Here is a 57671-nt window from a genome sequence, read left to right as displayed (position 1 = left end):
TGATGATGGGAGCGAGCGGGCCACGCAGCTCATGGGCGATCATCGCCGTAAACTGCTCTTTACGCGCTAATTCCTCCTGAAGGAGCATATTGGTACGTGTCAGCTCATCTACTTGTTGTTGCAGCGCCCTGACAACCTCTTCCTGCGACTGCTTGCGGTGAGCTCGCATGCGTGTGGCCTCCCTACTCGCTCGGTGGCTAATACATCGTTAAGTATACACTTAATCCACGTGGCCGGCGGTTGAGGCGGAAGCCACTGGGAATTTTGGGGGAGAGAGAGGTGAAGAAGACGGGCTTCCGCTCGTGGGAAGAAGGCGCGCCGCTGTCAAGAGGGGCAGACAAGCATAGGCGCTTGCTGCCTCTCGACAGCTGCAACGCGTGTCAATTCCTTTCTTCCTTCATTCATTCTGCCGGAATCAGGCCCAGGTCGCGCAGCTCTTCCCTGGCTCCCTCGCTCAATTGGGCGAGGTCGAGGCTGGGATCGGCATGGGCGATCAGGTGGCGCAGCCGCTCGATAATCTCCTGGCGTGTGTAGAAATCGCTCGCCAGCCACAGCTCGCCAATGGTGATTTCGATCTGTCGGCGCTGCAGAGCGGCCAATGCCGATTCGGCCATGCGTTGTCTGCTCCCTTCGTAATGTTGCGACTCTTCCTGGCGTCCTGAGCCGTGTTGAGCCGGTCCCTGCCGCGCGGCTTCAGGTCAGTCAAGGAAGGGCGACCACCGTTGGTTGTGGTGGCCGGCTGGCTCAGGAGCCGCTGCTACTGCTACTGGAGGCTACTGGGGCCTTACTGCTCCCGCTCCCCTCGCTCGTCGAGGAGGAGCTGCTGCTCTCGCTCTCGCTGGACTTGCTGCTTGTGCTATGTGACGAGCCAGCGCCGTTTGAACTGGAGCTGCTGTAGTCCGTTTTATAGAAGCCGTGCCCTTTGAAGACAATCCCTGTAGGGAAGAGCACGCGATGGATCTCGCCGCCGCACTGTGGGCAGACTGTTAAAGGATCGTCCGTGATTTTCTGCCAGATCTCGAAACGATGCTCGCATGCCCGGCACGCATATTCATACGTGGGCATAGGATGCTGTCACCTCCGCGCCAGAACATGGCTTAACACTGGAGAACGAAACGAAGAAAGGAGGTCTTGCGATGACTTCCTTTCCCTACATAAGAAACAGGAGGGAAAGCGTGGCCGCTTTCCTCCTTGCCTGACAAGAGAGCGTCTGCTCAATGTAAGAGATGCTCTACATTAAATAGTAATCGCCAATCGCTTCGTTGTCAATCGAAGGCGTGGAGTGCTAGCGCTCGCCAACGACCGTCCGCAGCCGTCGAGGGCCGCCAGCCTGCCCTCAGTGGTTGGCCTGCGGCCCTCGACGCACTGCCAGCCAGCCATCCTGCCTGCCTGCCAGCCTGGTCAGGACCTGCCGATATACTCCTTGACCTTCTCGGCGGCGGCGCGAGTCATGCCCTCGACGGCGGCCAGCTCCTCGACGCTGGCCTCGCGGATGGCCTGCACGGAGCCAAAGTGCTTGAGCAGGGCCTGCTTGCGCCGGGGGCCGATGCCTGGAATGTCGTCGAGCTGCGATCTAAAGGTGCGCTGGCTGCGCAGCTTGCGATGGTAGGTGATGCCAAAGCGGTGGGCCTCGTCGCGGATGCGCTGCAGCAGATAGAGGCCCTGCGAGGTGCGCGGCAGGCGCAGCGGCTCGGCAGTTCTGGGGAGATAGATCTCTTCGGCGGTTGGCAGGCGGCTGTGGGAGCCTTCTTCTTTGGCCAGGCCGATGACAGGCACTTCAACGTGCTGCTCCTGCAGGACCTGCAGGGCAGCGTTGAGCTGGGCTTTGCCGCCGTCGATGACGATGAGGTCCGGCAGGGGCCAGTCGTGGCTGAAGGCGTCTGCCTCCCCTTCGGCGTTCTCGACGCCGGCGCGCTCGTCGTCCATGTTAGAGTTGAGGGCGCTGTCATCAGTGGCCTGCCGGGTCGGGACTGGCTCACGGCGGAAGCGTCGGCGCAGGATCTCCTGATGGCTGGCAGGGTCGTTGGCGCCTTCGACGCTCTTGATGCGGAAGCGCCGGTACTCCGCCGGCTTGGGACGCCCGGCTTCAAAGACGACCATTGCTCCGACGGCGCTGCTGCCCTGGATGTTGGAGATGTCATAGCATTCGATGCGGTAGGGCGGCGCCGCCAGGTTGAGGGCCGCCTGCAGCTCCTCAAGGGCAAGCTGCGTCTTCTGGCTGTCGCTGAGCCATTTAATGCGCTGCTGCTCCAGCACCTCCTGAGCATTCTGTTTGACCAGCTCGATCAGGCTACGCTTCTCGCCTCGCCGCGGGACGCTCAAGGTAATGGACTTGCCGCGCCGGCTCCTGAGCCAGGCCTGCAGCATATCGCGGTCGTCCGGCTCAACTTCGAGGACGATTTCAGCGGGAATGTGGGGTGCGCTTTCGTAAAATTGCTGCAGGAAGGAACTCATGATTTCGCCCGGGCTGCTGTCGCGAGTGCCCTGCAGGATGAAGTATTCGCGCCCGATGAGTTTGCCGCCGCGGAAAAAGAAGACCTGGGCGCAGGTCTCGTCTTCGGCGCTGGCCAGGGCGATGACGTCCTGGTCTTCTTGCCCTTCGGTGTTGATGATGCGCTGCTTCTCGAGAATGTGCTCGACGGCACGGATGCGGTCGCGCAGGCGGGCGGCTTCCTCGAAGTTGAGGGCCTCGGCGGCCTCGTGCATGCGCGCCTCTAGCTGCTTGAGGACTTCCTCGTGTTTGCCTTCGAGGAAGAGGATGACCTGCTCGATGATGGCGTCGTAGCCTTCGCGCGTGACGTAGCCGACACAGGGGGCCAGGCAGCGGTGAATATAGTACTGGGTGCAGGGCCGGCTGAGATATTTGGGCTTCCAGCCCGGCGGTGTCTGGCCGTCGCGTGGTGGGGCCCAGGCGCTGCCGTCGTAGCGGCAGGTGCGAAAGGGAAAGAGTTTGTTGAGCAGGTCCAGGGTGGCGTCGACGGCGGCTGAGCTGGTGTATGGCCCAAAGTAGCGGTTGCCGTCGCGCTGGTAGTTGCGCACGCGATAGACACGCGGAAAGTCTTCGCTGAGGGCCACTTTGATATAGGGATAGTTTTTGTCGTCGCGCAGCAGGACATTATATTTCGGACGATATTGTTTGATGTAGTTGCTTTCGAGGACGAGGGCCTCGATTTCGTTTTCAACGACGACGTATTCGATGTCGTCGACGCGAGCAACCATGCTGCGATTTTTGGGGCTGAGGTCGGCGGATTCCTGGAAGTAGGAGCGAACACGCTGGTGAAGCGAGACGGCTTTGCCGACGTAGATGATTTGCCCCTGGGCATCCTTCATGAGATAAATGCCGGGTTTGTGGGGCAGGCTGTTGAGAACGCTGCGAATTTTGTCGTTCATGTTGGCTTGTTCGCTTCGCTGTGATGATACTGGCCCGGTTCTGCTCTGCTCTGCTCTGCTCTCGTTGGCTGGCTGACTGGCTGAACGCTGGCTATGGAGGCTATGTTTATGCTGCCCTAGCTAGCTGGCTGGCTGGCTTAGGTCAGGCTGCCGTTATCCTCCCTGGAGACTGCCGCTTCATTATACTATAGCGATGCCAGGATGGCGCAGGCTTTGCCGTGGCGGCCTCCGCCGGGCCGGTCCTGTCGACGAAAAAATAGTGCTCGTAGCGTTCCCATCTGGACAGTACTCTTTGAGAACAGAGGAGTGGCAGAGTATCATGACCGGAGCTTACCAATCCGATCCGCCGCCGGCTCTCTTCCTGGCCGCGGGTGCCGCTGCGGCTGGCGAGGTGCATCAGTTAGGGATCAGCACGCTCACCTTTAAGGTGACGACTCCCAACGCCGCCGATCTCTTCGTGCTGGAGAATGACTTTCGCACAGGCGGGGGACCGCCGCGCCATCTGCACTACGATCAGGAAGAGTGGTTCTATGTGCTCGCGGGAACCTTTCTCTTCGAGGTGGGCTTGCAGCGCTATGCGCTTGAACCGGGGGCCTCGCTGCTGGCTCCGCGCGGCGTTCCCCATGTCTGGGCCTGCACCGGCGCGGGCCGTATTCTGATTGCCTTCCTGCCGGCGGGCAAGATGGAAGCGTTCTTTCGGGCGGTGACCGCTCGTGGGGGGGCGCCGGCCATGCCGCCGCAGGAGGCGGCTCTCTGGCGCGCTCATGGCATGGAGCTGCTGGGGCCGCCTTTGCCGCTGGCCTGATTGGCAGGGTGAGGTCCGCTTGCAAAGGCGAGGCGCCGGGCGGGCGGATGAGGAAGAGAGGGAGAGCTGCCCTGTCATCTGGGGCCTGTTGCTGCTATAATGGGGCCAATCAGGATGCGCTGGCCCGTGACGCTGGGCTGGCGACGGATCAGGGTGGGAGGCTTGCAATGGTCGATGCAGCAGGCAGGGAGCGGCGAAGACCGCCGGCGGCCCTGCAGTTGGCACTTCCTTTGAATGGGCAGGAGCTACAACACCCTGCCCGCTTGCGGAGGCTGGAGACAGGCGCGGGTCAGGGGCAATCGAAAATGGCGGGCGTGGTGGCGACGCGGGCCGCGGTCGTCGAGCTGATGCTAGATCTGGCTGGCTATCGAGCAGAGGAGGCCCTGTCTGACAGGCTCGCGCTTGAGCCAGCGGCTGGTGAGGGTGCCTTTCTTCTGGCTCTGGCGCGCCGTCTGCTCGCAAGCTGGCAGCGCCAGGGGCGGCCCACACGGGATCTGGCGCCGGCCCTGCTGGCCTATGAGCTGGATGAAGGACGGGCCAGCCAGGCCCGTCAGGCACTTGGTCGGCTCTTAGCTGACTATGGCTTCGGCGCTCAGGAGGCGCGGGAGCTGGCGGCCTCCTGGCTGCGCACGGGTGATTTTCTGCTGGAGGCCCCGGGCCTGCCCGCTGCCGATCTGGTGGTGGGCAATCCGCCCTATGTGCGTCCCGAGGCGCTGCCCCGTGAGCGCCTCAGTCTCTATCGCTCGCTTTATCGGACGATGCGCGGGCGGGCCGATCTCTATGTGGCTTTTCTGGAGGCGGCTCTCTGGCGCCTGAAACCGGGGGCGCTCTGTGCCTTCATCTGCCCCGATCGCTGGCTCTTTAACCAGTACGGGGCCGAGCTGCGCCGCCTGGTAGCCGAGGCTTTCAGCCTGGAGCTGGTGCTTGAGATGCATCGTGCTGCTCCTTTCGCCCAAACCGTGACGGCCTATCCGGCTATCACCTTGATCCGGCGGGCCCGTCAGGGCCAGCTTGTCCTGGCGCAATTCTCAGAGGAAGGTGCGCCCGCCTTAGAAGAGGAGGCGGTCAGTCGGCTGCGCGGACTGGCCGAGGCGCTGGAGGCTGTGCGTCAGGGGCAGCGGGTAGCGGGCGCTCTCCCCGCGGGCCTGCGGGCGAGACGGGTGGAGATGGCGGGTCATTTGTCTGCTGAGGTGAGAGTCGACTGGTCTCGGCCAGTCCTGGCGCCCGAGCGGCTGACTCTCTTGCGTCGGCTGGAGGAGCGCTTTCCGCCGCTGGAGTCGGAGGGAACGGGGACCACGGTCGGCATCGGCCTGGTGACGGGTCTGGACGAGGTCTTTATTACGAGCGATCCAGAGCTGGTAGAATCGTCGCGTCTCTTACCGCTGGCGCTCCGCAGCGATACGGAGGGCGGCCTGCTGCGCTGGTCGGGTCACTATCTGGTCAATCCCTGGTCGCCAGAGGGCCTTGTTTCTCTGGAAGACTTTCCCCGCCTGCAAGCCTATTTCCTGCGCCATGCGGAGGCGCTCAAACGGCGCTACGTCGCTCGCCGTGCCCCCGCCCAGTGGTATCGCACCATCGATCGGATGCAGTTCGCGCTCATTGAGCGTCGCAAGCTCTATGTGCCAGATATCGCGCGCTGTCTGGAGCCTGTGCTTGATGAGGGGCAGACCTATCCTCACCACAATTTGTATGTGATTTGGTCTGAAGCGTGGGATCTGGAGGCTCTGGGCGGGCTGCTGCTCTCGGATGTGGCCCTCTTCTTTGTGGCCTGCTATGGGGTGCGCATGCGCGGCGGCTACTATCGCTTTCAGGCCCAGTATCTGCGACGGATTCGCCTCCCGCGTCCGGCTGAGGTAACGCCAAGGCATCGCCAGGGACTGGTGACGGCCTTTCGTCAGCGCGATCGCCGGCTGGCGACGCGCATCGCTTGCGAAATCTATGGCATCGCTGCCCTGCCTGCCGGTCGCTGATTCCAGTAGTGCTGTCAGTCGACGGCGCCGCTCAGAAAGCGCTCTACCTGAACAAAAGCCTCTCCCAAAGCCGACCCCAGCTCGGGAGAGCGTTCAAGCAAATTGCTCACCAGCGGGAAGAGCCGCAGGGCCTGCACGCGTGTGCTCACTCGTGACCACTCCTGCTGCACCAGCCGCAGCAGCTCCTCAGACTCGCCCGCCTCCGCCAGGGCCTGCCCCAGGGTCAGCAAGACCTGCGCCTGTCCCTCTTCGCTGAGGATGTCCGCGATCAACTGCCGTCCCTCGGCCCAGGTCTGGCGTGCCCGCTCCCGCTGCCCGGCCTGCGCTAAGGCCCGCCCCAGCACTGCCAGGGCTCGCGCCCGCTCCTGATCGAAGCTGATGGCCTTACTGATCCGCTGTGCCTCCTCCCAATGCCCGGCCTCAGCCAGCGAAGCCACCAGCCGGGCCAGCAGCTCGCTCGCCCGCTGGCTATACGGGTAGTGCTTCAGCAGGCGCTCCGCTTCGTCCCATTCCCGGGCGGCAATGAGGGTCTCGGCCAGAACAGCCAGCGCCTCAGCCTTCCCCCCCTCGCCCTCTAGCGTGGCAATCTGCTGCTCACTCTGCCGCCAATACTGGCGCGCCCGCTCCCGCTCACCGGCGGCGGCAAGGGCTTCTCCCAGGGCGGCCAGGAGCTCGACCTGCTGCTCAACCCACATGCCTGCAATGAGCTGCTCACTCTCACGCCAGCACTCCTCGGCCCGCGCCCGTCGCTCTGGCTCCGCCGCCTGCGCGTGGCCCTTCCCCAGGATCAGCAGCGCCTGAACTCGCTGGAGCGCCAGCGCAATGGCCCGACAGCAGCGCTCGGCCTCGTCCAGCCGCCCGGCCCTGACCAGCTCATTGACAAGCAGGACCTGAGCATCGGCCCGCTCCCACCCCTCGGGTACGCGCTCGACAATGCGGGCCGCCTCTTGCCATTCGCCAGCCTGGGCCAGCTCGCGCGCCAGCGCCTGGTAGCCGTCCGACTGCTCCCAACTGCTGGCCTCTCCGGCAATCAGAGCCTCGGCTTCCTGCCAGAGCCGCCGTGCTCGCTCTCTGGCCCCCGCCAGCGCCTGCAGTCGCCCAAGGTAGGCCAGGACCTCACCCCGCTCCTGACCTTGCACCAGGCTGCGAACCCAGCGCTCCGCCTCGTCCCAGGTCGCGGGGGAAGCGAAGGCGCTCACCAGCGTGAGTGCCGCCTGAATCTGCTCGCGGGTGGCGGGCTGCTTGCGCGCCAGGCCGACGATCTGGCGCCAGCGCTGCTCGGCTTCGGCCCGCCGCCCCGACTGGCTGAGATTCCGGCCCCGGGCAATGAGTACCCCGGCCTGCTGTGGCCAGTCGCCGAGCGTAGTGGCAAGACGCTCCGCCTCCTGCCAGCGCCCGAGCTGAATCAGGCGGTCGATGAGCAGGGCCAGCGCCTCGCTCCGCTCCTCTCCCTCTGGCAGGGCGCGAATGATGGCCTCAGCCTGCCGCCAGTAGCGCTGCGCCTCCTCATGGAGGCCCGCTCGCGCCAGCGCCTGACCAAGCTGCACACAGGCGAGGCGCTGCTCGTCGGCGCTCTCCAGTCGCTCAAGCTCCGCCTCGGCCTGCTGCCAGAGCCGCTGCGCCTCGCTGAGCTGACCACGCTCGGCCCGGGCCTGCCCAAGCCGCGCGAGGGCCTGCAGGCGTTGGCGTGGGAGCGGGATGCGGAGGCTATGCGCCTCGGCCTCCTGCCAGCGCCCGGCAGCGGCCAGCGCCTCGGCCAGACTCTGGCGGGCCTCCGCCTGCTGCCTCTCGTCCTCCAGACGCTCACTGCTGGCTTCGGCTTCTCGCCAGCGCCCGCTAGCTGCGCAGGCGTGAACCAGCTCTAGCCAGGCTTCTCCTCGCCGCCACGGGTCGGGCACAAGCTCGCAGATCCGCTCGGCTTCGCTCCATTGCTGGGCGCGGGCCAAAGCTCGCACCAGCGCGACCAGGGCCCTGGCTTGCGGCCTGCCGCCGGAGATGCTGAGCGCCTGCCGCTCCGCCTGCTGCCAGAGTCGCTGCGCTCGCGCCGGCTCGCCGGCCTGGGCCAGCTCGCGCCCCAGCACGGCCAGCGCTTCAGCGCGCTGCTGCGCGGCGCTTTCGCTGATGGTCTCCAGGATCTCGCTGGCCTCATCCCAGCGCCGGGCGCGGGCCAGCGCCTCGACCAGTGTCAGCCGTGCCTCATCCTGCAGGGTATTGGCAGGCATGGCCTCGATGATCTCCTCGATCTCGGCGCTCTGGCCCGCCTCGGCCAGCCCCTCGGCGATCTGCTGCAGGGCCTCGGCACAGAGATCAGCCGGAACTGCGCGCCGCGCTACGCTGATGGCGGCCCGCCAGAGCTGCAGGGCCGGCTCAGACCAGCCAGCCCGGTAGAGGTCCTTCGCCAGCTCACTCAGCAAGGGCGCCAGACGGTCCGGCTCGCCGCTCTGCCGCGCCACGTCGCAGACACGCCAGTAGAGCGGCCCGTAGTCGCTCTCAGGCGCCCCCTGCTCCTGAAGCTGGCGCGCGATGGCTACCAGTGCCTCGATCTGCCGCCCGGGATCGCTGATGAGATCGGCCAGCCCAAGGGCCTCTTGCTGCCGCCCAAGCTGGACGAGCAGGGCGAAGGCTTCCGGCGGATAGCGCTCGGCCTGGCTGCTCAGGCTGCAGCGCAGCAGGGTGTAGTGCCACAGCCGCGGCAGTTGGGCCAGGCCCTCGCTGAAGCTCCAACCCTCCCAGGCAGCGGCCTGCCGCCCAAAGTCGAGGTCGCTGGCATAGGCGCGGGTGCTCGGATCAAGCTGGCGGATCTTGCTCTGCCCATAGTGACCGGCGTCAAGCAGGGCAAAGAGCCGCTCCCAGCCCCGCCCATAGAAGAGGTGGGCCGCCAGATGCTGACGGGCGTAACGCCGACGCGCGGCCTCGTCGGGATCGTGACGCGCCTCTTGCCAGATTAGCTCACTGTCACTGCCGCCACGCTCGCACCAGTCGGCCAACACCCGATGCCAGTGGGCCTCTTCGGCAGCGCTGAACAGATAGGGCCTGGCCGGCTGCTCAGGGTCCTGGCGTAGATAGTCGCGCAGCCTGGGATGGAAGAGACTGCGGCGCCCGACACCGTCGGCGACGAGCAAACCGCCAAGCTGCTGCAGGGCGTCGCGCACCTGGTAGGTGGGCAGCGGCGCCAGGATCTGGCTGAGCTGCTCCGGCCCCAGCGCTTCGCGGGCGACCAGCAGCAGGCCAAGCAGGGGATAAATGACGCGCTCCCACAGGGGATGCAGCTTGAGACGGTCGATGCTCAGGCTGAAAATATTGGCGGGGTCACTGGAGAGGCGCTCTCTGAGGGCGTCCGCGGTGAGGGCCGGATCGCGCTCCAGCTCGCGCGCCGCCAGGTCAAGGTAGAGGGTGTTCTGCTCCATGAAGGCGTAGAGCCGGTCGCCTTCGGCGCGTGTGAGCTGCAGGCCACGCTCGCGCAGGAGCTGGTCGAAATCGGCGCGACTGAGTGGCGGCAGGCGATACTCACGCACCGGCCCACGCTGGCGCAAGGCCGTCAGGAGATCGTCGGGCCGGCTGCCCAGCACAAGAACACAGCCCGCCGGCGGTGGCGTGGGGAGAAAGCTCAGGTCGCGTCTGCCGCTGGGGTCACGCGGAAGCTGATCCAGACCATCGATGCAGATCAGGACGCGCTCGCCACGGCTGCCCAGCTCGTTCAGGAGATTCCAGAAAGCGGTCGTCAGGGCGGCGCGACTGGTGCCGGCCACCAGCAGAGGCGTCGGGTCGAGGGCCTGGGCAAAGATGAGACGCGCCAGCAGGTCGCGCAGGAGGGCGACGACATGATCGATGGGCGGGTCAAGCGGCAGGAAGTGATGCGGGACGCGCTCCGGCCCTTCTTCCTGCACGAGACGGGCGATGAGGCTGCTTTTGCCCTGGCCAGCCTGAGCGCTGATGATCAGATAACCGCCGCCCGGCTGCAGTTCGGCGATCTGCTGACGAAGGGCGGCCAGCTCGACGCTGCGCCCGACGAAGCCCTCCAGTCGGCTGGCGATGAAGGGCTGATGATCGATCAACATGGCGCGCAGAGCCTGCTCATGCTGGGGCAGGAACAAACTGGCGCCGGCAGCTTGCTGGCGACGCCGCCATCGCTCGCTGATGAGCTGGCGTAGCCCTTCCTCAACAAGATACAGTCCTTCATCGCGCGAGCGGCTGAGCGGGTGGCCCGGAGGCAGAGCTTCCAGTCGGCCAAGCTCGGTATACTTCCAGCCCACAGGACGCACGATGATGGGGACGACGACAACCCCGTCGTCGCGCCGCGCCAGGGCCACCTCCTGGTCGTCGAGACAGTCGGGACTCTCGAAGAAGTCAGGACTGACCAGCAGCAGGATCAGATCAGCGCTCTCCAGGGCGGCGCGCCTGGCTTGCTGGGTGTCGCTGCCGGCCAGGATCTGCCCCGGCCCTGTGATGACGGGCGGCTCTAAACCCGCCCCGCGCGCGGCCATCCGCACCCGTTGGGCAATGCGCTCGCTCCACGAGCGCTCGGCGCTGGCATAGCTGAGATAGACGCGTAAGCTCCCGCTGGCGCCAGCTCCCGGCTGCATGCTGCTCCTCCGGCCTGCCTCAGCTCACGTGAATGGCAATCGGCTCCGCTTTCTTTTCGCCGGCTGAGTCGCAACCCGCAGGCTCTCCCGGCAGGCTCTCCCGGCAGGCTCTCCCGGAGAAGGATCAGTGAGTCCCTGAGCCTGGCCCCAGGCCTCGCCGGCGTTTGCTCTTGTCTCGCAAAATTGCCTGCTTCTTCGCCCAGTATACCATAGGTTCGGCCCCGGCGCCATCCAGGGAGTTGGGGCCTCTTGTGTACAGTAGAGAGGAGATAAGCATCAAGGCCTCCTTCCGGCCCAGTAAAAAATTCTTAAGAAGTTCTTCCATAAATGGCATAAGTGAGCTATACTGATAGCACTATCTTCGCTTATGAGGGAAGAATCGTGCTTCGGCTGCGTATCAAAGAGATTGCACGTGAGAAGGGTATATCCATGAACCAGTTATCCCAGCGGGCAGAGGTCAGTTATAACATCATCAAGGCCATCTATCGCAATCCCTATCGGCCTACCAACACGGAGACCGTGAACCGCATTGCGCACGCTTTGGGAGTGCCGACGACCGTCCTGCTGGAAGATGTCTCGGAAGAGGAGATGGTCCGCGAACAGCGCGCCCTGGCGGCGGAGCTGGCAGTGCTGCCCCGCCGGCCAGGACGTCAATCCCGCCACCCGGCGCCATAGCCGCTGTGGGCAGGCGGGCTGGCGAGTCAATGCCGGACCGATGCGAAATTGAGAAGAGAGAAGGAAAAGATGGCACGCGTGGTCCCGACGCGCCGGGCCAGAACTCGACGCTCCCACCCGCGCCATCTCGCGGAATCATAGCCGTCGCTGCGCTCGTTCGGAAAAGCGCTTGCGCCAGAAGGGGTCTTCGCGCTCTTACGTGGGCGCTGATAGCAGACGAGATGGAGGTTTAGAGAGTAGGGGTAGAGGAAAAGCGAAGACCCTCTTCAGTTGCAGGATGTCTCAGGAAAGGCTCCCACCTCCTTTCAGGGTTGGATGGATGGACGGCAGGACCAGGCTCAGGTAGTTGTGGAGCTGCTCGCAGTTGGCCAGCACCTCATCACGCTCCTTGGAGGCGGCAATCTTGCGGCGCACCAGCTCGGTGAAGGTGGCAATTGCCTCGGTGATCAGCCCCAGCTCGTCCCACCTCAGAAGGATAACCTGCCCGCTGATAATCTGCTCAACTTTGAGCAGGACAAGCTGTATACGGTTGATGCTGCGATGGCTCACCGGCTGACCAGCCTGGCCCGACTGCAGGTAACGCCCATAAAACAGGAGAATGTACTTGATGGCCTTGAGGTCGTCTGCTCCGACCCCCATCATCACCTGCTTCCCCCCCCGTTCCCCTTTCGTCATCACTCACTTCCTTTCTCTACCAACAACGTGACGCTTCCATCAAATCCCTTTTTCCTCAAGGGGCAGTCCTAACCCACTCTGGATTATACCTTGAAAGTGCTAATTTGTAAATATTCCCTTGAAAATGGCTCCCAGGATAGGAGAATGTACCTGGTAGCCTTAAGGTCATCAGCGCCAATCCCATCATCACTTGCTTTCCCCTGTTCCCCTTTCGTCATCGCTTACTTCCTTCCTCTGCCAACCACGTGACGCTTCCGCCAGCCAGCTCCCAACTCCCTCACGGGACGATCCTAACCAACCGCCTCCTAAATTATATCTTGAAAGTATTAATTTGAAAATATTTTCTTTGAAGATAGTATCGAAGAATGGAATTACCTATATAGTCACTGGCTGGTATGCTTAAAAAAAACCTATTGGGGAGCTAGCTTGCTACGCCTGCGCGTCAAAGAGGTTGCTCGGGAAAAGGGCATGTCTATGCATCGTCTTTCCCTGCAAGCCCAACTCAGCTATCACGTCGTTCGTGAGATTTTTATAGATCCATACAAGCCAGTTTCCTCGGATACCATCAATAAGATCGCTGAAGCGCTCGGCGTGCCCGTTACGGATATTATTGAAGACGTGCCGAAGTGGCAGGCCGAAGAGGAGCGGAGGCGGCTCAAAAGCCAGCCGGAGGACAGCTAGCGTCTCCTCACTTGAGCGCTTGACTGCAGGGTTATAACACCAGACATCCGCTCAACTCTCCGCCCCTACTTGCACGCTGGCAGAGAGCACCAGACTGGCATACGGGGAAGGTGCCAGCGCAAACAAGAGAAAGTACGTGCATTCAACCTCACAGATGGTGTATACTCTTCATGGCCGCAGAAAAGAAGCGCCTGCTTGCTGAACTGCGACGCGCTCGATCGATCTGCACGCTGGTTGGCGCCCTGCGAGCAAGCAAGAGGCTAGCGCTGGCGGTCACTCGCCGTCAGCGAGATAGCAAACAGGCAAGGAAGGCGAAGTGTGTTATTCCCCCTGGTTCATATTATGTAGCAATGGAGAGTTGAGGAAAGCACGTGTTACGCCTGCGGGTGAGAGAGGTAGCTCAAGAGAAAAATATGTCTATACATCGTCTTTCGATAAAGTCAGAAATCAGCTATCATGTCATTCGTGAGATTTTTATCAATCCATACAGGAGACTTTCCACATATATCATTGATAAGATCGCTGAGGCGCTCGAAGTGCCCGTTACGGATATTATTGAGGACGTGCCGAAGTGGCGAGCTGAAGAGGAGCGCAAGCGGATCAAAGGTCGTCTGGAGGGCAGCTAGCCCTCATGTGAGGGCATCATGGCCAGGGTGGCAGTGCCAGGAGTTTGCTCAGCAGTCCGTCTCAGTCTGAAGCCTCTCAAAGAGAGCGGGCCTGTCATGCTGGGCAGCTATCAGCGCAAGCGAGGGACAGAGCACTGCTCAAGAGACACCGTCTGCACAGAGCCGTACAGATGGTGTATACTCTTCATAAGAGTAGAAAAGAAGTGTCTGCTTGCTGAACTGTGGCCCGCCTGGCGTGGCCCTGGAGCTTCGGGCCATTCCTGACCTGAGCGGACCGGAAGCGAAAGCCGGTGGTGGTGGAAACAGTTGGCGAGCGGACGAGCGAGCCAGCGCACGAGCAGACCAGCCGAAGCGGAATGCTCTCACCTGCTCGCGGAGCAACAGGAGAGCAGGCTCTCAGTCGGCGGTCTGTCAAGTACTGGAGAGAGGAGCAGCTTCCATGACCGCCGAAGGCGAAGAGCTGGAGCAGGCAATTGCCCGGCTTCAGAGCGAACTGCAGCAATACCGCGCCAGAGGAGACCAGCGGAACGAGGGGATCACCCTGCACAGGTTGGGCACCCTCTTTCAAAATCACGGGCGGCCCGAGCAGGCCCGCGCCTGTTACGAGCAAGCTCTCTCGATCCTTCAGCGGCTGGACGACTTCCAGGCGCAGGTTGCCACCCTGCACAACCTGGGCACGCTCCTGGCCAGAGAGCAGCCTGAGCAGGCGCGCCGCTATTACGAGCAAGCCCTGCTCATCCTGCGTCAGACCGGGGATCGGCGAGGGGAGGCCTTCACCCTGCACAACCTGGGCCAGCTCTACGAGAACCTGGAGCAAAGCGAGCCAGCCCTGGCCTGTTATCAGCAGGCCCTCGCGATCCTGCGCACCCTGGGTGAGCCTGGCAACGAAGCCGTCACCGTCATCAACCTGGGGCGGCTGGCCGAGCGACGCGAGCGCTACGACGAAGCCCGCCGGCACTATCAGGAGGCTCGTCGTCTCCTGCAGCAAGCAGGCGACCCCGAGCACGAACTACTCGCCCTCAAAGACCTGGGGCGGCTGGCCTGCCGTCAAGAGCGCTACGAAGAAGCCCAAAGCCTCTACGAAGAAGCCCGCGCCCTCTGCCAGCGCCTCGGCGATCCATACCAGGAAGCCGTAGTACTCATCAGCCTGGCCGAGGTCTACGAGGAGCGTGAGCTCCTGCTCCAGTCCCGGGCCGCCTACGAGCACCTCCTGGCCTTCCAGAGCGAAAGCAGCGGCAGCGGTCATGTCTTCTTTCCCATTCATTTCAACCTGGGCAGAGTCTATCACCAACTGGCCCTGACTGAGCGCGCCCGTCGCCACTTCGAGCAAGCCCTGGCTCTGACCCTGACCGGCGACCTTCCCCCCTACTGCGAATACCTGAGCCGAGGCTCCCTCGGGCGGCTCCTCCAAGACCTGAGTCGACCCGTCGAAGCTTTCAACCACTACCGGCAGGCCTTACAGGGCTTCTCCCGCATCAGCTACATCCCCGGCCTCATCCAGACGCTGTGCCTCCTGGGCTCCCTCCTTGGCCGCTACGGTCAGCTTCAGGCGGCCCTGGCCCACTTCCTGCAGGCGCGAGCCATCGCCGAGAGCCAGAACAATCTCGTCGCCAGAGCCTCCATCGACAAAGAGCTGGCGCCCTTCCAGAACCTCCTCGGTCCCGAGGAGTTCGCGCGCCTCTCCCAGCAGACTGAGCCTCTGCGCGGCGTCCTGATCGACGCCACCCTCGAAGGCATCGTGGCCCCTACCTTAGTCAAATTTGAGCAGATCGTGTTGCCGTCCGAGCAGCTCTGTCCCCTCATCGAGCGCGTCAGCCTGGCCCTCGGCGGCGAAAGCCCGTCCCAGGAGAAGCAGCAGCTGCTGCGCGAGCTGCAGCAGCGAAGCGCCCAGGCTCAGACTCAGAGCGGCGGCGACTCCGAAGGGCTGACCGCAGCGGCGGCAGCGGCTGACTTCTACGCCGCCCTTGCAGCCCTGCTAGAGGGCCGGTCTCCCGCGCTGCCCAGGGACCATCCCTACTCTCCGCCCCTGGTCCTCATTCAGGATGGCCAGGCCCGCTGGCGAGCCAGCCGGGCTGCGGGCGATCCATCGAAATAAGTGTTGCGGGCTAAATTCCCATAAAGGTGTGCCGCCGGGGACCCCTGGATGAATCCAGGGGAGGAAGGCGGCCCCCTCCTGGCATTGGTCTGTGCTGGCTTCCGCAGGCTTCAAGCATGGTTGCCAGAGCACTGGCCGAGAAACCAGCCAGGCCCACCCGCTTCAGAAAGCGATGACGGCTCTGCTGGTTGAAGATGTCATTTAAACAGAAGCAGTTCCTGGTCCTGGCTACGTCTAGGGCGCATAAAAAGGCTACCTCCTGATAGTAGTTGGCCTGCACGGTAAAGAAAGGTACTCCTCCGCAGAGGACTGCTTGCACGCGAAGAGCGGAGTCACAGGAACAGGAGTGAGACCAAGATGAGCTACCTCGCGTCACCCTGATTGAGAAAGTCCTGGAGGGCCTTGCGGGTGATCCGGTAATTAGGGCGGCGTTTCGTCCCAATATTCGCCGCTTTCAGACGACTCTCTTTAATCCACTGGTAGACGCGCTTGATATTGACATGGAGCATTCTAGCAATATCTTCTGCGGAGAAGTACTCTTCCTCCATGAGAACTCGTTCCCAGATTGTCGTTTTGTGCATAGTGCTTATCCCTAGTATACTGGCGCAGCGAGTAGATGTCCAGTGGTTAGTATAGATTGGTTCCATCTGGTTCTAAACACTTGACTTTGGAGTAATTATCATGTATCCTCTCCTTGTAGGAGCAGTCAAGTAAGCCCGTCGTTGATATGATTGCTGACCAGGGGAGTTGAGAATGCGCTTCAGCGGTCGAGGAGAGATCACAGGCTCACTTGCGATGACAGCCGATGCCAGTGATCCCTCGAGATACTGAGCCTGGGACAAGGTGTGTGTCAGCTCTCCCTGCCGCTTCAGACGGTAAGCTGTCGGGGTGTGCTGACAGAGGTGAGGGAGAGAGGAAACCAGCAAGAAAGCGTCAGGAGCCTGCTCTTTCTGGAATAGCAGTGTTGAACAATACGGAAGCGCCTAAGACTCCAACTCAGGCGCTCCAAGAGCTCGCTGATTGTTCATCCTGCCACTGGCTAGATGCGCTCTGGACAACAGCCAGTTACAGGGAGTTTGCACAGCGAGGTCCGGGCGTAGTATGCCGCATCTGACCCCGGCTGTCAAGCGCGATCAGCGGTCTTTCTGGTCTGTCTGCTGCTGTATCGTTGGTCGCTTGCTGGCTGCCGGAGTCGGGCTGTCTTGTCAAGACCCCGTGTCTCCCAGCAGGCCAGAGGTTCCCGTCCTGTTCTGTGGGGTGTGTCTGCCTGTCTGTCCCGTTCGTGGAACGAACGACTGGCAAACAAAGAGGAAAATATCATGGCCGAGCTGTCTGGTCCTACGGGGTCCCCTGATCCCCAGCAGCCCCTGGACCCGGTCCTGTTTGCCGACCGCGTGGGGTTCCCACCTGCGCCGTCTGGTGAGTGTTCTGTTGTCACTGCCTCGCCCGCTGAGTCCGTCCCCCTGTCGTCGCTCCCAGCGCAGGATACCGCTCCGGCGGCAGCTTCCCCTGCGATGGCTCCCGTGCCGTTGCCTCGCTGCGCGATGCTCGTCACGGTGGCGCAGGGAAATCCCCCGGAGCTGGTTCACGTCCCCTTCATCGAGGCCAGCGATCCCGAGTTCGTGAAGGGATACTACTACGGGACCATGTCCTACTTTATCGATGGCGATCGGGAAGACGACTTCCACCGTGTCTTGACGGATCAGGCCCTCATCGAGGAAGTCCTGCAAATCTTCACCGAAGGCGAAGTCTATGAGGAGCCGCCCGATGGGAGCAGCTGGCAGGAGTGGGCTGCCTGGACCGCCGGGTTCCTGGCCGGGCTGATCTCGGCGCGCCTGCCCTCGTCGCTGCCCCTCTACGGTAATTGTGAAGCGTGTCATCAGCCCGTGCGGGCTGTGGCTATTGCCCCCGCTGCGACGGTCCCTGCACCTGTCTGCCTCCTCTAACCAGCGATCCAGAAGTCGCCCACCAGGGTGTGTGCTGCTTTCGACGCCGACGGGCGCTGTTCCTGATCGGGCCACGAGGACGCGATGCCCGTCTGCGCCCCGATGGCACCCTCTCGCTCTGGACGGTGGCCGGACGCAAGCAGCTGCCCTCCCGGGTGCCGGAAGCCTTTCAGCAGCGGCTGACGCAGGCGAAAACGATGGACAGCCTCACCGTGCTGGAACGGGGTGGGCAGCTGATCGGGCGACTCACCCTCACGCTGGAGGTGCCTGATCCCCCAGCGGCATGCCCAGAGACCGAGGCCGTCGTAGGGATTGATCTGAACGAGACGAATGCGCTGGTGGCCGTGGATGGACAGGAGCGGGTGCTCTTCGTCAGCGGGAAAGCGGTGAAGGTGCGCGACCGGCGCACGGCGAAGACGCGGACGCGGTTGCAGCGGAAGGAAGCTGGCGGCCCACAAGGCACAGCATCGGGACACGCGCAGTGTCCGACGGGTGCTGCAACAACTTGGCCGCCGGCAACGGCAGCGCACCCAGACCTTTGCGCAGACGGTGGCGAAGCGCCTGGTGGAGTGGGCACCGCCACAGGCGGTGCTGGTCTTTGAACGGCTGCAGGTCCCTCAGCCTCAGCAAGAACACATCCGGGGGCGAGCACTGCGGCGCCGGTTAGCACTCTGGCAGCGGGGGCTGATCCGCCGCTGGACCGAGCAGCAGGCGCAAGAGAAGGGGTTGCGCGTGGCAGAGGTGAACCCGGCTTACACCAGCCAGCTCTGTTCCCATTGTGGCCAGCGCGGAAGCCGGCGCCGGCATCACTTCACCTGCCCGCACTGTGGGTTCCAGGAGCATGCCGCCATCAATGCGGCTCGTAATATTCGGGATCGCTGTCCTGTCCTGCGGGGCAGTGGGCTGTTGTCAACCAGCCCGGAAGCCCGGGCCGACGAGGCTGCGGGCAAGCCCCTGGCTGAAGCCAGGGGTCGTTGACTTCTTCCAAATCTCTTTTACAAATTTGCACCTGGATGGGTATATTCATCCACAAAGAATTGGTGTATACTAAGAAGGAAATAACTTCCAGGCAAGCGGCTAGCTATCAGTTGTTGCTCAAGCAACCAATCGTTCACATTACAGCGTAGATTGCTGGAAGCAAAGAAAGGGGAGAGCGTGGTATGTCTTCAACCGGGTGAGGTACCTGTCTGCCAGTGGAGAGGCGCGGTGGTAGCCATTCCGATAGCGAGAGCAGTTCTGGAGTGAATCGGCTGGAAAGCGGGCGAAGGAGGTCGGGTCTGAAGACCTTAGCTCCTTAATCAAAAGAGAGGCTAGAAAATGGCTCTAGAAAATGAGAAAGAAGAGCAGGGGCCGATGACCCCTGGTGAAGAGATTGCCTATTATCAGAAGCAACTAGAGAAGCAGCGTATCGAAGGGGATCGGGATGGTGAGATGGTTAGCCTCTTCCGACTCGGCCTCCTGTTCCAACGCCAGGATTGTCTTGACCAGGCGTGCGACTACTACCAGCAAGCGCTTGTCCGCAGCCGCGAGTATGGCATGCGTCTCAAAGAAGCCAGTGCCCTCTCTAGCCTGGGCACTCTCTACCAGCGGCGGGGTGAGCGAGAGCAGGCGCTTATGGTCTATCGTCAGGCGCTGAACATTCAGCGCGAAGCCGGCTTTCTGCCGGGCGAAGGCACCACCCTGGGGCGCCTTGCGACCCTCTATCAGGAGATGCATCGTGATCAGGAGGCGCTCATCTGCTATCGGGAGGCCCTGGCCATCCATCGTGAAGTCGACAATCGCAGCGGCCAGGGTACCACGCTCAATAACCTGGGCACCTTCTATCAAGAGCATGGCCAAGTTCAGCGTGCCCTGCGCTGTTTTCAGGAGGCGCTCCTCATCCAGCGCGAGATCGATGATCGGCGCGGCAGAGGGGCCACCCTGAGCAAACTGGCCTCGCTCTATTTCTCGCTCGGGCAGATTCAGCATGCCCATGCTCTCTACCAGGAGGCCCTGCTTCTCCTGCGTCGTGAAAACGACAACTCCCTCTTAGCCCTCACGCTGGGGGGTCTGGGCCAGCTCTACCAGACCTGTCTGCAAGCCAAAGAAGCCCTGCGTTGCTATCGAGAGGCTCTCGACCTGGCGCGCCTCAGCCAGGACCGCGAGCGAGAGGCCGTTGTCCTGAGCAACCTGGGGATTTTCTTCGCCTTTTTCCATCAGACGCGCGTGGCCCTGGCCTGCTTCCTGCGCATGCTCGATCTTCTCAGCAGCTGTCAGGTACCGGCTGACCAGCGTCGGGAAGTAGAGGGGGCGATTGGGCTGCTCTGTGAGCATCTGGCCGAAGAAGGCATTCTCATAGAGCCAGAGGAGCTGGCGCCGCGCGCCGCCGAAGTGATCGCCGCGGCCCTGGAGAGACCGCCGACGCAGGCCATGCGCGCCATGAGCAAGGGCGCTCTGGCGCTAGAGATGCTGGCCTTTCTCAGCGAAGCGGTGGTCGATGTCTGTACGATCCACCCCGAGGCGAACCAGGAGGTGCGCCTCATGCTCCAGCGCGCGCACGACATCCTACGTTCCCGGCTGGCCAATGGACTGGCCGGAGCGGGCACGGGCCATCAAGAGCTAGAGTTTTTCGAAGCTCTGCAGGGCCTGCTCGACGGTCAGTCGGTCCATCTGCCCCCGCGGCATCGCTATCAGCCGCTGCTAGAGACCCTCAAGCGCGGAATCAACCTCTACTTTAGCGACCCCGACCGCCGGCAAGAAAAACATGCACCGGGCAGAGGATAGCGATGCAGGCGGCGGACGATGACGGGCACGAGTACTGGTGGAGCCGCTGAATAGCGGGCTGGTCAGAGCTGCGGCAGTTCTGCTTGTCGGGCTGCCTTTGCGTCGCTGGCTTCTCAGCTCAGTAAAAGACCTTGACGCTCAAGCGATCAAAAGGAGATCACCAATGGAATCAGCCCATTAATGAGCAGGGACGGCCACAGGCGCCGGAGCGGCGAAGTGGGCTTGGCAGCGGCATCCTGCGCCTCCGCTCCGCCTGCCGTAAGAGCACCTCTCGGGACAGGTCGGTCAACCCACGGCGCACCGAGAAAACACTTGCTCCAGCGTTGCCTATTCATGCAAACAAGGGGGAAATCCGTGCAAGAGCCACAGCAAAAACCAGAGCAAGCGCAGCCTGGCCAGCCAGAGCTGGCGGGCAGTGGGCAGACACCGGCAGCTGGGCCAGGGGGGCAGCCCTTCCAGCCCGCTGGCTCCGCTGCCAGCCCACTGGGGGCCGACACGCCTCGAGGTAGCCAGGAGATCTGGCGCACGAGCCTCGTCATGGCTGTCATCTTCTTCTTCATCCTGGTCATCGTCAATGCCTGTTCCGTGACGCCGGTGGGTGATGCCGTCGGCCAGGGAACGGCCCAGATGACCAGGGGCCTGGAGCAATCTCCTCTGCTGCAGGGCGTCGTGAGCAGCCTGCTTTTTAGCCTGGTCTTCAGCCTGCCCCAGGACCTGCTGGCCGCCTGCGTCTATTTTGGCGCCGGGCTATTTATGAGTCGTCGCCTCAACAAGATGCGCGTAATCATGCTCACCGCCTGTCTGGCCACTCTCTGGTTTATGGTGCTTGATGCCCTGCTCTCGTTCCTCTTTATTCTCATCGGTATCAGTACTCATGGTGGGTTCACGGCTGGTTTGGAGGCAAGCTACTTTCTCTCCCCCTCTTTTCTCATCTCCTACTTTGACGCTCTCCTCCTGGATCTCTTCCTGATTCTCATCTTCGGACTGGGCGGCTGCGCCCTTGGTGCTCTCGCTGGGCGTCCCAGTCAAGCGCAACCGATGTCCTATCCAATGCCGATGCCCTATCCAATGCCAGCGCCCTGGCCAGCCGGCTGGCCGCCGACGCCAGCGCCAGCACCAGGGCCGGCGCCCTATCCGCCGCAGGGGTCCTATCCGCTGTACCCGCTGCAGGCGCCTCTGCCGCAGGGCTGGCCACCGATGCCAGCATCGGAGGCCAAGCCAGCATCAGAGCAGGCGTCTGCATCAGAGCCGGAATCGGCCCAGGAGCCACCGGCCTCAGCGTCTCCATCATCCTAGGTTCAGCCGGCCCTGGACAGGGCCAGCCTCAGCAAATATACTTGCAATAGATAGATATTTGTCAATACAGCATCGCGGGCAGAGCCGCCCCAAGCTCTGCAGACTCACCCTGGCGCGCGGCTACCCCGCTCAAAGGACGACTGCGCGATGGAGCAAGAGCGCGAGCCCCCATCGGAGCCAGAGCCTCCGATACCGGGGGGCGAAGAGCCAGTCCCTGGCATGCGAACCTTGCCGGGACGAAAGGCGCGGGCGTTAACGATAGCCGGCTATGCTCCAGGGCAGAGCGGCCTCTGGTTGAAGGCCGATCCCGTCCTGCGCGACCTCCTCATCATCCTCATGGTCGTCTGGTATATTGTCCTGCTGCTGCCCGTCAACCAGATCCTGTTTGCCCTCAGCACCCCGCTGGCCGATTTCCTCATGTCTCATCTCCAATGGGGCGACATCTTCTCCTTCCTGGCCGCCTACACCTTCTGGGCCTGCCTCTGGCAAAGCCTGTTTGCCAGCATGTGCTACTTCTCCTGCGGCTGGCCTCCGATCGCACGAGCCGGGCAGCCGTTGCCTCCCCACGGCCTTGGACCGGCCCTGCGCGCCACCTACTGGTACCTGCTGGCCGATGCCATCCTCTTCTTCCCCTTCTTTGTCCTCTACCTTTTTATCTACAGTGGCTTTCAGATCTCGGTAGTCATCTTTGTCTTCTTAACTGGTATCCTGCTGCCTGCGGTCCTCTTCCTCCTCCTGGGCGGCCTCCTCCTCAACGCCCTGCTTGCTCTCACCCTGGGCCTGGGGGCCTACTGGCTGGCGGCGAGGCTGGGAAGCCCGACCGGCAGCGAGCGGAGGCGTAAGCGAAGAAACGAAGCCAGCGGGCCGACTCTGTAGCCCGGGCGGCCCTGGCCCTCACTGCTGGCTCGAGCGAAAGCCTGCGCCTATGGGAGGAAGCTGGTCCGGCGGTGCCCAGGTGCTGCACGTACGCGGCCAGAGAGGAGCGAGCCAGCGGAGCCGCGAGCTGGCCGCGGCTGAGGCTGGCGCTCACCAGCCCTGTTCGCGATAAATCTTCAACGTCTGCTGATCGCCCGGCACATAGCTCACCATCGAGTAGCTGCTCATGCCCGTAAAGACCGTTGTGGCCGTGCGCAAGGTCAGGCGGCCCAGCTCGCTATGCTGCACCTGAAAGACGAAGGACGGGGCTGGCTTCCCGCTGGGGTAGGCTGCCGAGGCGATGCGCTTAAACTCCGGCAACTCGCGCAGGCGGCGCCACAGAGCCTTATATTCAGGCAGATGGGTCATCGTATGCGTATTGTACAGAAAATCGCTCACCAGGCGGTGGGCCAGATCTTCCCAGCCGTGGAAGCGGCGGCGCATTTGAGGATCAAAGACGAACTCCAGCAGATGCAACTTTGGATGCTGCTCAGCCAGGCGGGGATCGATCTCGAAGAGGCGAAGGGAAGCGGCATTCCACGAATGGAGGAACCAGAGGCGATCAAGCGAATGTGCCGGATAGGAGGTACTCTGCACCAATAAACTGGCCAGCTCGCCCAGCTCCAGCAGCGCGCTACTCAAGCGATCCGGCTCCACATGCTGGCCTGTCAGGCGAGTATAGGCATCATAGAAGCGCTGGCACTCCGCGCCCTGCAGCTCCAGAGCGCGAGCGATATTGCGCACCACATGGGGGGACGGATTCGTACGCATGCCCACCTCCAGGTGGTAGATATACGTCCGCGAAAGGCGGCTGGCCTGAGCGAGCTGGCCCTGAGAGAGGCCATGCTGCTGGCGCAGCTCCGTCAAGAGGCGAGCGAACTCTGAACGCTCAACGACCTCAGTGCTCCGACTCATCGCTGAACCATCCTTGTGCGCTTTTATCTGTTAGCTACATCCACATTATGGCGCAAAATTTGTTAGCTGGCAACGTACCCATCATCGGAAGAGCAACATATAATACTAGTAACAAGTGGGGACTGTATGCTCGGAAGGGTGGCCATCGTGGGCTGCCCGGTTGGCGTATCCTGGTGGATACCAGACAATGAGGAGCGAGACCATGTCTGATTCTGCGGTCAGCAAGAATACACAGCCGAACGAACAACCCTCGATGAGCGCAACGGTGCAGGCCGAGGCGGAGCTGTTGGCGAAGCGGCCCTGGATCAAGCATTACGAAGAGGGCGTCCCCGTTCACCTGGAGATCCCCGACCAGCCCCTGACCTGGCTGCTCGACGAGACAGTCCGTCGTCATCCTGAGAAGACCGCCTTCATCTATTACGGAACACGCATCTCCTACGCGCAATTTGCCGCCCTGGCCAACCGCTTTGCTGCTGCCCTGCAGCGGCTTGGCATCAAGAAAGGCGACCGGGTAGCCATTGCCCTGCCCAACATCCCGCAATATCCGATCGCCTTCTACGGTACCCTGCGGCTCGGCGCCATAGCGGTTCCGACCAACCCGCTCTACACCGAGCGCGAGATGCAGCACCAGATGGCCGACTCTGGAGCCCGCATCCTTGTCATGCTTGACATGTTCTATCCGGTCGTGCGCGCCATTCGTGACAAGACCGCGCTGGAGCACATCATCATCACCAGTCCCGCTGACTTCCTGCTGCCCCTGCTGCGCACGCTCTACCCCTTGAGCCAGCGTCGTGAGAGGCACAAGCAGCCACAGCCCCCCTTGACCAAAGACGAGCTGCGTTCCGACCCCAAACTGCTGCTCATGAGCGACCTGCTCAAGCCCAGCAGTGCCGCGGGGATTGAAGTCTTCACCGTACCCGACCCGCCGCGCAGCTCGGACCTGGCCGTTCTGCAATACACAGGGGGGACCACAGGTCTCTCCAAGGGGGCCATGCTCACCCATCGCAACCTGCTGGCCAACGCTTATCAGACGCGCTACTGGACACCGCGCGCCCATGATGCCAGCGAGGCCGGCCTCTGTGTTGCCCCCTTCTTCCACTCCTACGGGTTGACCGTGGGTCTCAACCTCGGCATCCTGGCGGCGGCCAGCATGGTGCTGCTCCCGCAATTCAAGCCCAGGGAAGTCGTGAATGCCATCAAGCGCTACCGTCCGACCATGTTCCCGGGCATTCCGACCATGTACATAGCCATCATGCGCGAAGCCGGCAAAGACAGCCGTGCCTTCCAATCGATCCGCTACTGCATCAGTGGGGCGGCGCCCCTGCCGGCCAAAGTGCGTCACGACTTCGAGAGTCTCTCGGGAGGGCACCTTGTAGAGGGCTATGGCCTCAGTGAAGCCTCGCCCGTCACCCACTGCAACCCGCTCAACGGCGACGTGCGCGAAGGCAGTATTGGTCTTCCCCTGCCCGAAGTCGAGGCCGCCATCATGGACCCCGAGACCGGCAAACTCCTGCCGCCGGGCGAGATCGGCGAGCTGGTTGTCCGCGGGCCGAACATCATGCAGGGCTACTGGAACCGCAAAGAAGAGACCGCGGCCATCTTCCGCGACGGTTGGATGCGCACCGGCGACCTTGGCAAGATGGACGAAGAAGGCTATTTTTACCTGGTCGAGCGCGCCAAAGACATGATCCTCGCCAGCGGCTTCAACGTCTACCCGCGCGAGGTCGAAGAAGTACTTTTCCGTCATCCTGCCATACAAGAAGCGGCAGTAGTTGGCGTGCCCGACGAATACCGCGGTGAGACCGTAGCCGCCTTCATTGTCCTCAAACCGGGCGTCGCCGCCAACGACGCCACCCGGCAAGAGATCGTGGCGTTCTGTCGCAAAGAGCTGACAGCATACAAGGTCCCCAAGATCGTCGAATTTCGCGAGAGCCTGCCCAAGTCTCTCATTGGCAAAGTCTTGCGTCGCGAGCTGCGCGAGCAATGGCTCAAGCAGCGGAGCGCCAGTCAAAAGAGCAACTAACCTGCTGCCAGGCCGGGCCGGGCCTGCCTGGGCCGGCGCAGCCGAGCGGAGAGCGGCCTCGCTGTGGTGGAGCCGTTCGTCCGTTTGCCCGTCCGGCTGGCGGCCCTGGCCCTGGCCCTGTGCTTGAGACAATTGATCCTGAAACCGATTCGATTCACAGCAACACGCAAATGGCTGGAACCCTTGCCTGACCTGGGCGGCGCGGGCGGGCGCTAGAGCAGCGTGCCGTCCGCGAGGCCAGAGCCGGCCTGGTGCCAGCCACTGGAGGTACAACCAAGCATGTCTATGACGATGAAGCCCACAGAGAGCGGAACGGCCTTCCTGCTGACTCCGGTCAGCGAGAGCGCCGACAAAATATTCACTCTGGAGCAGAGTGACGACGAACAGCGCTGGATTGCCGAGTCGGCGGCCACCTTTGTCATGCGCGAGGTTCTGCCCAAGCTAGAGGCTATTGAGCACCAGGAGCCGGGCGTCATGCCCTCACTGGTCAAGAAAGCTGGCGAGCAGGGCCTGCTCATGATCGACATCCCCGAGCAGTATGGTGGGGCTGAGCTGGGTCTGCTCACCAGCGCGATCGTCGCCTCCTCCATCCACGAAGCCTCATTCAGCGTGGCCTTCGGCGCCCATACCACCATCGGCACCCTGCCGATCGTCTTCTATGGCACGGAAGAGCAGAAGCGCAAATACCTGCCGAAGCTGGCCACCGGTGAATGGATCTCGGCCTACGCCCTGACCGAGCCAGGCGTTGGCTCTGATGCCATGAACCTCAGCACGACGGCGCGTCTCTCCGAGGACGGCAAATACTACCTGCTCAACGGCACCAAGCAGTGGATCTCCAACGCCGGCTTTGCCGACCTCATGGTTGTCTTCGCGCGCGTCGATGGTCAGCGGCCCTCGGCCTTCATCGTCGAGACAAGCTGGCCGGGTATCTCCACCGGCGCCGAAGAGCGCAAGATGGGCATCAAAGGCTCCTCGACGCGCCAGGTCTACTTTGAAAACACGCCGGTGCCTGTCGAAAACCTGCTGGGCGAGCTGCACAAAGGCTACAAGATCGCCTTCAATATCCTCAACATCGGGCGTCTCAAGCTCGGCGCCGGCGCCGTCGGTGGCGCACGCACAGCCCTCGACCTGGCTGCCGCCTACACCACCGAGCGCAAAGCCTTCGGCAAATACCTGCACGAATTCGGTATGATTCAAAAGAAGCTGGCGCGCATGGCCGCCGAGACCTACGCTGCCGAAAGCGAGGTCTTCCGCACTGCCGCCAACATCGAGAACGCCCGTCGGGGGGCCGGAGAGAACACCGAGCAGGTCTTCAAGGCCATCGAAGAATTTGCCATCGAGGACTCCATTGCCAAGGTGCACGGCAGCGAAGTCCTGGCCTACGTCGTCGACGAGGGCGTCCAGATCTTCGGCGGCTACGGTTACATGCAGGAGTACCCGATCGAGAAAGCCTATCGCGACGCCCGCATCCAGCGCATCTTTGAGGGCACCAACGAGATCAACCGCCTGGTGGCCGCCGGCACCCTCTTCCGCCGCGTCCTGGGTGGCAAGATCGATCTGATGAACCGCTACCCGGCCATCGAGGCCCGCATCAAGTCGGGCGAGGCCCTGCCGGCCCCGGGCGACGAGGTGCCAGCCGAGCTGCGGGCTGCCGTCCACGCTGTCGAGCGTGCCAAGGATGTGGCTATCTACGCCGGCATGCGCGTCGCCATGCGCTACATGCAGGCCCTCGAGAACGAAGAGGAGTTCATCGAGTACCTGGCCAACCTGCTGATCGACATCTACGCCAGTGATAGCGCCCTGGCGCGCGCCATCCAGGCCATCCGCCGCGGTGACGAGAACAGTGCCCTGCACAGCAAGCTGGCGCAACTGGCGACCTGGCTGGCCCATTCGCGCATCCGCCTCAATCTGGACCAGATGATCATGACCTACTTTGAGCCGGAGACGGTCAGCGAGGAGCTGGCGCGCGTGCGCGCCTACGTCGGCGACTACCTGATCAACGGCGTAGCCCTGCAGCGCGACATCGCCGCCGAGGTTGTGGCCAGGAAAGGCTACCCGCTGCCGCACTTCTAGTCCAGCTCGACGCTGGTCAAAGCCAGCCTGGGGCAAGGCAGCAAGCGGACGGACGGACGGACGGGCAGGCAGGCAGGCAGGCAGACAGACAGACAGACAGATTCTCTCTCCTGCCCCCATAGCTATCCTGTGTGGATAGCGTGACCGAGTGCCAAAGGCCGACGGCGGCTGGTGGACTGCGGGCGAGGGCTGCAAGGCCAGCCAGCTCCTCTTTCCGCCGCCGTCGCCGGCTGGTCACCGCCTCTCCGCTGAGGGATGGCCTTCTCTGGCAGCGCGCTGGCCAGCCTTCCTGCCCTGAGCGGCAGGAAGAGAGAAGGGAGTGCCAGCAGCCAGGAGCAAGGAGTCTATGGAGAACAAGAGTCAGCGACCCTTACAGGTTGGCGATGTCCTGAGCTACGAGCGCACCTTTAGCACGGAGGACATCCGCCTCTTTGCCGAACTTTCGGGCGACAAGGGCCACCATCACATGCAGCCTGACGCTCAGGGCCGGCTGATGGTTCAGGGCCTGCTCACCGCCAGCATCCCCACGAAGCTGGGCGGTGACCTCAACTTTATCGCGCGCAGCATGCAGATGGAATTTCTGCGCCCAGTCTTCGCCGGCGACCGTATTCGCTGCGAGATGACTGTCAGCCGTCTGGAACCCGGAGACGGCTACCTCTCTCTAGAACTGGTCTCTGTCTGCCGCAACCAGCACGGCAAGGAGGTTCTGCGTGGGAGCGCCCAGGGCATCATTCGCCAGGCGCCGGAGCCTGCCAGCCCAGACGCAGATCGCCGCTGAACAGGGCGGACAGCCGGCCCCCTGACTAAAACACTGTCTTGTCTGACTACCAGCGGACGAGGACGGGCCGCCTCGCTCTCTCGCAGACTGTTCGCGGCCCGTGTTCAATGTCTGTCTCTTCAGTACATGTCAGCGACGTATCAAGTACATCTCAGACAATCTTGTGCTGCCAGCGGGCGGTCCAACGAATGCCGCCCGGGCAGATGCCTAGTTGTCACAACAAGCCGATACGAGGAGCAGATCCCCCATGATAGATGCTGTCATTGTCAGTGCCGTACGCACACCGATCGGGCGCGCCAACAAAGGCGCCCTCAAGGACGTTCGCCCCGACGACCTGGCCGCCTTTGCCATTCGTGGCGCCCTTGATCGCGTACCGCAGCTAGATCCTGCGCTGATCGAAGATGTCATCCTTGGCTGTGCCTTTCCCGAAGGCGAGCAGGGCATGAACATGGCGCGCATCGTGGCCCCGCTGGCGGGCCTGCCCGAGACCTGTGGAGGCGTCACCGTCAACCGCTTCTGTGCCTCCAGCCTACAGGCTGTCAACATGGCTGCCCAGAGCATCATGCTGGGCCAGGGCGAGGCCATTGTCGCTGCCGGCGTCGAGAGCATGTCGCGCGTCCCGATGGGGGGCTTCAACCCCAGCTTCAACCCGCGCCTCATCAAGCCTGCCGAAGGCGAGAAATACGACTGGCCCTATCCGCCCACCGAGCAAGAATACGGCTTCTACAGCTACATCCCGATGGGCATGACCGCCGAGAACCTGGCGCGCAAATACAACATCAGCCGCCAGGCCCAGGACGCCTTCGCCCTGCGCAGCCATCAGCGGGCCGTGGCTGCCATTGACAGCGGCTTCTTCAAGCGCGAAATCGTCCCGGTCAAGCTACCCGATGGGCGCGTCATGGAGACCGACGAAGGGCCGCGGCGCGACACCTCGATGGAGAAGCTCGCCGCTCTGGAACCGGCCTTCATCAAGGACGGCACCGTCACCGCTGGTAACTCCAGTCCCCTCAACGATGGAGCCGCTGCCGTCGTCCTCATGTCCGCCGACAAAGCGCGTGAACTCGGCATCCAGCCACTGGCGCGCGTCGTCGCCATGGCCGTCGCCGGTGTGCGGCCCGACATCATGGGCATTGGACCGGTTCCAGCGGTCAAGAAAGTGCTGCAGCGCGCGCGCATGCAGCTCAGCGACATCGACATCATTGAACTCAACGAAGCCTTTGCCGTCCAGAATCTGGCCGTCATCCAGGAACTGGGCATCGACGAAGAGAAGCTCAACCCGCACGGAGGCGCCATTGCCCTGGGCCATCCTTTGGGCTGTAGCGGCGCCCGCATCGTCGCCACGCTCATCAACGACCTGCAGACCGCCGATAAGACCCTGGGTCTGGCCACCCTCTGTGTTGGTGGCGGCCAGGGCGTAGCGACCATCATCGAGAGGTTGTCGTAGTCATGGGGTACCAGATTCGCAAAGCAGCGGTCATCGGGGCCGGCGTCATGGGGGCCGCCATTGCCGCCCATCTTGCCAACGTCGGCATTCCCAGCCTCCTGCTCGATATCGTGCCGCCCGATGCGGGGGCGGACCGCAACCGCGTCGCGCGCACCGGCCTGGAGCGTGCCCTCAAAGCCCGTCCCGCTGCCTTCTACAGCAAAGAGCAGGCCAGACTCATCACCGTTGGCAATATCGAAGACAACCTGCCAGAAGCTGCGCAGGCCGACTGGGTCGTCGAAGCTGTCTTTGAGCGTCTCGACGTCAAGCAGCAGCTCTACGACAGACTGGAGCCGCTGCTGGGGGAGAACACCATTGTCAGCTCCAACACCTCTGGTCTGCCGGCCCACCTGCTGACCGCCGGACGCAGCGAGCGCTTCCGCCGCCACTTCCTCATCACCCACTTCTTCAACCCGGTGCGCTACATGCGCCTGCTGGAGATCGTTCCCGACCAGCAGACCGACCCGGCCCTGGTCAGCTTCATGCAGGACTTCGCCACCGAGGTGCTGGGCAAGGGTGTCGTCCTGGCCAAAGACACGCCCAACTTCATTGCCAACCGCATCGGCGTCTACGGCTTCCTGTCGACCATCCGGCGCGCCCTCGAAGAGGGCTACACCGTCAGCGAGGTCGATGCCATTCTCGGCCCCAGCATGGGCCGTCCCAAATCGGCGGTCTTCCGCACCGCCGACCTCTCCGGCCTCGACACCCTGGTGCACGTCGCCGACAACATCTACGAGAATGCTCCCGACGATCCCGAGCGCGAAGTCTTCCGCGTGCCCGAGGTTGTGCGCGAGCTGGTACGGCGCGGCTGGCTGGGAGAGAAGAGTGGCCAGGGCTTCTACAAGCGCATCAAGAACCCCGGCGGCGAATCCACTATTCTCGAACTCAACCTGCAGACCCTGGAGTATCAGCCGCAACAGAAGCCGCGCTTCGAATCCATAGGGGCTGCTCGCAGCCTCGACGATCCCATCCAGCGCATGCTGACCGTCCTCAATGGCAACGATCGCGCCGCCCAACTGGCGCGCGAGACCCTGGCCGACTCACTGATCTACGCCGCGCGACTGGCGCCGGAGATTGCCGACAGCATCGTCGCCGTTGACCAGGCCATGCGCTGGGGCTTCAACTTCGATCTGGGCAGCTTTGAAGGCTGGGATATTCTCCTGGAGCATCCCGAAACGCTCTATCGCGTCCTGCGCTCCCATCCTTCCTTTAAAGATGTCAGCGAAGAGCAGGCGCCGGCCACGCTCAGCGCGCTCGCTGAAAAGCACGGCGCTCGTCTACCCGAGTTAGTGCGCCGGGTCATCACTCAGGGAGAAGGGCGCTTCTATAGCGGCCCCATTGGGCAGCGGCGCTACTTCGACTTCCACAGCGGCAGCTACCAGCCTGTCCCGCAGTTGCGCGGCAGCCTCTCCCTCAGCGTGGCCAAGGCCCGGAACCAGGTCATCCGTGAGAACGGCTCGGCCTCGCTGATCGACCTGGGCGATGGCGTTGTCTGCGTCGAATTCCACACCAAGATGAACGCCATCGACCAGGACATCATCGAGATGCTGCACTACGCCGTCGAAGAGGGGCAGAAGCAATTCCGGGCCATTGTCATCGCCAACGACGCCCCGGACTTCTCGGCGGGTGCCAACCTCTTCCTGATGCTCGTCGGCGCGCGTAACGGCCAGTGGGAGATGCTGGAGCAGGCCGTCAACTCCTTCCAGCAGGTCAACATGCTCCTCAAGTACAGCCCCATCCCAGTCGTGGTAGCCCCTACCGGGCGCACCCTGGGAGGTGGCTGTGAAATCGTCATGCATAGCAGCCACGTCCGCGCGCATGCCGAGACCTACATTGGCCTCGTCGAAGTCGGGGCCGGTCTCGTGCCGGGCGGTGGTGGCGTCAAGGAACTCCTCCTGCGCCACGGGGCCCGTCTCGAAGACCAGCAGTCGCGTAGCGCCGGAGGACCATTTGCCGCCCCGCGGCGCGTCTTTGAACTGGTGGCGATGGCCACCGTCGCCACCAGCGCTGTCGAAGCACAGGAATACCGGTTCCTGCGTCGGAGCGACAGCATCACCACCAATCGCGATCTCCTGCTGCGCGACGCCAAGGCCGATGCCTTGCGTCTGGCCGAAGCGCGCGAAGCAGGGCGCTGGCAGCCGCCGCAGCCGGCCATGCTCCTGCTGCCCGGGCCGGGCGGGCGCCTGGTCCTGGAGCAGCAGATCGAGAACATGCTGCTCACGGGCAAAATCACCGAGCACGATGCGGTCATCGGGCGCCATCTGGCGCGCATCGTCACCGGCGGCAACACCTCGCCGCTGACGCCGCTGACCGAGCAGCAAGTGCTTGATCTGGAGCGCGAGGCGTTCTTAAGCCTCTGCGGCATGGAGAAGACGCAGGAGCGCATGCAGGCCATCCTTATGACCGGCAAGCCCCTGCGCAACTAAGCTTGCTCCATAGTGAGCGAGCAGTCAACACCATCGCTATCGCATCGATCGGGCCAGGCTCGTGCCAACCGAAGCCGAGGCCGGACCGTGGGCGGCGCCGCCCACGGCGGCCCCGGCCCACTGTAGCGACCGAAACCTCGCGGGCCAGAGCCTCTACTCGCCCGTGGCGTGGCCGGTCCCGGTCCCGGGGCGACAGCAGCGGGTGTCGGTGGGTTGGTAACCGAAGGAGCGCTGACCAGCCGGCACCCGTTCCGGCTGCCTGCTGCCGGGTGGAGTCGTACAGTGCTGCCAGGCAGCGCACCAGGACAGCGGAATGCAGGATTGCCTCCGCGCAGAAGCGGGGGCCTAGCCGCAAGGAAAGGAAAGGAGCCGAGTCCATCATGGCGATCGACGTCAGCAAGGCCTCACTGCGAGAGCTTGGTCAACTGGGAGGAGATGCCATCATCGTTGGTGAGATTGACGATAAACTCGTCAACCTCCCGACCTATCGCGAGCTGTACCAGCGCTGGGAGAAGCAGCAATGGAGCACGCAGGACATCGACTTCAGCGCTGACCGCCAGCAATGGAGCCAGATCGAAGAGGCAGCCCGTCCGGTGCACATCAGCGGCTTCGTCGTCTTCTTCCAGGGTGAAGTCAGCGTCACCCATACCCTCATCCCCTACTGTGCCGCTGCCCCCAAAGAAGAACAGCGCATTTTTCTCACCACCCAGCTCGTCGACGAAGCGCGTCACTCCATCTTCTTTGACCGGTTCTTCCGCGAAGCATTAGGCTTTGAGGGCGAAGACATCGAGGCCCTGCTTGTCCAGATTCGTCCCTTGCTGCGTGAAAGCGAGCGGCAGATCCTGATGGAGGGCCTGGTCGAGATCGGCCAGCGCATTCAAGCCCAGCCCGAGAAGCTGGAGCACCTCGTTGAAGGCGTCACCCTCTACCACATCATCACCGAGGGCACCCTGGCCCTGGCCGGGCAGCGCAGCATGCTCAACCGTAACAAGCGTATGGGCTGGTATCCAGGTTTCCAGCAGGGCTTCAACGCCATTGCCCGCGACGAGTCGCGCCACGTCCTTTTCGGTGTGCGCTTCCTGCGTGACATGGTGCAGGAAGATGCCCGTTATGCCGGGGTCATTCGCGACACCATCCAGAAATGGATGCCGCAGATTCATGACATCCTCTATCTCTCGGACTTCCAGCGAGCCTTGTTGAGCAGCTTTGGCGAAGACCCCGACGAGCTGCTCAGATTTGGCATGAGCTCGCTGCGCAAGAAGCTCAAGGTCATCGGCGTCCCCTCTGACTTCCTGCCAGCGGTCGCCTAGCCTGGCTTGAGGCGAGTGAGCTGAGCGAGTGATGGGGAGAGGCGCGGGTCTTTCCGGGGGTGTGGAGGCCCGCGCCCTCTTCTACTTAGCACCCTGGCTGCGTACCCTCAAACGCAGAGAGAGGGAGACAGCGCGGCCCGCGGCCCGAAAAAAAAAGCCAGGCTGGCGCCAGCAGTGAACCTGCCGGCCAGCCTGGTCTGAGTGATCAACCCTCTTACCCGCCTGACAAGGGGAAATGGAGGCGGATCGTCACGTCAATCCAGACGGATTAGTGTCCGAGTGCTAGAAGTAAGCCTTCTCCGTCTCTGCATCGAAGAGGTGGATCTGCTCGGCATCGACCTGCAGCCTCAGTGGCTCACCGACCACCGGATGCGAGCGCGGATCGAGGCGGGCCACCACAGTCGTGCCATTGGCCGACATATGGACCTGTACCTCGCTCCCCAAATGCTCTACGACATCGACCGGGGCCATAATCATCGAAGCCGTATCAGCGCCCGCCGGCAGCAGGGTAGCATCGCGCAAATGCTCGGGGCGAATGCCAAAGATTACCTGGCGCCCCTTGGCCGCCCGTGCCTTCTCCACATAGCAGGCCGGCACCTGCACCCGCCCGAAACCATCCAGCATAATGCTCACGCCACCCTCATCCTCTACCACCTGGGCGCCGGGGAAGAAATTCATTGCTGGAGAGCCGATAAAGCCAGCCACAAACATATTGGCAGGGTGGTCATACAGCTCCTGTGGAGGCCCCATCTGCTGAATCTCTCCCTGATGCAAGACCACGATGCGATCCCCCATCGTCATCGCCTCCACCTGGTCGTGAGTCACATAGACAAAAGTCGTCTGCACACGTCGGTGCAGCTTAATGATCTCTGCCCGCATCTGCACACGTAACTTCGCGTCCAGGTTTGACAGAGGCTCATCCATCAGGAAGACCTGCGCATCACGCACAATGGCGCGCCCGAGCGCCACACGCTGTCGCTGGCCACCGGAGAGTTCCTTGGGCTTGCGATTGAGGAGATGAGCGATTTCGAGGATCTCAGCAGCTTCCTGTACGCGCTTCTTAATCTCCTGGCGGGGGACACCACGGAGCTTGAGGCTGAAGGCCATGTTATCAAAGACATTCATGTGAGGGTAGAGGGCGTAGTTCTGGAAAACCATCGCCACATTCCGCTCTTTCGGCTCCACCCCATTCACCAGCGTGTCGCCGATGTAGATCTCTCCAGCGGTTGGCTCCTCTAGCCCAGCGATCATGCGCAGGCAGGTACTTTTGCCGCACCCCGATGGGCCGACGAGAACCAGGAATTCCCGGTCCTTCACCTCAAGGTTGATGTCGCGTACCACATCAACCTTGTCAAACCGCTTGTAAACGTGTACAAAGCTTACACGGGCCATACTAACTCCTTTTCGCTCTTGCTGACAGATCCGTTCCTGAATCTGCCAGGGCCTTTGGTAAAGAGCTGTCGCTTGGTGCCACGTTGCAACTGACTGCGAGGTCAGAAGGGAGTCAACGGGGCTTCTTCGCGCACCAATTGCCCAAAGTGCCAGGTTAGGATTCTCCTCACCTTCACCTGGGCAAGCGCTACGTAGAGTATATACATAATGTCCATCGATTGCAATGCGCACTGCTTGCGCGCATGGAGAAAGGCGAGACAGCCTCTCGACAGTCTTGCTCAGGGGAAGGCTCTGGGGGCTAGCCAGAGTCTGATAGGCGAGACCCGCTCTGGGGACGAGAGAGCGCCGTTGTGCTGGGAGAGAGGCGAGCGCTTCTATTTGACTGGCAGCCTGCTTACTCGTCTATGATATGATACACAAGAAAGGACCAACCTTCTCCGGTGTCGACGACCAGCCCAAAGGTCCTAACTGGCGAGCGGTGATTGAGCGGAAGCGGGGGCGCGAGCCTGTGTAATCATGCTGTCAGCTTGCTAGCTTACAAAAGCAGATGGAGAGCCATAACGTTGCGTACATCGCCGTCATAACATTGATTGAAATATGTAGTCTCTCTGTCAAATTTCAAAAAAGGAGAGGCTGCCTCTAGACAAGAGGAGATGTTTTCATGCATACTATGAGTGTGCGTTACCGAGTATGTTGCTAACAAGTAGCGTACATTGTTATCACAATCGCTGAGTGGCTATTGACATCGCTCAACCGCAGGGGATCAGCCCCTGAGACCTTATTGATCGATTGATCCAGACCAGAGAAGGGGAGGAAACCATGCTGACGACCAAGGAACAGGGTAGCGAAGTCGCGCGCTTACTCAAGCAGATCAGTGATGAATACGAGGCGGCGCAGCGCGGCCTGAGCGGGCTGGCCTGTGGTGTCTCGCGCCATGACTTTATCACTGCGAGGATGGAGCATCTGGGCCAGCTCCACAACCAGCTCCAGGCCATTGTAGGCGACGCGGCCATCGCGATGATTGCGGAGCGGCTCAATACCCTGCACTAGGGAGCCGGCGAGGCTCTTCCGCGCGAAACGGCCCAAAGGGCCGTTTTTTTTCTGGTCGAGGGAAGCGAGTTGAAGCGAAGGTTGAGGCTGAGAGCTGTGGGCATGAGGGTCATTGGGGAAGGAGGGTACTGGGGAAAAGGAGGAGGCAGGGGTGGAAAGGGGCCGTCCCTGCCTCCTATGTGAGAGCAACGCGGATCGGAAACGGTACATCGCCCCGACGAGGGGCGGACAGAGAAAGAAAGTGATTGCTGGTCCTTCTCCCCCAACGTTGTCGGCTAATCTATTCCCCTCGATAGAGCGATCGTTGCCTGGCCTGTCAGAAGCTTCCTTTCTGGATTCTTCCCTTTCTCCTGCCCTGCCTGTGGGCCAGCCTCCGGCAAGCGGGACGCTGGTAGACAAAGGTGAGCGAGCGAGGGAGTCGGCGAGGTCACGTTCTCTTATGAGAAGAAGATGATGAAGGATGAGATCGGGCAATCCTTCATCAAGGCAGCGTCCTAACAGGCTTGCTCACCCATGCATATATTCATTCATTCATTCATTCATTCATTCATGTAAGTATTGGCCGCATTGCTCAGGCACAGAGCTGACCAGACTGGGAGGACCGGCTGGCGAGCGAGTACGCTGGCCAGCCAAACCAGCCGGTGGAGCTGAATTAAGACCGCACCTCCTCCAGAGAAAGCAGGCGCCGCTCTGACTCATTGAGTACGGCGACCTGAGCCTCTGCCTCGTGAGAGGTATACCGACCGGGCCAGACACCGCTGACCACATACTCGGTTTCCTCATAGAGGAACGTTTCCTGATCGAAGACATTGTATTCTTCATCAAAGAAGCATTGGAGCCAGGCGGTCAAATCTTCCGAACTGAGGCCCGGAGCACCTTCGCAGACGAACCATTCAGCGATGCCCTGCAAGTAGGTACGATAGTCCGATGGGAGGGGGTAGCGCCGCTGGATCAGATAGGTTTTCTCTTCGATCTCCTCGTAGCCAGCCTCGCGGAGGTAGCCGGCCAATTTTGAGCCGACCCAACTGTCTTCGAAGGGATAGCCATGTTCGACGCGGATGCGTTCCCAGCGCTCACGGGCCTGGAAGACACGGGCCTGGAGGCCGGGATCAATGGTATGGAAGCGCAGGGTCCCGAAGTCGATGTCCTTCACGATCAGGCGGCCTCCGGGCGCGAGGTACTGACCGAGCGTCTTGAATGTCTTGACAGGCTCAGGCAAATACTGGCTAACATTGGCGCTGAAGATGGCGTCAACGGTACCATGCGCGAGAGGCAGCTGCTCTAACGGAGCCAGCTTATACTCGACCTGGGGGGCGTACCAGGTGCCCGCGCTGCGTCGCCGGGCGGTTACCAGGGCTTCGACCGAGATATCCACACCGATAATGCGTCCTTGGGGGCCGATGGCCTGGGCGAGTAAAGGGACCCAGAGGCCGGGGCCACAGCCGGCGTCAACCACCAGGCTTCCCGCCTTAAGCTGGAGGTCGCGCACCATCTGTTCGCGCTCTGCTGCCTTGCAGCGGTGGTGCATTTCCAGCCAGGCAACCGCATTCAGAGGAAGCCCGCACTCGTTACCAAAGACCGGATTATTCGCTGCCATAGTACAATCCTCGCCTTCGCGCACGTGGCGCAAACAAAGGTTTCTTCAATGGTGAGGAGAGTATAACATGCAGGCCACTGAGAAGACAATAGTGTGTGTACATTTGTAGGAATTTTGTAATACTTTGTTCATGATCCAGCCAGCCTTCGAAAGCTTCATCGCTGCCTATCATGCAATCTGGCAAAGGTGCACGATGCACAAACACTGCACGCTATACGCTGCGAAGCCCCTTCACACCGCTTCCCATCTGCGTCGAGCCTGCCTGTCTCGATATTAAAATGTTGTAATAAATGGAAGGGCACATGAAAATGCGTTCATGTAAGAAAACGCTCTGGTAATCCACTCCATCGACGTGATATAATCGGCTCAGGCAAATCCTTTCCCAGCAACCATATCAGGCAAGAAGAGAGCATCTACTGGCACGTTTTCAACGCTGGCACGTTTTCGACGCCGCCTCTCAACGCACGCACGCACGCACGCACGCACGCACGCATGCATGCACGTTTGCACCGTTCGCCCGTAGCCGCAACCGGCGCCCCTGCTGGTCTGGCGGCTAGCTAGCGCACCCGTCTGGTAAGGAAGGAGCACTGACTGACATGAAGCAAGGACACGACCCTTCGCGCCCGCCACGTCGCAGGCAGCGGGCAGCCGGGCCAGAAGCGCGTCCGCCGGCGCGTACCCGCAGTCGTCATGCTAATGCTGGTGTAGCCAAACGCAGTCGGGGCCGGAGCGGCGCCCGCTCTGCCGAATCTGCCGCTCTGGCTGCTACAAGTCTGACTCCCTTCAGCCTGACCCTGCAGCGTATTCTCAAGCGTGATCGCGCGCGCATCGCGCAATTTGCCACCTCTCTCGGCGTCTCCGAAAACACCGTCTATCGCTGGATGAATGGTCAATCTGAGCCGCGGCCCTCCTCGCTGAGGCAGATCCTCGAGGTGATGCCAGAGCATCGTCGCGAGCTGCAGGAGGCTATCGAGCAAAGTTTCCCGAATGTGCTCGATCTGCCGCCGGCGGGAGAGATCCCCCCGGTTTCCCGTGAGCTGTATCGTCAGGTATTAGAGCTGCGCGCGACGATTGTCCAGGACGACAGTCGGCGTTGGCAGATGATCCAGCTTATTTTCGAGGCAGCGATCAAGCATCTTGATCCCGAGCAGCGTGGCCTGGCCTTGACCTATGCTGAACTCATGCCGCCGCGTCCTGATGGCATCCACTCTCTCTATGAGGCCGAGGTCCGGGCGACCAGCCCCTGGTCGGAGACACAAGAGAGCCGGGCCTTTCTCGGGAGCACAACCCTGGCCGGGACTGCGGCCATGCTCCAGCGGCTCCAGACCTGGAGCGAGCTGGACCACGAGCAGCGCCATCAGTTTGTGGTCGAGGAGTTCGAACGCAGTGCCTGTGCCTGTCCGGTCCTCTTTGCGGGCCGCTGTGCCGGCGTACTGATTGTCTCCAGTACCCAGGCTGATTTCTGCTCGCCGCCGGTTTGCCAGGCTGTGAATGAATATGCTCTGTTAGTGGCGCTGGCCCTCCCTGAGTCGGCTTTCTATGATCCCTCGCTGATCCACCTGCGTCCGATGCCTGACATTCGCTGGCAGCGTGAGGAGATTAGCCGAACCTTTGTCAATCGCGTCATCGCCTGTGCGCGCCGCTTCCAGCTCTCCCGTCCGGAGGCCGAGAAGCGCGTACGTATGGAGATAGAAGAAGAATTTGAACAGGTGGCGCCCGCCCATTTTGCGCTCTCGAGGGAGCGGCCCTGAGTCGACGAGGAGAGCGTGCGCCGCGCAGGCGGTCCTCTGCTCTCCTCCAGCCGCCCAACCTCGCCCTTGTTCTCGCTCTGGCACCTGGTCTGGTGCTGCAGGCGAGGCAAGAGCCTGGAGGAGAGCAGAGTCAGCGGGGCCACTGGAGGGCCAGAGCGGCTGAGTCTGTGCTGTGATCGTCACAGTCTGGGGGTCAGACAGCGGTGCGAAAGCTGGCTGTTCGAGAGCCGCTTGTTCCAGACTCATGCTCAGCATTTTCCTTGACAGGGGGGGGATGATCTGCTAGCTTTTTAGTACAAGTGAGGAGGTTTATTCTCACGATTGACTCTCTTTGAGGAGCAAGCTCATGCAGTCTCCAGAGCGGGCAGGTACCTCGCAGGGTAGCGGCCAGAGCAAGCGCGAGCCAGAGGAGCCGATCGTCGCTGCTGATCCCCCTTCTGCCAATGCGTCGGTGGGGCCTGCGCGTCAGACGCAGGAGCAGGCGGTAGGACAGCCATCGTCTGCTGCAACCGCCGAGCCAGTGAGCGATTTCGTCTATCCGCCACCGCCAGCGTTTTATGAGCGTCTCTCCCCCGAGGTAGAAAGGCACAGCGCTCAGGTGCAGTCTGGCGCTGCCGCTCCGCGCGGAGAGCAGGCCCGACCTGTTGCTGTCGACGATCGGCCAGCAGTTCCCGCCTCGCCCTCGTCCTTGCCGCCGCGCACTGCTGCAGAGGCCCCTCATCGGAGGAAGGCGGCTCCCTCGGCCTCGCCTTATCCAGGCTGGTCACAGGGCGCGGCTCCTGTCGCCGCTGCTCAAAGACGCTCGCGGCGCGTCGTCTGGATCTCGCTCGGGATTCTGGCCCTGGCCTTTTTCGCCTGCATCGGCGTCGCCATCTGGACCTTCACCGGTCCTTTCAAGCAGCTCCAGCAGCAGTACGATGGCCTGACGGCGCTCGTGAACGACTACTATGATGATATCCAGCTCCAGGACTACGTTCGTGCTTTTCGGGACCTGCAACCTGGAGGCTTCCACTCTCAACTCACTCAGCAGGAGTTTGTCCAGGAAGCGCATGACTTTGATACTCGCTACGGGCCGGTCCTGAGCTATCGCATCCGTTCGTTGCCGAACCTGGGCCTGGAGAATGGGCCAGACTATACCGTGGAGGTCGATGTGACGCGCACGCACCTGTCCTATACGGTCCTGCTCACCGTGCGTCAGGTCGGCAACGGCTGGAAAATCATCGACTTTGATCGCCTCTGACCAGGTCTTCCCTGACCGGCCCGGGCGGTTTCTCCACCCTGGCGCTTACTTGCGACAACGGCTGCTGGCGATCGTCGTCGCTGGTCGGAGTAGAGCGAGCGACAAGGGGGGATGATCGCAATAGCAAAAAGCGAACCGGACATTCAGGACTGCCTGCGTCCGGTTCGCTGTGGAGGGCGCAAACCAGTGAGTGAAGCTACAACTCCTCGCCCTGGCTCTATAGCAGGCTAGCTGTTATGCGCCGTAGTAGCATTCTGGTTCTGGCTATTCTGCGCAGAGAGGCGCGACTGCAACTTGGCCTGCAGCTTGGCCACCGGCGTCGGCGTCTCGCGTCCCACGCAGGCGCGCAGATCACCGCGGTAGAAGCGCCAGGTGCTGCCAACTTTGTGCCCTGTGAGCTGGCCAGACCACATCAGGCGGTAGAGCGTCGAGCGGCTGACGCGCAGATAATTCATGGCTTCTTTGAAGGTCAACAGCACATCGTCATCTTGCATAACTGGCATTGCCATCGATTCTCTCCTTACGACCGATTGATGAGTTCACCGCTCATAAAGAGCATTTCTCGGATACTGAGAGCTATATGTAGATATATTGCCTCAACGCTGGTTATCCTAACCTACCTTGATACACTTTTTTATGGAGATCTGGTTAACATCGGGTTAAGTTTTGGCCTCGATTGTTCTGCATTCATAACCATCGATGCAAAAGAGAGGCGCGTTAGCGAGGCCGGCGGGGCGCCGAAGAGGAAGAGAGAAGGGAAGAGAGGCGACCCGTGTGGTAGAGCGCCAAGCTGCTGAGGCGTCGCTGCCCTCCTGGGAGCGGGCCAGGTGGGTGAGGGCCTGAGCGAGCGTAGCCTGAGTTGCTGCTAGCCGGGCGGGTGGGCGAACGAACGGTTGAGAAGAGAGCTGAACGGCCTGGCGAGGAGCGAGGCCGTATAGCAGGGCAGCGGGGCTGAACCACGGGCGGGCCGGGCCATGAGATGGCGCTGCTTCTGGCAAGTGAAGCTTCCTCCCTTCGAGGCCGTCAAGACTCGACGGGTGTTGGGGCGGTGAAGGTGTAGCCGACGCCGGGCACAGTCGTAATATAGCGTGGCTGGTTGGCATTCGGCTCGATCTTCTGGCGCAAGTGGCGGATATGCGTCTTCACCAGGCCCGAATCGCCGGCCTCATCGTAGCCCCAAACGCGTTCGATGATCATGTCGGTGGTCAGGACCTGACCGGTATGGGTCATCAGCAGATGCAGCAGGCGGCTCTCCGTGGGAGTCAGGCGGATCTTCACGCCATCGCGTACCACCTCATGGCGCATGGCATCCAGCGAGAAAGGTCCCACGGTGATCGTTGACGAGCTGGCGGAGCCACGCACATTGGAGGCCCGGCGGAGAATCGCCTTAATCCGCGCCAGCAACTGACGCGGGCTAAAGGGTTTACGCAGATAGTCGTCGGCCCCCAACTCCAGCCCGCGGATTTCATCCTCCTCCTGGTCGTGGGCTGTCAGAATCAGCACCATCGAATTGGTCTCATTGCGCATCTGGCGGCAGACCTCGAAACCGTCGATCTTGGGCATCTCAACATCCAGAATCACCAGGTCGGGCAGTGTCTCGCGCCAGCGCTTGATCGCCTGCTCGCCGTCGAAGGCGCGCACCACCTCGTAGCCATGCCCTTTGAGCCAGTAGCTCAGGATGTCCACCATATCGCGGTCGTCATCCGCTACCAGGATCTTCACGTGTCTTTCCTCCTGATTTGCAAGCCTGTAGCTGCTCTTCTCCCTCAGTGGGAACGGATCGGCGTGTGTTCGTGGCTGTAGCCAGCCGGTCGAGCTTTCATTGCTAGTAACGGGTCGTGCTCAGGTGAGTAACAGCATGATACAATCTGGGCTACGACCAGTCACCTAATTGGCTACCTCGTCGTGTCAATCCTGGACACCTGGCCCCGGCGCTCCCGTGCTACGCCGGCCCGGCCAGGCAGACTGGTATCGGCAAGCAGCAAGGCGAGGTGAGATGAGGCGCGGTCGCTGGATGGCCCTCTTCCCTGTTGAGGAAGAGCCACTATCAGATTGCAAGACAAAGGAGCATAAGCAGCATGACGAGTGCTCAGTCCGTGGCTCTAGAGCGCGAGGAGTTGCTGACGCTGGCGCGGGCGGCGGCTCTGCAGGCCCACGCGCCCTATTCCCATTTCCGTGTTGGGGCGGTGGTGGTCGCTGATGGTCAGCTCTATCGCGGGGTCAATGTTGAGATCTCCAGCTATGGTCTGACGCTATGCGCGGAGCGGGCGGCCCTCGCTGCCGCTGTGAGCGCCGGGGCGCGTCGGATTACCCATGTGGCTGTAGCCTGTATCGATGCACCGCCTTCCGCTCCCGTCTCGGCGCGTACCCCGTGCGGAGCCTGCCGCCAATGGCTGGCCGATCTGGCTCCCCAGGCTATCATCTATATCGACGGCCTGGAGGAAAGCTTGACGGTCAAGGACCTGTTGCCTTACGCTTTCGCTCTTTAGCCGTCTGGTGGCGGGCGGCTTGCCCTCCATTGGATCGGGCGGAGCCAGTCCAGCCCGATCCAGGTCTGCCCTGCCTGGCTGCCGAAGGCAAGATGTTGGCTGACCCTCTTCTTTCTTCTGCACCTGCTTTTATCTTCACCGATACGATATCTGGTGAAAATGATCGATTTATGGTACAATATAAGCAGCGTGTTCCAGCATGGCTGATTGCTGGCCATGCCGGCCCCAGTTAGGAAGTGTACCTTGCCAGCCGGTTGCTCGTTCCTTCAGCGCTGAGGAGGACATATGTTCCGAACATTCCAGCTGCCTACTCCTTCCATCGGAATTGAAGAAGAATTCCAGCTTGTCGACCCACAGACAGGCCGCCTTGTGCCTGGCGTCCACACCATTCTTGAGAAAGGAGCCTCTCAATTCGGCGAGCAGATCAAGCCCGAGATGTTGCAGTCTACGATTGAGCTGATCAGCCCTGTCTATCCCAACATCACCGCGGCGCGCCTGGAGACGCAGCAGCTGCGTGCCCAATTGGCGCGGCTGGTGACCCAGGAGGGCCTGGCGTTGGTAAGCGCTGGCACGCATCCGGGCGGCTTGTGGCAGGAGCAGCAGCGGTCTAACCATCCTCGCTATGTCGAGCTTGAAGAGGAATTTCAGGACGTAGGTCGCTCGATCCTCATTTTTGGCCTGCATGTCCATATCGGCGTCGAGAACAACGATATCGCCATTGCCCTGATGAACCAGATCCGCACCTGGCTTCCTCATCTGCTGGCGCTGTCGGCCAATTCGCCTTTCTGGGGCAACCGCTTCACCGGCTTGAAGTCGTATCGGGCTGTCGTCTGGAAGCGTTTCCCACGTAGTGGCATGCCGGAGGTTTTCCCAAGCTGGGGCGATTTTGATCACTATGTGCAGGCGCTCATTGAAAACGGCTGCATCGATAATGCCAAAAAGATTTGGTGGGATCTACGCCCCCATCCGTTCTTTAAGACGCTGGAGTTTCGCATTTTCGATATGCCAGCGACCATCGAAGATACGCTGGCGCTGGCGGCCCTCTGTCAAGCCCTTGTGGCGAAGCTGACCTGGCTCTACAAGCACGGGATGGGCATTCATGTGATGCCGCGCGATTACCTGGAAGAGAACAAGTGGCGTGCCATGCGCTATGGTCTCGATGCTCAGGTCATCGATTTCGTGAACCATCGCACGCTGCCCATGCGCGACGCCATCCATGAGTTGCTCGACTTCGTCGATGATGTCCTCGATGATCTGGGCACGCGCCGCGAGATCAACTACTTGCGCTTCCTGCTCGATGATCCTCGTGGTACTGGTGCCGATCGCCAGATCGCTATCTGGAACGAGACCCACAGTTTCCTGGCTGTCGTCCACTATCTGATCAAGGCGACGCTTGAAGGAGTTCCTCTCGACTCTATGTCCGATCGACAGTCCCTGACAACCCGATCTGAGTGAGGTCCTGCCACTGGCCTGTCCTGGCTACCTGGCGCTTCGCCTGTACTACCGACTCATATGCTCCCTATGGCTTTTCCTGTTGAAAACGGCGCTCTTAGGCGGAGAGGGAGGATCAGCGTCTCTCGCCTGTGGGGAGGGAAGGCCTTGTCTCAGTGGAGGCGGTGCTGTTGTCCTGGCCGCTCCCGCTCCCTCGACCGCCTCCGAGCGCTCTCTCCCTGGACTGCCGGGTGAGCGCCTTTCTGCGTCGTGCGGCTTGCGCTTCCCCGCGAGAAGGTGTATACTTCTCGGGAACAGACCACTAGCCAACACTGCGGGGAAGGTAAGGCGCTCGCTCACTGTCCTACAGGCAGGGTAGAGCGCTGCTCTTCTCCCTGTTCCAGGAGTTTCAGTAAGAGCGATGAAAGTCATTCTCCTTCAGGATGTAGCGGGGCTGGGCAAAGCCGGCGATGTGAAAGAGGTCGCCAATGGCTATGCGCGTAACTATTTGCTGCCGCGCAAGCTGGCTGCCGGTGCCACGCCGGCCTTGCTGGCCAATCGCGAGCAGCGTGTGGCTGCGGAGCGGCGTCAGCTGGAGAAGCAAGAGCAGCTCAATCGTCAGCTTGCCGAGCGTCTGAGCCAGGTCACCCTGACCTTCAAGGCGCGTGTGGGACGCAACGGGCGGCTCTATGGCTCGGTGACAAGTCAGGATATCGCTGACGGCCTGCGCCAGGCCGAGGGCCTGACCATTGATCGCCGCCTCATTGATCTGCCCAGCCCGATTCGGTCGACTGGCACCTTCGAGGTTCCGGTGAGAGTGGCCCGCAATCTTGTCCCGCGCCTTACCGTGCGGGTGATCGACCAGGAGGCTACTGAGGCCGAGGGGGCTGCAGAAGTCGGAAAGGCAGAGGCTGCGCAGGAAGAGTAAAGGGCGCCCAGCCCGGCCTGCTCTGGGCGCCCTCCTCACTGCTCCTTTCTTCTCTAAATCGTATTCTCCCTTTCTGCTTCCTCCCTTTCCTTTTAGCTTTCCCTGCTCCGTCGGTCCCTTGCGCTTGTGAGCGCTGCTGTGAAGCCGGCTTAGAGGCGCTCGATGATGGTGGCGATCCCCTGGCCAACGCCGATGCACATGGTGGCCAGTCCGTAGCGTCCGCCTCGCCGTTCTAACTCGTGCAGCAGTGTGACCATGATACGGGCGCCGCTGCAGCCCAGGGGATGACCCAGGGCAATGGCGCCACCATTGACATTGAGCTTCTCTTCATCGATTTCCAGCTCGCGTACGCACTGCAGCACCTGGGCGGCGAAAGCCTCGTTCAGCTCAATCAGGTCGAGGTCGTGGATGCTCAATCCGGCGCGCTGCAGAGCCTTACGCGTCGCTGGAATTGGCCCCAGGCCCATATAGGCCGGATCAACGCCGGCGACCGCGGTGGCGACGATGCGTGCTCGTGGGCGCAGTCCCAGAGCGCGTGCCCGGCTCTCGCTCATCATGACCAGTGCTGCTGCCCCGTCGTTAATGCCCGCCGAATTGCCAGCGGTGACGGTACCTCCCTCGCGGAAAGCCGGCTTAAGCGCAGCCAGCTTTTCCAGCGACGTATCGGGACGTGGATGCTCGTCTTTGCTCACCAGTCCCGGCTCGCCTTTTTTCTGGGGGATCGGTACCGGGACGATCTCCTCGGCGAAACGCCCGTCTTGCTGGGCGGCGACGGCGCGCTGATGGCTGCGCAGGGCGTAGCGATCCTGTTCCTCGCGGCTGATGCCATAGCGCTCGGCCACGTTCTCCGCCGTCTCGCCCATGCTATAGGGGTAGTGCATCGCGGCGAGCCTGGGATTGATGAAGCGCCAGCCCAGGGTGGTGTCGTAGAGCGTAGCGCTGCGGCTAAAGGCGCTCTCAGCCTTGCCCAGGACGAAGGGAGCGCGGGTCATGCTCTCAACTCCGCCAGCGACAAAGGTGTCTCCGGCGCCGACCTGGATTGCCTGGGCGGCGCTATTGATGGCCTGCAGGCCGGAGCCGCAGAGCCGATTGACGGTCTGGCCTGCCACATGAATTGGCAGGCCAGCCAGGAGCAGGGCCATGCGTGCCACGTTGCGATTGTCTTCACCCGCCTGGTTCGCACAGCCCAGAATAACGTCTTCGACGCTGCCAGGTTCAATACCGGCACGGCGGACGGCTTCGGTGATCACCAGGGCCGCCAGGTCATCGGGACGCACATCTTTGAGCGCTCCGGCGTAGCGCCCGATAGGGGTGCGCACTGCTGAGACGATTACCGCTTCTTCCATAGTTGCGGCCTCCTCTCGGGTTGCTGCTGACTCTCCGTTGATGGTGGAGACGGCTCGGTCTCTCAGATAGTCTTCTGGTGAAGTCTGGCCTGGGGATGGCTCTCCGCCTGTCTGCCCGCCAGACCAGACCGCTTTGCCCGCTCAGCGTCCCTGGAATTGAGCGCGGCGTTTTTCGAGGAAAGCGCGCATCCCTTCGCGCTTGTCTTCGCTGGCGAAGAGCAGGAAGAAGTTTTTCCGCTCAGCCTCTAGACCCTCTTCCAGCGAGGTTTCGAAGGCGGCCAGCACGGCTTCCTTGGCCAGGCGGATGGCGATGGGTGGGCGTTCGGCCAGCTCTTTGGCGATCTTGAGGGCCTCTTTGAGATGCTCGCCCTGGGGGACTACACGGTTGACCAGCCCCAGCTCGGCCAGCTCGCGTGCGCTGATCTGGTTACCCAGGAGCACCATTTCCATAGTGCGATATTTGCCAAGGGTGCGTGCCAGGCGCTGGGTACCGCCGGCACCTGGGATGATGCCCAGCAGGATCTCAGGCTGACCGAACCGGGCGTTCTCAGAGGCCACAATGATGTCGCAGTGCAGAGCCAGCTCGCAGCCTCCGCCAAGGGCATAGCCGTTGACGGCGGCGATCAGCGGTTTTTTGATACGCCGGATGCGCTCCCAGGCCTCGAAGCCCCCCAGAAGCATGTCGATCGGCGACTTATCTGCCATCTCTTCGATGTCGGCCCCCGCGGCGAAGGCGCGCTCGCCGGCGCCAGTGATAACGATACAACGAATGGCCTCATCGCGATCGAGGTCTTCCAGGGCTGTACTCAGCTCGGCGACGAGCTGTGTATTGAGGGCGTTCAGCTTGGTGGGCCGATTGAGTGTGACGATGCCCACCCGCTCATCACGTTCAACCAGAATGTATTGATATTCTGCCATGTTTCTCCTCGTTGCCTTTGTCTGGGCTGCTGTGGTTTGAGCTAGATCAGCGGGCGAGTCAATGCCTCGCTGCACTCACTGCCTGGAGAGGATGAGAGGACCCTACCTGCATCGGTCGGTGGCAGCGAGCCGGAGAATCAGCTGGTCCAGACGCCGTGCGGATCACACTCACGGATCACGCGCAGCTCTTCTGGCGTTGGCGGAACTGTTTCGGCGCAGTCAGGAGCCAGGCGTAGCGGCCAGCCTGTCTCTTCCTGGACCTGCTCGATGCTACTGCCGGGATGGTAGGACTGCAGCAAGGCCTCGCCAGTGGCTGGATCAAAAGTGAAGACGGCCAGAGTGGTGATCAGCACCGCTGGCCCGCCGCGCGGTAGGCCCACACGCTGGCGCCAGGCCACGCCGGCAGGACCCTGCTCGTTGGGGTAGCCATAGCCCGGGCTGGTCACGAAATCGACACGCTCGCGCAGGCGGTGCCGTTCGTGGGGCATGATGATCGCCAGACGCTGAGCCAGTGAGGCGATATCAGCGCCGCCGCCGCTGCCTGGCAGCCGAACGCGTGGCTGCTGCCAGTCGCCGATGAGCGACGTGTTGAGATTCCCGTAACGATCAATTTCTGCGCCGCCGATAAAGCCAAGCTCGATTTCACCAGCGGCCATCAGGCCGATAACGTTAATGGTGCTGGTGGCCCAGAGCGCTCCGCAGATATTAGGTGCATCACCCATAGTGTAGAGCAGCTCGCGGGCTGGCGTATCGCGAATCAGACCCGTTTCGAAAATACCGACACAGTTGGGGGCGTGAGTGCGCTTGGCCAGGGCGAAGGCCAGCAGTGGCAGGCGCATGCCAACGAAAACCCGCTCGCCATCGCGGATCTGGCGCGCAGCGCAAACGACCATCAGTTCACGAGGGGTATACTCCATTGTCCCTGTTCCTCCTTGCCTGATAGTGCTCTCGCTCCTGGCGAAGGCGGGCTGGCGGCACGGAACTGCCGTGCCCTGGACCAGTCTGCTGCCGCGAGAGCAGAAGGGCCTCTCGATCAGTAGCCATAGTCAACAGGAGCGGCGTAGCGGTGCTCCTTGACGCTCAGTGCGCCCAGGCGAGCTGAACCCAGCTTCGCTATGTATTCCTGACGCGTCTTGAGGCCAAGCACCCACTCGTCCAGCCACTGCTGGAACCCCTCCGCTGTGCGGGTGCGAGTATGGTACTCGTGGTAGAACTGATGGTCGCGATCGTAGTAGCCCTGCACCGCTGAGGGATGGGCGCCCCACGGCTCATGGACGACGGCGCAGACTTTGTAAGAGGGTCCGATGACGCGATTGGGGTCGCTCGTGATGACTTCGCGTGATACGATCTCCTCAGCGACGATGATGACTTGACGCGCAGCAAGCATAGCCTCCTGGCAGATGCCAAGGCTGCCCCAGAGATGGGCGTTGCCGTCTTCGTCGCTGCGCTGGACGTGCAGGATGGTCACGTCAGGTTGCAGGGCTGGCACGAGCAGCAGGGGACTGCCATCGAAAGGTGAGGAGGCGTGGAGAAAAGTTGAGTTTTTACGCGCGAGGTCGCTCCCCAGCAGCGAGCGCGTAGGGATATAGGGAGCGCCCAGGCTGGCGGCGCGCAGAGCCAGACCGATCGTGAAATTGCTATGGTCCTCGGTGACAATGGGGCGAGGCTGGGCCTGCTCCGTTGCTCGACGGTAGCAGTGGCCGAGGCCCTCGCTGACGTTGCCTACCCAGGCCGCTTGAATCTTCGCTACGCAGCCGGCCCCGATCAGTTGATCGAACAGGATGTCCGAGATTGGCCCGATCAAGGTCAGGTCGCGGCGTCCCTGGCGAATAATCTCGTGGCCCGCTGCGAAGGGAATACAAGGCTCCAGGGCCAGACCCAGTGCTACCGCTGCCCCATCGGGGACATAGCGTCTGATCGCCTCGGTCATAGAGAGCAGCTTACTCATGTCGGTGTAAACTCCACGATCATGTTTGCGTAATCATCGGCCACGTAGATGTGGTCATGCTGGTCGGTGACCAGTCCCTGTGGTTCGATAAAGCCCTGGCTAGCCAGCGTTTCACGCTGGCCGGTGGCTGGCTGCATGCGGATCAGCGCATGCACGGCTGGTGCCAGGTCTATGACCAGCAGATTGCCGTGCCCGTCCCAGGCTACGTCGTCCGGCATGCCGAAGCCGCCGAAGCGAGTCTTGTGCCCGTTGGGGCTGATGCGCCAGACCGCCTGCCCGCATTCATCTGCCACATAGACGTTACCTGCCCCGTCAACGGCGGCCCCCACTGGACGTACCATGCCGCTCGCCAGCGGCTGCAGGGTGCGGCCATCCAGGCTCATGCGATAGACCTCGCCGGTGGGGCTGTCTGGTACAATCAGGGTCTGGGTTGTGCGGTCAAAGGCAATACCATCGATCCCTGCTTTGCATGGCTGACTGCCCGGTGTACCTGGAAGGGTGCGCAAGACCAGCGGCATCTGGGCGCCTGGCATCAGCAGCAGCAAACGGTTGGTGCGCTGTTCCGCTATGATGATTGTACCATTCTGGAGCACGACCAGCCCTTCTGGCGCCGCCAGGCCACGCGCGAGCACGCTCACTGTGCCATCGCGATTGAGACGGTTGATTGTACCGTTATGAGCGTCGCTGAAAAAGAGGTTGCCTTGCGCATCAAGGGCAAGGTCATCGGGTCTGCCGTAGCCGCGCAGGAGGAGGTGGCTGCGGTAGTGGCGTGCTACCACCTCCGTGCCGCTAGCGGGTGGGGGGGGGGCTGGCCGTGCTTGTTGGCGAGGGCGTGTGGACGGGGCTAGCTGAAGATGAGGGAATGGCGGAGCCGGCGCTGCCACAGGCGCTCAAGATGAGCAGACAGAGGAGCAACGCCGAGAGAATCCTCGAATGCTCGCTTCGCAGCATAGCGTGTCCTTCCCGAAAAACCCCGAAAATGTGATCTGCCGCTTGGGAGTCAGCAACTGTCCGTGGCCGGACCTGGGCATGGAGGCCCCTGACAGGAGGCTGGCCGTGGCTGACAGGCCGGCCAGGCGCTGGCTCTATTGCCATCGTATCACAAGCGGGCGTCTTGAGGAAAATCGGGACCAGAGGGCGAGTAGCCTATCCTCTCCTGGCAACGAGCAGGCTGTGCTCGCCGGCTACCGCTCCGCCATTGCCGTACTTGCTCAATCAGGCGCTTACGGGAGCGACTTCCTCGATCAGGTGGTGCAGCGTTTTGAGAGGGGCCCCGGTGCCTTTGGCGCCTGTGCGCCTGGTCATCACCAGCTCAGCGGCGATGCTAAGCGCGATCTCTTGGGGGGTGACGGCACCGATATCGAGGCCGATAGGCGTGTGTACCTGCTCAAGGCGCTCGCGAGGAATACCTGCCTTGAGCAAATTGCGAAAGATGTTGCGGATTTTGCCGGCGCTGCCGATCATGCCTACATAGGCGGCCTCGCTCTCTACGGCAGCGCGCAGGGCCTCCTCGTCGAGCCGGTGGCCGCGTGTGACAATGACTACCCAGGTTGAGGCATCCGGTCGCAGCTCGCGAATGGTCTGGGCGATGTCACCAAAGAGGAGCTGGACGCGCTCGCCAAAGGTACGAGGATCCGCCAGATCACGACGGTCGTCTATTACCACAATGCGAAAGTCGAGGTCGGCGGCGAAGCGCGCCAGCGCCTGAGCCACATGGCCGGCCCCGGCAATGATCAGTCGTGGCTCCGGAGAGATGGCCTCGACAAAGACCTCCAGGGTTGCGCCACAGCTGCCGACGGCTTCGTCGGGGTCGATGTGAATATGTGTGAGGAACGAGCGCCCTTCCTGGAGGGCCTGCTGCATGGCTTTGATGGCCTGCTCGTCGGCGCGCCCTCCGCCGAAGCTGCCGCTAGCGCTGCCATCGGCATGGAGCAGCATGCGGACCCCGATATCGCAGGGGGCGGCTCCAATGGTCTTGACCACAGTGGCAATGCCGACGCGCTCGCCTCGTCGCAGCGCTGCTTGAATGGCCTCGTAGACGGCTGTGGGGCTGATGGCACTCATGGTTCTTCCCGTCCTCTGTCTGTTGCTCTCTGCGTGCTTCCCCTACTCAATGATTGAGCAGGACACTCTTCATTATAACACAGGAAAATTGCCGTCTCCTTGCCTGACAGGCCGGTTCTGTTCACGTATGGTGAGTAGAACAAGAGTAACAGTGTGATAGAGGTGTAGAGGCGCGGATAAGAGGGGTGACACAAAGCACCTGGCCAATATGGCAGGTCTGCTGCGGCCATGACCTGCTGGCTATTCTCTCTCTCTTGCCCTCCACAAGGTCTTAGGGACCCATAATAGTGGTGAGCTCCGTCCCGAGATGCTTCAGAAGAGTCTACGTCTGGCCTATGAATATCGCTATTTCATGAAAACGCAGCTCTACCAGCGTCTGCGGCTCTGGGAGCAAAACCATCCCGGCTTTGTTATCCTTCCACCAGACAACGAATAATTCTCGTCGACTCGAAAAAGATCATCTTTTGTCATCTTAAGATCAATATGCCTTTCCGTTTTTGACCCCCGCAGCCAGAACGATTCTTTGGAGCCCCCTGGTTGATGAGCAACCTCTCTCGCCAAGCAAGCAGCTAGCTTGACAGATGCTCTTCTGCCGGGTACAATGCTAGAACATAAGTTCTAGATCTCCTGAGAAGCCGCGTTACCGGGTGCTGGTGAAGTCCGGGCAGCGCGATCTCATAGCGATAACTTGCACAGCGCCCGGCGCGGTCGCTCAAAGCAATTGGCCAGTCAGGCGCAGCGCGAGGAACAGCCAGTAGGAGGAGGCATTGCCTATGACATCTCTTGGTGAGCACTCTCATTCTCAGGGCCGTGAGGAACAGCGTCCACGCTTCAACCCGAGCGAGCACCTGCTACAGATCAGAAGCGGCAATCGTGGCGAGCTGCGCGACTACCTGCCTGTCCAGTGGCGACTCGTCTGGTTCCGCGAGCTCTGTCCCCAGGGGACCATTGAAACCGAGATGGTACACCTGGATCTGGAGCGCGAGACCGAGGAGGAGTATTACGGCTACAACAGCGAGACCCGGCGCAACGAAAAGATGGTTCGCCGGGCCAGGGGTTTCGTCATCTTTCGCGCCGTTGTCAAGGACGGCAAGGGAGGCGTTGCCACAGGGACTAAGTCGGAGAAGGCCGCCAGCTTTCCTGATTTCATCGAGAAGGCTGAGACGGGTGCCATTGGGCGCGCCCTTGCCGCGCTCGGCTTCGGAACCCAATTTGCCCCGGAGCTGGATGAGGAGCATCGTATCGTCGACAGTCCCGTCGAACGGGCTGCTGCTCACTCTACAGGCGAGCATGCCCCGGAGGCCGCGGCGGCCTCTGATTTGGAGGCTGCCTCCTCCAACGCGCGCGGGACTGCCGTCCCTGCTGTTTCCCCATCTCGCCAGCGCACCTCATCGCGATCGGGCAACGGCAGCGACAGCGAGCACGGTCCGATCACCGACCAGCAGCTCGCCAGCATTCGCAAGCTCTGCGATACGCTCGGCAAGTCGGAGCCGAACGACCTCGCCTCCTGGAACTACGCGGCGGCGCGCGAGCTTATTCTGCAACTAAGCCGCGAGTACCGTCAGCGCAACGAGAGTCGCAAGGCTTCCTAGCGTACACAAGCGAGGATAGCGCATGTCCTTCAAACAACTGCAGTATGCCGAAAAGCGCATGCACAGGCTCTGGCGCGATATGGTTGTAGCCGGCGAGCGCGGCGCCTCACCCATCGAGCTAGAGCGCCTCTATGATGCCTACTTGCAAGCTCTTCAGAGCTACCTGCGCTATTACGAAATCTACCGCCAGCAGTCAGGTGGGATTGACATTCATCGCTGTGCCTGAAGAAGGAGAGTGCTCAGACCCCAGGTTAACGTTGTCGCCTCTCCTCCTATCCTGGTCAGGAGCAGAGAGAAGAGGCGACGCCGCGGCGGAACGGGAGACGACTCGGGTCCCCCTGGACCTGGTCCCTCTCCAGACCCGGTAACCTGGGGTCTGAGCTAAGCGCGTGCTGATAGAGAGGAGACGAAGCCTCGAATGGCCCGCGCTACTGCCTCTGGGGCATCGAAGAGCACTAGATGGCCGGCCTGGGGAATAATGCTCAACTGCGAACCCGGGATCTCCCGATGGAGGCGCTGAGCATACTTCAACGGAATCTGTTGATCTTCCTCTCCCCAGATGATCAGCACGGGCTTTCCCACGCGCGATAGATCGCTCGACACTGAATTCACGTAGTAGGGAATCAGGTTGCGGATGTGCTGATAAAGGACTTCCTTGTGTAGCTCGCTATTCCAATGGCTCACGAAGTCGTCGAGCATCTGCTGCTTGAACTGTTCAGGCCGTGCTGAAGCGGCGGGCAGCGTAGCCCGCAGATCGCGCAGCACCTCCTCGACGCTCGCGCGTTTAGGAGCATCGTACTCCTGCCGCTCCTTCATGTGCGGCAGTGGCCAGTCCTCGGCAAAGGCGTGCAAATAGCAGACCGTATCAATCACCACCAGGGCCGCCACGCGTTCCCGACTCAGGCGCGTTGCCAGAATCTGGGCCACGCCACCGCCGAGGCCGTGACCCACCAGCACCACATTGGTCAACTGCAGAGCCTCCAGGAACATTGCCAGATAATCGGCGTGGCCCCAGACCGAGGTATCAGCCGGCCAGGGATGATCAGAGAGGCCATGGCCCAGCAGGTCCAGCACATAGATAGCCCGCCCGCTGCTGGTCAGCAAAGGAATAACCTCGCGCCAGGAGAAGGCCCCTGCCAGCACATCGTGGAGCAGGACCAGTGCCCCATCGGTTCCATGCTCGGCCCCGTAGACATAATAAGTCACATTATAATGGATCAGGCGGATCGTGCGCCGTTCACCGGCGCCTGCCACCCGTGGTAGCTGTGCTGTACTCTGTGTCATTGCTTCTGCCTCACTCTTCCGTGCGCTGCGAACGAGCGTCTCTGCATCGCTCCTCTACATTCGCGCGTAGAGTCCTGGAACATTATAGAAAGCCCCAAAGCCCGCATACTGAGCTGTGCGCTCACCCAATTCTTCCTCAATCACCAGCAAGCGATTGTACTTGGCCACGCGCTCACTGCGAGCTGGAGCACCTGTTTTAATCTGGCCTGCATTGGTAGCCACCACCAGATCGGCGATCGTTGTATCTTCTGTCTCGCCCGAGCGATGAGAGACCACCGCCGTAAACGAAGCGCGCTTTGCCATCTCGATGGCCGCCAGCGTCTCCGTCAGGGTCCCAATCTGATTGAGCTTAATCAGGATGGAGTTGGCGGCCCGCTCCTCGATCCCGCGCTTCAGGCGGGCTGTATTCGTCACGAAGAGATCGTCGCCGACCAACTGCACCCGTCCGCCCAGACGCTGGCAGAGCAGGGACCAGCCTTCCCAGTCATCTTCTGCCAGGCCGTCCTCGATCGAGATCAACGGATACTCGTTGACCCACTGCTCATAGAGATCGACCATCTCGGCGGACGAGAGCGTGCGGCCTTCGCGGGCCAGCAGGTACTTGCCATCCTGATACAGCTCGCTGGCGGCGGGGTCCATCCCGAGACAGATATCGACCCCGGGGCGGTAGCCAGCCGCCTCGATGGCGGTCAGTAGCAGCTCCAGCGGCTCCCGATTCGAGCTCAGCGAAGGAGCGAAGCCACCCTCATCGCCGACATTCGTATTATACTTCTTGCTATGCAAGACCTTTTTCAGGCTCTGGTAGACCTCGGCTCCCATGCGCAGCGCCTCACGGAAGGAGCGAGCTCCCACCGGCAGAATCATATACTCCTGCATATCGGCGGAGTTATCGGCGTGCTTGCCGCCGTTGAGGATATTCATCATTGGAACGGGCAGTACACTGGCCGAAACCCCGCCCAAATAACGATAGAGCGGCTGGCCAAGAGCATTGGCCGCCGCGTGGGCCAGGGCGAGAGAGACGCCGAGAATGGCATTAGCGCCGAGCTTCCCCTTATTAGGGGTGCCATCGAGCTGGACCATCAGGCCATCGAGAGCCACCTGATCTGTGGCATCCTGGCCGATCAGTGCTTCCCGCAGAGTCGTATTGACATGCTGGACCGCCGTCAGCACTCCTTTGCCGCCGTAGCGCTGACGGTCGCCGTCGCGCAGCTCAACCGCCTCGTGGGCGCCTGTTGAGGCCCCCGAAGGGACCGCTGCCACACCGCGAGCGCCGCCTTTCAACCAGACCTCCACCTGGACCGTCGGGTTGCCACGCGAATCGAGGATCTCACGAGCTACCAGGTTCGCAATGACCGTACTTTCTCTGCTCACACCAGGCATAGAACGGTACCTACCTCTCTCTACTCTGCTCAAATCTTATCGTCTTGCTAGTAGATGCACAATCGATGATAGCGCGGCGTTGCCCATCATTGCCGGCTGTATTGTAACGCGCGCCGATACTCGTGGGCAAGCATTTTCTTGACAGCCGGCCTGACGAGCCGGTGCATCTGCTGACTTCTGGCGACTGGAAGGAAGAGCGTGGAGCTGATGAAACGACGACTGAGGCCAGGAGCACAGGGAGCACGGTCAAGACCAAGACCAAAGCAGCCGGGCGCGATATAAATAGCAGCTGCCGGCCTGCCAGACCCACCTGACCCTCATTCCGCCCACGTCCTGGCGTGACGTCGGTCAAGGCAGGTAATCCAGGCCGGCTTGCCCACAGTTGAGCGGTCAGAGTGATAACTCAGCCAGCGCTGTTAGTGCTGCGCTTCGCTCTGCCAGGACGCACCTCAGCCAGGGCGCGCGCCAGCAGATCGGTATGCTCCGGTAAGCCCACAGTTACCCGCAGGACATTCTGCAGATACGGATGCTGGAAATAGCGCAAGAGAATGCCATACGACTCAACGCTGGCGCGAATGTCCTCCACCGTAATTTCCTCATCGCAGACGCGCGCCATAATAAAGTTCCCCTGGGAAGGGACGGGCGCCAGATACGGCTGAGCGGCCAGCACCTGGAAGAGACGTTCGCGTTCCTGGATCAGGAGTTGCACGCGCTCCCAGACGCAGTCGAGGTGGGCCAGCGTCTCTATAGCGGCGATGTGGCCGGCCACATTCACCTCGAAGGGGCACTGAGCGCGTCGCAAGTAGCTGGCGATCCACTCAGGGAAGAGGCCGTAGCCGATGCGCAGCCCGGCCAGGCCAGCCCACTTACTGAAAGAGCGCAGCACCACCAGATTAGGGTACTCGGGCACCAGATGAGCCACGCCCCGCGGCTGCTGCGAGAACTCCACGTAGGCCTCGTCGACGACCACAATGCGCCCCGTCTCCAACAAGCGCCGGATATCCTCCTGGGCTACCAGATTACCGGTTGGATTATTCGGCGAACAGAGGACGATCAGCTTTGTCTCGGGGGTCAATGCTGACAGGATAGCCTCGACATCGAGATCGTAGGACTCTGTACGTGGGACCTCGATCACGTAGGCGCCGCAGAGCGTCGTCACTGTCGTATAGAGCGTGAAGGTGGGGGGGCAACAGATAATGTTGTCCCCGACCGACAGGAAGACGTGCCAGAGCAGATTGATCAGCTCGTTGCTGCCATGGCTGAGGACAATATAGCGCTCAGCCAGGCCCGTGAACTCGGCCAAGGCCCGCCGCAGGGCGGTGGAGTCTGTATCGGGATAATTGTTATAGGAGACGTACCGCCCCAGCGCGGCGAGCACTGGAGGGATCGGGCCATAGGGATTCTCATTGCTATTGAGCTTAATCAAGCGATCAATCGGGATACCAGTTCTTTGAGAGAAAGCCTCTAGCGATTCTCCTGGTACATAGGGAGCAATACGTTCGATCTCTGGACGGACCTGAACAACACGCGAGGCATATGGTTGCATGGGCTTATATATCCATCCTACTTTTCAGTATCAGCGTCCACGAAGATCTGGGCTGGACGGCGGATTAAGGAATTGCGTACAGGGGAGCCAGAACCAGTATTGCCGCGCAGAGGACCGCTGGTGCCGAAAGAGCGGAGGGACGTATGAGGAACGACGGGCTGCATTGCCGAAGTTTCCGGCAGCTGGCCACCGGTAGCCTGCAGCATCTCCATGCCGCGACGCAAGGTCATCATATCCCGCAGGAAGCAAGCAACAGCGGAAGCGGCAGAGCCCTTTTCGCGAGCGCT

General features: G+C 61.7%; 49 protein-coding genes and 1 pseudogene (2 of these 50 cut by a window edge). 28 read left to right on the top strand and 22 right to left on the bottom strand.

Features of this window, described 5'->3' with window-relative positions:
* Together A4R35_RS12330 and A4R35_RS12325 are read right to left on the bottom strand one after the other, a co-directional pair.
* On the bottom strand, positions 1-169 hold the 5' portion of the coding sequence (locus A4R35_RS12330) for a sensor histidine kinase (protein ID WP_112429780.1). 611 nt of this gene lie to the left of the window's left edge; only the first 169 of its 780 coding nucleotides appear in the window; it begins with the start codon at positions 167-169; its stop codon lies beyond the left edge, outside the window.
* A gap of 232 nt (positions 170-401) precedes the next feature.
* Positions 402-614, bottom strand: a complete 213-nt coding sequence (locus A4R35_RS12325; protein ID WP_112429778.1) for a hypothetical protein — start codon at positions 612-614, stop codon at positions 402-404.
* Between A4R35_RS12325 and A4R35_RS24705 the strand changes: the two genes are divergently transcribed.
* Positions 599-898 carry a hypothetical protein gene (locus A4R35_RS24705; protein WP_223258522.1) on the top strand — a complete coding sequence of 100 codons (300 nt, stop codon included), beginning with the start codon at positions 599-601 and terminating at the stop codon, positions 896-898. The genes A4R35_RS12325 and A4R35_RS24705 overlap by 16 nt on opposite strands.
* Positions 899-924: 26 nt before the next feature.
* Here the strand turns inward: A4R35_RS24705 and A4R35_RS25305 are convergent.
* Positions 925-1065 (bottom strand): annotated as a pseudogene (locus A4R35_RS25305) (FmdB family zinc ribbon protein); the annotation flags it as partial.
* A gap of 336 nt (positions 1066-1401) precedes the next feature.
* Entirely contained in the window at positions 1402-3390 is a 1989-nt protein-coding gene (gene uvrC, locus A4R35_RS12315) for an excinuclease ABC subunit UvrC (protein ID WP_112429774.1), read from the bottom strand.
* A gap of 319 nt (positions 3391-3709) precedes the next feature.
* Between uvrC and A4R35_RS12310 the strand changes: the two genes are divergently transcribed.
* Positions 3710-4195, top strand: a complete 486-nt coding sequence (locus A4R35_RS12310) for a cupin domain-containing protein (RefSeq protein WP_189361727.1) — start codon at positions 3710-3712, stop codon at positions 4193-4195.
* A gap of 167 nt (positions 4196-4362) precedes the next feature.
* Positions 4363-6165, top strand: coding sequence for an Eco57I restriction-modification methylase domain-containing protein (locus A4R35_RS12305; RefSeq protein WP_189361725.1), 1803 nt, complete (start codon positions 4363-4365; stop codon positions 6163-6165).
* A gap of 14 nt (positions 6166-6179) precedes the next feature.
* Here A4R35_RS12305 and A4R35_RS12300 read toward each other — a convergent pair whose 3' ends face one another.
* The gene (locus tag A4R35_RS12300; protein ID WP_112429768.1) at positions 6180-10748 is read right to left on the bottom strand and encodes a TIR domain-containing protein; all 4569 of its coding nucleotides are present in this window, start codon (positions 10746-10748) and stop codon (positions 6180-6182) included.
* Positions 10749-11084: 336 nt separating this feature from the next.
* Here A4R35_RS12300 and A4R35_RS12290 point away from each other — a divergent pair, with 336 nt between their 5' ends.
* Positions 11085-11423, top strand: coding sequence for a helix-turn-helix domain-containing protein (locus tag A4R35_RS12290; RefSeq protein WP_112429763.1), 339 nt, complete (start codon positions 11085-11087; stop codon positions 11421-11423).
* A gap of 282 nt (positions 11424-11705) precedes the next feature.
* Here A4R35_RS12290 and A4R35_RS12285 read toward each other — a convergent pair whose 3' ends face one another.
* Positions 11706-12098, bottom strand: coding sequence for a hypothetical protein (locus A4R35_RS12285; RefSeq protein WP_112429761.1), 393 nt, complete (start codon positions 12096-12098; stop codon positions 11706-11708).
* Positions 12099-12524: 426 nt separating this feature from the next.
* On the opposite strand from A4R35_RS12285, the gene A4R35_RS12280 reads away from it, so the two are divergent.
* The 3 genes from A4R35_RS12280 (at position 12525) to A4R35_RS12270 (ending at position 15500) form a co-directional block, all read left to right on the top strand.
* Positions 12525-12779 carry a helix-turn-helix domain-containing protein gene (locus A4R35_RS12280; RefSeq protein WP_146747204.1) on the top strand — a complete coding sequence of 85 codons (255 nt, stop codon included), beginning with the start codon at positions 12525-12527 and terminating at the stop codon, positions 12777-12779.
* 371 nt (positions 12780-13150) lie between these two features.
* Entirely contained in the window at positions 13151-13405 is a 255-nt protein-coding gene (locus A4R35_RS12275; RefSeq protein WP_146747203.1) for a helix-turn-helix domain-containing protein, read from the top strand.
* Between the two features lie 439 nt (positions 13406-13844).
* Entirely contained in the window at positions 13845-15500 is a 1656-nt protein-coding gene (locus A4R35_RS12270) for a tetratricopeptide repeat protein (RefSeq protein ID WP_112429755.1), read from the top strand.
* A gap of 362 nt (positions 15501-15862) precedes the next feature.
* Here the strand turns inward: A4R35_RS12270 and A4R35_RS12265 are convergent, their stop codons facing one another.
* Positions 15863-16081 (bottom strand): helix-turn-helix domain-containing protein, encoded by a 219-nt coding sequence (locus tag A4R35_RS12265; protein WP_189361723.1) that lies wholly within the window; start codon positions 16079-16081, stop codon positions 15863-15865.
* 738 nt (positions 16082-16819) lie between these two features.
* On the opposite strand from A4R35_RS12265, the gene A4R35_RS12260 reads away from it, so the two are divergent.
* The 6 genes from A4R35_RS12260 (at position 16820) to A4R35_RS12235 (ending at position 22381) form a co-directional block, all read left to right on the top strand.
* Positions 16820-17446: a hypothetical protein gene (locus A4R35_RS12260; protein ID WP_146747202.1), complete on the top strand. Its 627-nt coding sequence runs from the start codon at positions 16820-16822 to the stop codon at positions 17444-17446.
* Positions 17447-17475: 29 nt separating this feature from the next.
* Entirely contained in the window at positions 17476-18048 is a 573-nt protein-coding gene (locus A4R35_RS24315; protein ID WP_189361721.1) for a hypothetical protein, read from the top strand.
* Positions 18011-18424: a zinc ribbon domain-containing protein gene (locus tag A4R35_RS12250; RefSeq protein ID WP_262982330.1), complete on the top strand. Its 414-nt coding sequence runs from the start codon at positions 18011-18013 to the stop codon at positions 18422-18424. The genes A4R35_RS24315 and A4R35_RS12250 overlap by 38 nt, the downstream gene beginning before the upstream one ends.
* A gap of 339 nt (positions 18425-18763) precedes the next feature.
* Complete coding sequence (locus tag A4R35_RS12245; RefSeq protein WP_112429745.1) at positions 18764-20209, top strand: tetratricopeptide repeat protein; 1446 nt, start codon at positions 18764-18766, stop codon at positions 20207-20209.
* Between the two features lie 354 nt (positions 20210-20563).
* Positions 20564-21505, top strand: a complete 942-nt coding sequence (locus A4R35_RS12240) for a hypothetical protein (protein WP_112429743.1) — start codon at positions 20564-20566, stop codon at positions 21503-21505.
* A gap of 219 nt (positions 21506-21724) precedes the next feature.
* The gene (locus A4R35_RS12235) at positions 21725-22381 is read left to right on the top strand and encodes a hypothetical protein (RefSeq protein WP_146747201.1); all 657 of its coding nucleotides are present in this window, start codon (positions 21725-21727) and stop codon (positions 22379-22381) included.
* A gap of 150 nt (positions 22382-22531) precedes the next feature.
* Here A4R35_RS12235 and A4R35_RS12230 read toward each other — a convergent pair whose 3' ends face one another.
* Entirely contained in the window at positions 22532-23335 is an 804-nt protein-coding gene (locus tag A4R35_RS12230) for an MmyB family transcriptional regulator (RefSeq protein ID WP_112429739.1), read from the bottom strand.
* Between the two features lie 202 nt (positions 23336-23537).
* On the opposite strand from A4R35_RS12230, the gene A4R35_RS12225 reads away from it, so the two are divergent.
* The 6 genes from A4R35_RS12225 to A4R35_RS12200 all read left to right on the top strand — a co-directional run bounded on the left by A4R35_RS12225 (position 23538) and on the right by A4R35_RS12200 (position 33428).
* Entirely contained in the window at positions 23538-25358 is a 1821-nt protein-coding gene (locus A4R35_RS12225; RefSeq protein WP_112429737.1) for a long-chain-fatty-acid--CoA ligase, read from the top strand.
* Between the two features lie 279 nt (positions 25359-25637).
* Positions 25638-27431, top strand: a complete 1794-nt coding sequence (locus A4R35_RS12220; RefSeq protein ID WP_223258309.1) for an acyl-CoA dehydrogenase family protein — start codon at positions 25638-25640, stop codon at positions 27429-27431.
* Positions 27432-27777: 346 nt separating this feature from the next.
* Entirely contained in the window at positions 27778-28209 is a 432-nt protein-coding gene (locus A4R35_RS12215; RefSeq protein ID WP_112429733.1) for a MaoC family dehydratase, read from the top strand.
* 247 nt (positions 28210-28456) lie between these two features.
* Positions 28457-29653 (top strand): thiolase family protein, encoded by a 1197-nt coding sequence (locus A4R35_RS12210; protein WP_112429731.1) that lies wholly within the window; start codon positions 28457-28459, stop codon positions 29651-29653.
* A 2-nt stretch (positions 29654-29655) separates the two neighbouring features.
* Entirely contained in the window at positions 29656-32118 is a 2463-nt protein-coding gene (locus tag A4R35_RS12205; RefSeq protein ID WP_112429730.1) for a 3-hydroxyacyl-CoA dehydrogenase/enoyl-CoA hydratase family protein, read from the top strand.
* 380 nt (positions 32119-32498) lie between these two features.
* The gene (locus A4R35_RS12200; RefSeq protein ID WP_112429728.1) at positions 32499-33428 is read left to right on the top strand and encodes a ribonucleotide-diphosphate reductase subunit beta; all 930 of its coding nucleotides are present in this window, start codon (positions 32499-32501) and stop codon (positions 33426-33428) included.
* A 282-nt stretch (positions 33429-33710) separates the two neighbouring features.
* Here A4R35_RS12200 and A4R35_RS12195 read toward each other — a convergent pair whose 3' ends face one another.
* Positions 33711-34820 carry an ABC transporter ATP-binding protein gene (locus tag A4R35_RS12195; protein ID WP_112429726.1) on the bottom strand — a complete coding sequence of 370 codons (1110 nt, stop codon included), beginning with the start codon at positions 34818-34820 and terminating at the stop codon, positions 33711-33713.
* 819 nt (positions 34821-35639) lie between these two features.
* On the opposite strand from A4R35_RS12195, the gene A4R35_RS12190 reads away from it, so the two are divergent.
* On the top strand, positions 35640-35870 hold the full coding sequence (locus A4R35_RS12190) for a hypothetical protein (protein WP_052887657.1): 231 nt from the start codon (positions 35640-35642) through the stop codon (positions 35868-35870).
* Positions 35871-36522: 652 nt separating this feature from the next.
* Here A4R35_RS12190 and A4R35_RS12185 read toward each other — a convergent pair.
* Positions 36523-37467 (bottom strand): methyltransferase domain-containing protein, encoded by a 945-nt coding sequence (locus tag A4R35_RS12185; RefSeq protein ID WP_112429724.1) that lies wholly within the window; start codon positions 37465-37467, stop codon positions 36523-36525.
* 596 nt (positions 37468-38063) lie between these two features.
* Between A4R35_RS12185 and A4R35_RS12180 the strand changes: the two genes are divergently transcribed.
* Positions 38064-39218, top strand: a complete 1155-nt coding sequence (locus A4R35_RS12180; protein ID WP_112429722.1) for a helix-turn-helix domain-containing protein — start codon at positions 38064-38066, stop codon at positions 39216-39218.
* A gap of 346 nt (positions 39219-39564) precedes the next feature.
* Positions 39565-40458, top strand: coding sequence for a hypothetical protein (locus A4R35_RS12170; protein WP_112429718.1), 894 nt, complete (start codon positions 39565-39567; stop codon positions 40456-40458).
* A gap of 227 nt (positions 40459-40685) precedes the next feature.
* Here the strand turns inward: A4R35_RS12170 and A4R35_RS12165 are convergent, their stop codons facing one another.
* Both A4R35_RS12165 and A4R35_RS12160 read right to left on the bottom strand, forming a co-directional pair.
* A complete protein-coding gene (locus A4R35_RS12165) occupies positions 40686-40967 on the bottom strand; it encodes a helix-turn-helix domain-containing protein (protein WP_112429717.1) in 282 nt (93 codons plus the stop codon).
* Between the two features lie 514 nt (positions 40968-41481).
* Positions 41482-42180 (bottom strand): response regulator transcription factor, encoded by a 699-nt coding sequence (locus A4R35_RS12160; protein WP_052887662.1) that lies wholly within the window; start codon positions 42178-42180, stop codon positions 41482-41484.
* A 308-nt stretch (positions 42181-42488) separates the two neighbouring features.
* Here A4R35_RS12160 and A4R35_RS12155 point away from each other — a divergent pair, with 308 nt between their 5' ends.
* From A4R35_RS12155 to rplI, 3 genes are all read left to right on the top strand, one after another.
* Complete coding sequence (locus A4R35_RS12155) at positions 42489-42947, top strand: cytidine deaminase (RefSeq protein WP_112429715.1); 459 nt, start codon at positions 42489-42491, stop codon at positions 42945-42947.
* A 285-nt stretch (positions 42948-43232) separates the two neighbouring features.
* On the top strand, positions 43233-44402 hold the full coding sequence (locus A4R35_RS12150) for a carboxylate-amine ligase (RefSeq protein ID WP_112429713.1): 1170 nt from the start codon (positions 43233-43235) through the stop codon (positions 44400-44402).
* A gap of 397 nt (positions 44403-44799) precedes the next feature.
* Positions 44800-45306: a 50S ribosomal protein L9 gene (gene rplI / locus A4R35_RS12145; protein ID WP_112429711.1), complete on the top strand. Its 507-nt coding sequence runs from the start codon at positions 44800-44802 to the stop codon at positions 45304-45306.
* Positions 45307-45455: 149 nt separating this feature from the next.
* On the opposite strand, the gene pcaF is transcribed toward rplI, so the two are convergent.
* The 6 genes from pcaF to A4R35_RS12115 all read right to left on the bottom strand — a co-directional run bounded on the left by pcaF (position 45456) and on the right by A4R35_RS12115 (position 51582).
* Positions 45456-46652, bottom strand: a complete 1197-nt coding sequence (pcaF, locus tag A4R35_RS12140) for a 3-oxoadipyl-CoA thiolase (protein WP_112429709.1) — start codon at positions 46650-46652, stop codon at positions 45456-45458.
* A 141-nt stretch (positions 46653-46793) separates the two neighbouring features.
* Positions 46794-47570 carry an enoyl-CoA hydratase-related protein gene (locus A4R35_RS12135; RefSeq protein WP_112429707.1) on the bottom strand — a complete coding sequence of 259 codons (777 nt, stop codon included), beginning with the start codon at positions 47568-47570 and terminating at the stop codon, positions 46794-46796.
* A 137-nt stretch (positions 47571-47707) separates the two neighbouring features.
* On the bottom strand, positions 47708-48487 hold the full coding sequence (locus A4R35_RS12130) for a CoA-transferase subunit beta (RefSeq protein WP_189361717.1): 780 nt from the start codon (positions 48485-48487) through the stop codon (positions 47708-47710).
* A 116-nt stretch (positions 48488-48603) separates the two neighbouring features.
* Positions 48604-49518 (bottom strand): CoA transferase subunit A, encoded by a 915-nt coding sequence (locus tag A4R35_RS12125; protein ID WP_112429703.1) that lies wholly within the window; start codon positions 49516-49518, stop codon positions 48604-48606.
* Positions 49515-50297 (bottom strand): Vgb family protein, encoded by a 783-nt coding sequence (locus A4R35_RS12120; RefSeq protein WP_112429701.1) that lies wholly within the window; start codon positions 50295-50297, stop codon positions 49515-49517. Before A4R35_RS12120 ends, A4R35_RS12125 begins: the two co-directional genes overlap by 4 nt.
* A 436-nt stretch (positions 50298-50733) precedes the next feature.
* Complete coding sequence (locus A4R35_RS12115) at positions 50734-51582, bottom strand: XdhC family protein (RefSeq protein WP_112429699.1); 849 nt, start codon at positions 51580-51582, stop codon at positions 50734-50736.
* A 307-nt stretch (positions 51583-51889) separates the two neighbouring features.
* Between A4R35_RS12115 and A4R35_RS25005 the strand changes: the two genes are divergently transcribed.
* The 3 genes from A4R35_RS25005 to A4R35_RS12100 all read left to right on the top strand — a co-directional run bounded on the left by A4R35_RS25005 (position 51890) and on the right by A4R35_RS12100 (position 53400).
* Positions 51890-52018, top strand: coding sequence for a hypothetical protein (locus A4R35_RS25005; protein WP_262982329.1), 129 nt, complete (start codon positions 51890-51892; stop codon positions 52016-52018).
* Between the two features lie 337 nt (positions 52019-52355).
* A complete protein-coding gene (locus A4R35_RS12105) occupies positions 52356-53174 on the top strand; it encodes a hypothetical protein (RefSeq protein WP_112429697.1) in 819 nt (272 codons plus the stop codon).
* 22 nt (positions 53175-53196) lie between these two features.
* A complete protein-coding gene (locus A4R35_RS12100; protein WP_112429695.1) occupies positions 53197-53400 on the top strand; it encodes a hypothetical protein in 204 nt (67 codons plus the stop codon).
* Between the two features lie 155 nt (positions 53401-53555).
* Here A4R35_RS12100 and A4R35_RS12095 read toward each other — a convergent pair whose 3' ends face one another.
* The 4 genes from A4R35_RS12095 to A4R35_RS12080 form a co-directional block, all read right to left on the bottom strand.
* Positions 53556-54458 carry an alpha/beta fold hydrolase gene (locus A4R35_RS12095; protein WP_112429693.1) on the bottom strand — a complete coding sequence of 301 codons (903 nt, stop codon included), beginning with the start codon at positions 54456-54458 and terminating at the stop codon, positions 53556-53558.
* A 54-nt stretch (positions 54459-54512) separates the two neighbouring features.
* Positions 54513-55838, bottom strand: coding sequence for a phosphopyruvate hydratase (gene eno, locus A4R35_RS12090; RefSeq protein WP_112429691.1), 1326 nt, complete (start codon positions 55836-55838; stop codon positions 54513-54515).
* Positions 55839-56241: 403 nt separating this feature from the next.
* Positions 56242-57384 (bottom strand): histidinol-phosphate transaminase, encoded by a 1143-nt coding sequence (gene hisC, locus A4R35_RS12085; protein WP_112429689.1) that lies wholly within the window; start codon positions 57382-57384, stop codon positions 56242-56244.
* A gap of 17 nt (positions 57385-57401) precedes the next feature.
* Positions 57402-57671: the 3' end of a hypothetical protein gene (locus A4R35_RS12080; RefSeq protein ID WP_146747200.1), read on the bottom strand. 870 nt of this gene lie beyond the right edge of the window; the window shows 270 of its 1140 coding nt (coding positions 871-1140); the start codon falls outside the window, past its right edge; the stop codon is at positions 57402-57404.

The sequence above is a fragment of the Thermogemmatispora tikiterensis genome (assembly GCF_003268475.1).
Classification (GTDB): Bacteria; Chloroflexota; Ktedonobacteria; order Ktedonobacterales; family Ktedonobacteraceae; genus Thermogemmatispora; species Thermogemmatispora tikiterensis.
The sequence above is the reverse complement of the archived record's forward strand: the minus strand, read 5'-3'. Positions and strand labels throughout refer to the sequence as shown.

What these genes read in the sequence shown, in the direction of transcription:
- A4R35_RS12235 (WP_146747201.1), top strand. Translation starts at nt 21,725, where the DNA reads ATGCGAACCTTGCCGGGACGAAAGGCGCGGGCGTTAACGATAGCCGGC.
- A4R35_RS12215 (WP_112429733.1), top strand. Translation starts at nt 27,778, where the DNA reads ATGGAGAACAAGAGTCAGCGACCCTTACAGGTTGGCGATGTCCTGAGC.
- A4R35_RS12150 (WP_112429713.1), top strand. Translation starts at nt 43,233, where the DNA reads ATGTTCCGAACATTCCAGCTGCCTACTCCTTCCATCGGAATTGAAGAA.
- A4R35_RS12230 (WP_112429739.1), bottom strand. Translation starts at nt 23,335, where the DNA reads ATGAGTCGGAGCACTGAGGTCGTTGAGCGTTCAGAGTTCGCTCGCCTC.
- A4R35_RS12115 (WP_112429699.1), bottom strand. Translation starts at nt 51,582, where the DNA reads ATGAGTGCCATCAGCCCCACAGCCGTCTACGAGGCCATTCAAGCAGCG.
- A4R35_RS12205 (WP_112429730.1), top strand. Translation starts at nt 29,656, where the DNA reads ATGGGGTACCAGATTCGCAAAGCAGCGGTCATCGGGGCCGGCGTCATG.
- A4R35_RS24705 (WP_223258522.1), top strand. Translation starts at nt 599, where the DNA reads ATGCCGATTCGGCCATGCGTTGTCTGCTCCCTTCGTAATGTTGCGACT.
- A4R35_RS25005 (WP_262982329.1), top strand. Translation starts at nt 51,890, where the DNA reads ATGCTTCAGAAGAGTCTACGTCTGGCCTATGAATATCGCTATTTCATG.
- A4R35_RS12220 (WP_223258309.1), top strand. Translation starts at nt 25,638, where the DNA reads ATGTCTATGACGATGAAGCCCACAGAGAGCGGAACGGCCTTCCTGCTG.
- A4R35_RS12260 (WP_146747202.1), top strand. Translation starts at nt 16,820, where the DNA reads ATGGCCGAGCTGTCTGGTCCTACGGGGTCCCCTGATCCCCAGCAGCCC.
- A4R35_RS12170 (WP_112429718.1), top strand. Translation starts at nt 39,565, where the DNA reads ATGCAGTCTCCAGAGCGGGCAGGTACCTCGCAGGGTAGCGGCCAGAGC.
- A4R35_RS12300 (WP_112429768.1), bottom strand. Translation starts at nt 10,748, where the DNA reads ATGCAGCCGGGAGCTGGCGCCAGCGGGAGCTTACGCGTCTATCTCAGC.
- A4R35_RS12100 (WP_112429695.1), top strand. Translation starts at nt 53,197, where the DNA reads ATGTCCTTCAAACAACTGCAGTATGCCGAAAAGCGCATGCACAGGCTC.
- A4R35_RS12310 (WP_189361727.1), top strand. Translation starts at nt 3,710, where the DNA reads ATGACCGGAGCTTACCAATCCGATCCGCCGCCGGCTCTCTTCCTGGCC.
- A4R35_RS12265 (WP_189361723.1), bottom strand. Translation starts at nt 16,081, where the DNA reads ATGCACAAAACGACAATCTGGGAACGAGTTCTCATGGAGGAAGAGTAC.
- A4R35_RS12130 (WP_189361717.1), bottom strand. Translation starts at nt 48,487, where the DNA reads ATGGAGTATACCCCTCGTGAACTGATGGTCGTTTGCGCTGCGCGCCAG.
- A4R35_RS12135 (WP_112429707.1), bottom strand. Translation starts at nt 47,570, where the DNA reads ATGGCAGAATATCAATACATTCTGGTTGAACGTGATGAGCGGGTGGGC.
- A4R35_RS12210 (WP_112429731.1), top strand. Translation starts at nt 28,457, where the DNA reads ATGATAGATGCTGTCATTGTCAGTGCCGTACGCACACCGATCGGGCGC.
- A4R35_RS12325 (WP_112429778.1), bottom strand. Translation starts at nt 614, where the DNA reads ATGGCCGAATCGGCATTGGCCGCTCTGCAGCGCCGACAGATCGAAATC.
- pcaF (WP_112429709.1), bottom strand. Translation starts at nt 46,652, where the DNA reads ATGGAAGAAGCGGTAATCGTCTCAGCAGTGCGCACCCCTATCGGGCGC.
- A4R35_RS12270 (WP_112429755.1), top strand. Translation starts at nt 13,845, where the DNA reads ATGACCGCCGAAGGCGAAGAGCTGGAGCAGGCAATTGCCCGGCTTCAG.
- A4R35_RS12190 (WP_052887657.1), top strand. Translation starts at nt 35,640, where the DNA reads ATGCTGACGACCAAGGAACAGGGTAGCGAAGTCGCGCGCTTACTCAAG.
- A4R35_RS12305 (WP_189361725.1), top strand. Translation starts at nt 4,363, where the DNA reads ATGGTCGATGCAGCAGGCAGGGAGCGGCGAAGACCGCCGGCGGCCCTG.
- A4R35_RS12225 (WP_112429737.1), top strand. Translation starts at nt 23,538, where the DNA reads ATGTCTGATTCTGCGGTCAGCAAGAATACACAGCCGAACGAACAACCC.
- A4R35_RS12245 (WP_112429745.1), top strand. Translation starts at nt 18,764, where the DNA reads ATGGCTCTAGAAAATGAGAAAGAAGAGCAGGGGCCGATGACCCCTGGT.
- eno (WP_112429691.1), bottom strand. Translation starts at nt 55,838, where the DNA reads ATGCCTGGTGTGAGCAGAGAAAGTACGGTCATTGCGAACCTGGTAGCT.
- A4R35_RS12180 (WP_112429722.1), top strand. Translation starts at nt 38,064, where the DNA reads ATGAAGCAAGGACACGACCCTTCGCGCCCGCCACGTCGCAGGCAGCGG.
- A4R35_RS12285 (WP_112429761.1), bottom strand. Translation starts at nt 12,098, where the DNA reads ATGACGAAAGGGGAACGGGGGGGGAAGCAGGTGATGATGGGGGTCGGA.
- A4R35_RS12105 (WP_112429697.1), top strand. Translation starts at nt 52,356, where the DNA reads ATGACATCTCTTGGTGAGCACTCTCATTCTCAGGGCCGTGAGGAACAG.
- A4R35_RS12200 (WP_112429728.1), top strand. Translation starts at nt 32,499, where the DNA reads ATGGCGATCGACGTCAGCAAGGCCTCACTGCGAGAGCTTGGTCAACTG.
- A4R35_RS12095 (WP_112429693.1), bottom strand. Translation starts at nt 54,458, where the DNA reads ATGACACAGAGTACAGCACAGCTACCACGGGTGGCAGGCGCCGGTGAA.
- rplI (WP_112429711.1), top strand. Translation starts at nt 44,800, where the DNA reads ATGAAAGTCATTCTCCTTCAGGATGTAGCGGGGCTGGGCAAAGCCGGC.
- A4R35_RS12125 (WP_112429703.1), bottom strand. Translation starts at nt 49,518, where the DNA reads ATGAGTAAGCTGCTCTCTATGACCGAGGCGATCAGACGCTATGTCCCC.
- A4R35_RS12165 (WP_112429717.1), bottom strand. Translation starts at nt 40,967, where the DNA reads ATGGCAATGCCAGTTATGCAAGATGACGATGTGCTGTTGACCTTCAAA.
- A4R35_RS12185 (WP_112429724.1), bottom strand. Translation starts at nt 37,467, where the DNA reads ATGGCAGCGAATAATCCGGTCTTTGGTAACGAGTGCGGGCTTCCTCTG.
- hisC (WP_112429689.1), bottom strand. Translation starts at nt 57,384, where the DNA reads ATGCAACCATATGCCTCGCGTGTTGTTCAGGTCCGTCCAGAGATCGAA.
- A4R35_RS12195 (WP_112429726.1), bottom strand. Translation starts at nt 34,820, where the DNA reads ATGGCCCGTGTAAGCTTTGTACACGTTTACAAGCGGTTTGACAAGGTT.
- uvrC (WP_112429774.1), bottom strand. Translation starts at nt 3,390, where the DNA reads ATGAACGACAAAATTCGCAGCGTTCTCAACAGCCTGCCCCACAAACCC.